Raw genomic sequence first — 55,618 nt, 5'->3', positions numbered from 1 at the left:
CGGTCTCCGCGGGCAGCTGCCCCGCGAGCGAGGCGGAGTGCCCGTGCGGCAGGGCGAGGAAGACGACGTCGTGACCGGCAAGCGTCTCGGGGGTGGTGTCCTCGACGGTGCGCCCGGCAAGCGGGGTCAGGTGCGGGTGGATCGGGCCGAGTAGGCGACCGGCACTCGACCCAGCCGTCAACGCACCGATCTCCACCTCGGGGTGCGCCAGCAGCAGCCGGAGGAGCTCACCCCCGGCATACCCGCTCGCACCGGCCACGGCCACAGTCACCATATGCATGACTATACATGCAACCGTGAACCTATGCAGCGCCTATCCCAGCGGGTCGGTGTCGCCCCAGGGCACCAGCGTGATGGTGCGGTCGACGTCGCGCAGCCCGGCGGCGGCGCGGGTCACGAGGGTGTCGACCGTGTCGGCCCCCACGCGCACCATCCGGCCCGACCAGGCATCGAGCCTGCCGTCCGCCATCGCCAGCACGAGGGCGGACACCTCCCCGGGCTCGGTCCACTCCGTGCGGTCGTGGTGGGCCTGCATCGCGCGGGCCATGTCGGTCCGGACGACCCCTGGCGCGAGGTCGAACGCGAACACCCCACGGTCCCGGCCGGACAGGTGGGTCGACCCCGTGAGCCGCGCCAGGGCGGTCTTGCTCACGTTGTAGGCCGTCGCGACGTCAGAGGGCCGGACGCCGGCGCCGCTGTTGAGGTTGACGACGCGACCCGACCCCGCCGCGAGCATGTGCGGGAGCACTGCCCGGGTGACGAGGTAGGGGCCGAGGACGTTGGTCGCCACCGTCGACCACCAGTCGTCGGGGTCGGACTCCTCGAGCGGGACCTCGGCGTCGATGACCCCGGCGTTGTTGACGAGCAGGTCGACGCGGCCGTGACGGTCCACGACCTCCCCGACCCACGCCTCGACCGCCACCCGGTCCGTCACGTCGGCGACGGCGCGCGAGCCGCGTTCCACGGCATAGCCGTGCTGCTGGAGCGCGTCCGCGAGGTGGCGACCGATGCCCCGCGAGGCACCGGTCACCACGGCGACGGACTGCGTCACCGCTGCACGGCGCCGGTCGCCGCGGCAGCGGCGGCCACCGCCTTGTCACGCAGCGCGCTCACCTCGTCGGTCGTGAGGGTGCGGTCAGTGGCGCGGAAGGTGAGGCGGTAGGCCAGCGACTTCTTGCCCTCGCCCGTCTGCTCGCCGCGGTAGACGTCGAACAGCACGAGCGACTCCAGCCCCTCGCCCGCGCCCTCGCGCAGTGCTGCCTCGACCCGGGCGGCCGGCACGGACTCGTCGACGACGAGCGCGACGTCGGTGTGGGCCACCGGGAAGGTCGACAGCGGTCGCGCCTGGACCGGGGTGCCGCTGGCGGCCACGAGCGCGTCGACGTCGAGCTCACCGGCCACCGTGCGGGCGGGCAGCCCGAGGGCTGCCACGACCTTGGGGTGGAGCTCACCGGCGTGGCCGACGACCGTGCCGTCCGCGAGCGAGAGCGCGGCACAGCGCCCGGGGTGCCACGGTGCCCGGTCAGCCGCGGAGACGACGAGCTCGAGCCCGATGGCGGCGGCTACCGACGTGGCCCAGGCGACGGCATCGGCCGCGTCGACCGGGCGTGCCGGACCCCACGGCCCGCCCTGCTCCACCTCGCCGGAGGCCGCGAAGGCCACCTGTCGCGGCTGGGCGGGCACGGCGCCGAGGATCGCGGCGAGGGTCTGCTCGTCAGGGCGCGTGTCGATCCCGGGGACCGGTGCGCTCGTGGGGGTCGCGGATGCCCGGGTGACCAGTCCGATCTCGTAGACCGCGACGTCGCGCGACCCGCGAGCGACGTTGCGACGCAGGGTGTCGAGCACCGTGTCGAGCACGGAGGTGCGCATGAGCGGCGCCTCGTCGGACAGCGGGTTGGACAGGCGCACGGCGGCGCGACGCTCGTCCTGCGCCGGGTAGCCGAGCTGGTCGAACAGCCCCGGCGCCACGAACGGGTAGCTCAGCACCTCGGTCAGCCCCTGCTGGGCCAGGGTCGTCGCGATGACGCGGCGGGTGCGCTGGGCGTGGGTCAGGCCGCGGCCGGCCGACTTGGGCTGTGGCAGCACCGAGGGGATCTGGTCGTAGCCACGGACGCGGGCGACCTCCTCGACGAGCTCCGGGCCGTTGGTCAGGTCCGGGCGCCAGCTCGGCGGCAGCACGGTGACGTCGGTGGGCGAGGAGCCCTCGGTCACCTCGCAGCCGATGGCGCGCAGGGTGGCCAGGACCTCGTCGCGCGGGTAGTCGACCCCGACGTAGCGGGTCGGCAGGCTCGTGTCGAAGGCGAAGCCCACAGCGGGCACGCGGTAGTCGACGTCGGTCACTCCCTCGTCGGCGGTGCCACCCCCGTGTTCGACGAGCAGGTCGACCGCGAGCTGGGCTGCCGCTGCCGCGACCGCCGGGTCGACGCCACGCTCGAAGCGCTTGGACGCCTCGGTCGTGAGGCGGTGTCGGCGTGACGACCGGGCCACGGTGGTCGGGTCGAAGTGAGCAGCCTCGATGAGCACGTTGGTCGTGCTGTCGGTGACCTCGCTCGCCGCGCCGCCCATGACCCCGGCGATCGCGAGGGGCGTGTCCGACCCGTCGACGATGAGCAGGTCCTCGGGGTCGAGGGGGCGCGCCACGTCGTCGAGCGTCGTGAGCCGCTCCCCGGCGCTGGCCCGCCGCGTGCCGACGGAACCGGACAGCGTGTCGAGGTCGAAGGCGTGCAGCGGCTGGCCGAGCAGCATCATCACGTAGTTGGTCACGTCGACGGCGAGCGAGATCGGGCGCATGCCGACCTGGGTGAGCCGCTTCTGCATCCACTGGGGGCTGGTGGCCGTCGTGTCCACCCCACGGACGACGCGGGCGACGTAGCGGTCGCACCCGTCGCGCCCGTCGATCGGCGCACCGTCGGTGAGGTGCACGGCATACCCGCGGTCGTTGGGCGACGCGACCTCGAGGTCGGCGGGGTCGCGGAAGGCACGGCCCGTGGACAGGGCGTACTCGCGCGCGATCCCGCGCATCGAGAAGCAGTACCCGCGGTCGGGGGTCACGTTGACCTCGACCACCTCGTCGGCCAGCCCGAGCAGGGCGATGGCGTCCTGGCCGGGCTCGAGCGCGGCAGCAGCCTCCTCACCGAGCAGGCGGGACAGGACGATGATGCCGGTGTGGTCGTCGCCGAGGCCGAGCTCGGCCAGGCTGCAGATCATGCCGTTCGAGACGTGGCCGTAGGTCTTGCGCGCGGAGATCTCGAACCCGCCCGGCAGGACTCCCCCGGGCAGCACGCAGACGACGAGGTCGCCCGGCTCGAAGTTGTGCGCGCCGCAGACGATCTCCTGGGCCTTGCCTTCGGTGAGCTGCTGGCCGTGCTGGCCGACGTCGACCGTGCACCAGTTGATCGTCTTGCCGTTCTTCTGCGGCTCGGGCTGCACGGTGAGCACGCGTCCGACCACGAGCGGCCCGGACAGGTCACCGCCGTGCAGGCCCTCCTCCTCGAGGCCGACCCTCACCAGCGCGGCGGCGACGTCCGCACCGGTGGCGTCCGCAGGGACGTCCGCCAGCTCGCGCAACCAGGACAGGGGGGCGTGCATCAGATCTCCATTCCGAACTGCTGGGAGAACCGCACGTCTCCCTCGACGATGTCGTGCATGTCGCCCACCCCGTGGCGCAGCATGAGCGAGCGCTCGATGCCGAGGCCGAAGGCGAAGCCCGTGTAGCGGTCGGTGTCGACGCCGGCCGCGCGCAGCACCCGCTGGTTGACCATGCCGGACCCGCCCAGCTCGATCCAGCCGGTGCCGCCGCAGGTGCGGCAGCGCTCGCCGTCGAGGGACCCGGAGCCACCGCAGATCCAGCAGCGGCAGTCGATCTCGGCGCTCGGCTCGGTGAACGGGAAGTAGTTGGGGCGCAGCCGCGTCACGATGCCCTCACCGAACAGTCGCTGGACGAACGCGTCGAGGGTGCCCTTGAGGTGCGCCATGGTGATGCCCTCATCGACCACGAGTCCCTCGAACTGGTGGAAGACCGGGGTGTGCGTCGCGTCGAGGTCGTCGGTGCGGAAGACCTTGCCCGGGCACAGGACGTAGATGGGCGGCTCGTGGGCGAGCATCGTGCGCACCTGCACCGGCGAGGTGTGGGTGCGCAGGACGAGCCCGGAGCCGGCCGGCTCGACGAAGAAGGTGTCCTGCTCCTGGCGGGCCGGGTGGTCGGCGTGCATGTTGAGCGCGTCGAAGTTCAGCCACTCGGACTCGAGCTCGGGGCCCTCGGCGATCTCCCAGCCCATCGACACGAAGATGTCCTCGACCCGCTCGGTCACGAGGCTGATCGGGTGCCGGGCGCCGAGCCGGCGGCGYGGCACCCGCACGGTGAGGTCGACGGTCTCCTCGACGAGGATGCGGCGGTCGCGGTCGGCCTCGAGCTCGGCCTGTCGGGCTGCGAGCGCCTGGGCGACCTGCCCCTTGGCCTGGCCGACCCGCTTGCCGGCCTCCGCCTTGGCGCTCGGTGGGAGGGCGCCGATCTCGCGGTTGGCGAGGGCCAGCGGGCTCTTCTCGCCCTGGTGCGCCAACCGCGCCGCCTTGAGCTCGTCGAGCGTCCCGGCGGCGGCGATGGCCTCGCGGGCGTCGGCCACGGCCTGCTCCACCACGGCCGGGTCGAGGGCGGCGACCTCGACGGGGTCGTACTGCTTGTTGGGTCCTGACATCACGTTTCCACTCTGGTCTGGGCGGCGCGGCGCACCGAAGTCTAGGGGGCCTGTGCGAAGCCTCCGGAGGCGAGTGGCGTGCGTGAGGGGTATGCCGGGTGGCCGGCACGGCGGCCCGGTCGCCCGGGCGGCGGGTGAGCCCTCAGCGCAGCGCAGCAGCCGCGACCGAAGGCGCGGTAAATCGCTGCGGTGCGGCTGCCATGGCACCCACCATCCCCGACGACGGCGCCGGCAGGCAACCGCATTCCACGCAGCGGGCGGTTCCCGGGCCCGGCCGGTCCGGTCAGGCGAGCTGGTCGCCGGTCAGGCGAGGTAGTCGGGCGGGTTGGACGGCAGGCTGAGCCGGAACTGGGCGCCGCCAGTCGTGGACGACTCCACGCGCACCCTGCCGCCGTGGGCCTCGACGAGGCCCTTGACGACGTAGAGCCCCAGGCCGGTGCTGCCCCGTCCGGACCCGTGCCAGAACCGGCTGAACACCAGGTCGCGGTGCGCGGGGTCGATACCCCTGCCCTCGTCGCTGATGACGAGGTCGACACCGGGTCCCGCGTGACCGCGGGCCTCCAGCCCCTCCTGGCCGTCGGACTCCGCGGTGGCAGCCCCCAGCGTGACGGTGCCCTCGCCGTGGCGCAGGGCGTTCTCGATGAGGTTGGACAGGATCTGGTCGAGGCGGTCGGGGTCGGCCCACACCTCGGGGAGCGGCTCGTCCACCGTCACGGTGAACCGGTCGGCCTGGTGCCCACTGGCGACCGCGCGCTCGACGTGCCGGCCGAAGACGGCCTGGACGTCGATCGGCTGGGGACGGATCTGCAGCCGACCCGCGTCGATGCGCGAGACGTCGAGCAGCTCGGTGATGAGCCGGGTGACCCGGTCGGCGTCGGCCTCGATGGTCTCGAGCATCAGCCGCTTCTGGTCGTCGCTGAACCGGTCCCAGCGCCGCAGCAGGGTCGACGAGAACCCCTTGACGGAGGTGAGCGGCGAACGGAGCTCGTGGGCCACGGTCGAGATGACGGCGGCGTTCTCGGCCTCGGCGCGACGACGGTAGGCCGCGTCACGCATGAGGATGTTGACCCGGTTGACCGGCTGATTGCGGCCGGGCCGCAGGTACTTCGCGGTGACCAGCACCTCACGGCCGTTGTGCCGCAGCCGCAGCAGCCGCTCGCGGTGGCCGGTGCGGATGCGCAGGCCGCCCCACGGGTTGGTCACTTCCCACCACGAGGTGCCGTCGCTGTCCTGGAGGTCGACCACCTCGCGGATGTCGGCGCCGACGCACTCCTCGCGGGAGCGCCCCAGGAGGCGAGTGGCACGGGTGTTGAGGAACAGGATCTTCCCGTCGCCGTCGGCCGCGACCAGACCGTCCGGGATCAGCTCGGCGGCGATGCTGGCGGACTCGGTGTCCATCACCATCCCGGGCGTGAAGTCCATGGCGCCGACCTTAACGGTTCTGTGCGCCCGCAGAGGCGAAGAGGCAGATGGTTGCGGCCATGGCGAGGTTGAGGGACTCGGCCTTGCCGTGGATCGGGACCCGCACCACGTCGTCACACAGGTCGCGGACCGACTCGTGCAGGCCCCACGCCTCGTTGCCCATCACCCACGCGTGCGGGCCGGAGAGGTCTGCGTCGGGGAGCAGCGTGGTGCCGGCACCGTCCGCGGCCAGCAACCTGATGCCCGCCTCGCGCAGCCGGCCCAGGGTGTCGTCGATGTCCAGGCCGGTGACCACGGGGAGGTGGAACAGCGAGCCGGCCGTCGAGCGGACGACCTTGGGGCTGTGGAGGTCGACCGAGGAGCCGCTGACGAGGACGGCGGCCGCCCCGGCGGCATCGGCACCGCGCAGGACGGTCCCGGCGTTGCCCGGGTCGCGGACGTTGGTGAGCAGGACCAGCAACCGGGGCGAGCCGGCCAGGACCTCGTCGAGGGTCGCCGTGACGACACGGCACACGGCGGCGACGCCCTGGGGCGTCGGGGTGTCGCACATCGCGGCCAGGACCTCGTCGGTGACCTCGTGGACGAAGAGGTCGGCGGCCTCGGCGGCGGCGAGGATGTCGGCGTGGCGGGTCCGCGCCTCCGACGTGACGTACACGTCGAGGACGCGCTCGGGGTGGTGCACGACGACCTCGCGCACCGACTGGGGTCCCTCGGCGAGGAACCGGCCGGTCCGGTCACGCACCGAGCGCCGGGACAACGCCCGCACCGCCTTGACCCGGTCCGACCGTGCGTTGGTCAAGGGGGTCGTCAGCGGGGGCATGTCCCGGCGCTCTGGTGTGCCCGGAGGGATCGCTTCGATCAGGCGTTGGCGCCGGCCGTGGCCGGCACGTTGGCGCGGGCGATCTCCACCAGGGCGGTGAAGGCAGCCTCGTCGTTGACGGCCAGCTCGGCCAGCATGCGACGGTCGACCTCGATCTCAGCGGCCTTGAGGCCCTGGATGAAGCGGTTGTACGTCATGCCGTTGGCGCGGGCGCCGGCGTTGATGCGCTGGATCCAGAGGCGACGGAAGTCACCCTTGCGGGCGCGACGGTCGCGGTAGGCGTACCCGAGGGAGTGGGTGACCTGCTCCTTGGCCTTGCGGTAGAGACGACCGCGCTGACCGCGGTAGCCGCTGGCGCGCTCGAGGACGACCCGGCGCTTCTTCTGGGCGTTGACTGCCCGCTTCACGCGTGCCACGTGAGTTCTCCTTGCTGTCTAAAGTTCCGAGGCTGCTGTGTGCTGAGCCCGGTGGTGCTGGTGGGGGTGGGCTCGGCTCAGCGGCCGAGGAGCTTCTTGACCTTCTTGGCGTCCGGCTTGGACACCTCGACGTCGTTCGCGATCGACCGGGTGTAGCGCGAGGACTTGTGCTCGAGCAGGTGGCGACCGCCGGCCTGCTCGCGCATGACCTTGCCCTTGCCGGTGATGCGGAAGCGCTTCTTCGCGCCCGAGTGCGTCTTCATCTTCGGCATGGCTGCCGATCTCCTTCTGTCTGGTGCTGCTGGTTCGTTCTGCTGGTCTGGGTGGTGCGGGGCGTGGTCGCCCGGGCTGCTACTCGGCCGGTGCGGCCTTGGTCTCCTGCGGCGCCTCGACCTCGGTCGCGGCATCGGCGGTGACCTCGGGCGTCTCGACGACCTGGCTGGCCTCAACGACCTGGCTGGCCTCGGTGGCCTCGGCCTCGGCGGTCTCGCTGGGCGAGTCCGGCGTGGTCGTGCGGGCCCGGCGCTGCTCGGCCTTGGCCTCGGACTTCTTCTTGGTCGGGGCCAGGACCATGATCATGTTGCGACCGTCCTGCTTGGGGGCCGACTCCACGGTGCCGAGCTCGAGGACGTCCTCGGCGAGGCGCTGGAGCAGGCGGTAGCCCAGCTCGGGGCGGGACTGCTCGCGGCCGCGGAACATGATCGTCACCTTGACCTTGTCACCGCCCTTGAGGAACCGCTCGACGTGGCCCTTCTTGGTGCCGTAGTCGTGCGGGTCGATCTTGGGGCGGAGCTTGATCTCCTTGATGACCGTGTTCACCTGGTTCTTGCGGGCTTCCCGCGCCTTCATGGCTGCTTCGTACTTGAACTTGCCGAAGTCCATGAGCTTGGCGACCGGAGGCTTGGCCATCGGGGCGACTTCGACGAGGTCGAGGTCAGCCTCGGCGGCAAGGCGCAGCGCGTCTTCGACGCGAACGATGCCGACCTGCTCTCCGTTGGGTCCAACCAACCGCACCTCCGGAACCCGGATGCGGTCGTTGATACGAGGCTCGCTGATGTTGGTGCTCCTTCATCGGGAATCTGTGGTCCGGCCGCAACAACGAGAAAAGGCTCCCCGCTGCCGTGCGCGGAAAGCCTCACCTGATCGGTCTCGGAACCACCGGAGGCGCTGTATGCCGCGTGGCTCGCGCCCCGCGGCCGTGGCCTCGGTGACCTCGGGAACCCGGCGACCACATGGTCGACGCGGGTGGAAGCAGGTGCTGCTTCACTTGCACACCGGGCCTGGTGCTGGGTCACCCCAGCTCCGGGCACGGCCGGTCGATCTGGAAGGCTACCAGCGTGAGCAGTGAATCTCCCAATCCCGACCCCACCGCGCAGGCCACCCGTGACATCGCGGAGGTGCCGGCGGTCGAGGTGATCACCACCGCGGCGATCCACCTGATGAGCGCCGCCGCGGTCAAGTGTGGCCTCGCCGAGGGCCCGGACGCCCAGGAGCACCTCGACCTCGACGAGGCTCGCCGCCTCATCAACGCCCTCGCCGGCCTCATCACGGCTGCGGCCCCGGACCTCGGCAGCCAGCACGCGGCACCCCTGCGCGACGGGCTCAAGTCGCTCCAGCTCGCGTTCCGTGAGGCCTCCGTGATCCCCGATGCCCCCGGTCAGGGCCCCGGCGAGAAGCTCACCGGATCGGTCGTCTGACCTCAGCGGTCCTGGGGCGCCTTGACCACGGGGTGGCCCAGCGCACCGGCCATGTCGAGCGCGGTGTGCTGGGTGCCGTCGGCGTCGAAGTTGGCTGGGGCCAGCCACCGCTCGAACTCGGCCCGCAGCACCGGCCACTCGTCGTCGACGACGGAGTACCAGTCGGTGTCGCGGTTGCGTCCGCGGTAGACCGTCGCGTTGCGGAAGGTCCCCTCGTAGCTGAAGCCGTAGCGGCCAGCCGCCCTGCGTGACGGAGCATTCGTCGAGTCGCACTTCCACTCGTAGCGCCGGTAGCCGAGGTCGTCGAACGCGTGCCGCATCATGAGGTACATCGCCTCGGTCGACGCGGTGGTGCGCTGGAGGGCGTCGGACATGACGATTCCGCCCACCTCGATCGAGCCGTTCGCCGGGTCGATCCGCAGGTAGCTCGCGATCCCGAGGCCCGCGCCGTCGGGTGCAAGCACGGCATACGGCGCGCAGGTGGGGTCGGAGTCGAGGGCGGACACCCACTCCCCCAGGTCTGCGGCCCGGGCATAGGGCCCCTCCGGGTAGTAGGCCCAGATGCTCGGGGCGCTCTCGACGTCGAGGGCCTGGTGGAGTCGGTCGACGTGCTGCGGCCCGGCGGCCTCGACCCGGCAGGTGCGGCCGACCAGCGTCACCGGGGCGACCCCGGGCCGGGGCGACCAGCCGGGGACGGGTCGGCCGACCGGCTGCCCGAACTCGTTGCTGTGCACGTCGGCTGCTAGCGACCGACGGCCGGCTCGGGCGACGCGGCAGCAGCGGCGACCCGGGTCCTGCGGCCGCGGCCGCGCGTCGAGGTCGCGACGGCCCCCAGCACGGCGACGAGCAGACCGGCCACCGCGACGACGAGGAATCCCGCCTGCCAGCCGCGCTGGTCGATGGCGAACCCGGCCATCGGTGCCCCCAGCGCCATGCCGCCGGTCATGAACGAGCCGTGCCAGCCCATCGCCTCGCCGCGAGCAGAGGCCGGGACGACCCGGCTGACCTGGTCGACGGTCGCCGTGATCGTCGGGGCGCAGAGCAGGCCGGCGACGAAGGACAGCGCCGCCAGCGACAGCGCACCCCCGGCCAGGGCCATGGGCGCGGTCACGAGGGCGAGGGCACCGAGCAGCCAGAAGGCCGAGATGGGATGGCGCAGTCCGCCGTAGACCAGCCCGCCGACGAGCGAGCCGAAGCCCCAGACCGCGAGGACCCACCCGATCGAGGACTGGGCGTCGAAGCCGCGCAGGGCCGCCACGATCCCGATGTCGGAACCGCCGAGCACCACGGTCGTCGCCGCCGCCGAGAGGCAGATCGCGATGAACCGCGCACGGAACCACCCGCTGCGAGCGGGCCGGACCACCTCGGCGGGAGTCCCCTGCTCGTCGGTCGTCGTCGGGGCGGACTCGTCGTGCAGCCGGGGGTTGGCGACCCACAGGAGCACGCCGGCCGCGACACCGAGCATCTCGATGACGAACAGCACCCACTGGGTCGGCCACATCGTCGCGGCCCAGACCCCCACGGCGGGGCCGACCATGAACGACAGCTCGACCGCGACCCCGTCGAGCGAGATGGCGGTGCGGCGGTCGTCCTCGGACACCGCGGCGATGACGGCCTGGCGGATGATCGAGAAGGACGGGATCACGAACAGGCCGGCGAGCGCGGCCAGCGCCAGCAACCACCAGTAGGACGCGAAGGGCGCGATCGACCAGCACACGGCAGCCACGACGATCGAGGGCACGACGACCCGGCGCAGCCCGCGCTGGTCGAGCAACCGGCCGCGCCAAGGACCGCTGACCGCGATGGCGATCGTCGCCGCGGCGGAGACCAGCCCGGCCGCACCGTAGCTGCGGTGCAGGTGGCTCACGACGTGGAGGGTGATGACCACGCCACCGGCGAAGATCGGCATCCGGACCAGGAACCCCAGGACGAGGGCGCGGCGCAGGGCAGCGCTCGCCAGCACACGGCGGTAACGGTCTCGGGCCAGCAGCATGCCTCCACTCTGACACCGGGGTGCGACAGAGGCCAAACCGTTTTCGCTCCTGACGCAGTGCGCGTGCTGGCATGCGGGCCGGTGGGCGGGCCGGCGCGCCCTGGCGGGCGGGGCTGGGGGCTCGCCACCCGGCGGTCGGGAGTAGGTTCGCCGTCGTGACGATCTGGCACCTGGCCGAGCCGGAGCACTGGAAGGCCGCGACGGAGTCCGGCAGCTACACGCAGTCGACCCGGGGACGCAGCCTCGCGCAGGAGGGTTTCATCCACTGCTCCTCCGCGCAGCAGTGGCCGGTGGTGCGGCGCGCCTTCTTCGGGGACGTCCCCGGTCCCCTGCTCCTGCTGGAGATCGACGAGGCACGGCTGCCCGAGCCGCCCGTCTTCGAGGTCGGCAACCCCGAGACCGGCGAGACCTTTCCCCACCTCTATGCCGCGCTGCCGGTGTCGGCCGTCGTGGGGGTCACGGAGCTCGCGCCGCCCCACGCCTGACCGGCTGGCTGCGCCGGGTCAGCGGATGGCGAACGCCAGGCCGTCGATCCGGGCCCGGACCTCGCCGTCGGTGGCGAGCTGCTCCCCCACGGCGGTGGCGACCTGCTGCACCTCGTCGTTGGTCAGGCCCGGCTGCAGCTCGAGCTCGATCCGCACGACGCCCTCACCCGGCGCACCGGGCGAGAGCGTGTGCGCGACGACGGCGGGGTGCTCGCGCACGGCCCTGACCACGGCGCGGGCGACGACCTCGTCCTCGTGCGCCGGCAGCCAGTCGCGCTGCTGTGCCAGGGCCCACACCATGCTGGGGCGCAGGGCCACCGCACGGTCTCCCGCGACGTCGACGACCATCACGTCGCACCGCTCGGACACGGCGGCCTGCGCCGCCCGGGCAGCCGTCACCGGGACCGGCCGCGCCGAGGGGTCCCACGCCGTCAGGGCCTCCATCGACGTGAACACGGGCAGCGCCCGGGTGCCGTCCGGCGCGATCAGCGTCACGGCGGCCATGTCGGTCTGCTTCTCGACGGCCAGCTCGCCGGAGGTGTCGACCTCGGCGGGCTCGGCGACGATCGGCACGAGCAGCCGTGCGCTCGACACCGCCGCCATCAGCTGACGCTCGTCGGCGGGGTCCTCCAGCGCGGCGACCAGGGCGGCGTCGGCCGCACCCGTGTCGCCGTCGAAGCCGGTGCTGGTCAGCTCGCGACCGCCGAACGGGATGCCGGCCGAGTCGTGCCCGGCGGCAGCGTGGTGGTCGGCTCCGTGCCCACTCGTCACGGTCGCCCCGCGACGTCGAGGGCGTCCGGGAGCGTGAACGCCCCGCGATAGAGCGCCGAGCCGACGATGGCACCCTCGACGCCCAGAGGCACCAGGGCACGGATGGCCTCGACGTCGGCCAGGGTCGACACGCCGCCCGACGCCACGACCGGGCGGTCGGTGCGCGCGCACACGTCGCGCAGCAGCTCGAGGTTGGGCCCCTTGAGCATGCCGTCCTTGTTGACGTCGGTGACGACGTAGCGGGCACAGCCCTCACGGTCGAGCCGGTCCAGCGTCTCCCAGAGGTCGCCACCCTCCTGGGTCCAGCCGCGCGCGGCGAGGGTGGTGCCCCGCACGTCGAGCCCGACCGCGACCCGGTCTCCGTGCTCGGCGATGGCGGCGGCCGTCCACTCGGGGTCCTCGAGCGCCGCGGTGCCGAGGTTGACCCGTCGGCAGCCGGTCGCGAGCGCGGCCTCGAGGGACTCGGCGTCGCGGATGCCGCCGCTCATCTCGACACGGATGTCGAGGCGTCCCACGATGTCGGCGAGCAGCTCGCGGTTGGACCCGCGGCCGAACGCCGCGTCGAGGTCGACGAGGTGCAGCCACTCGGCACCCTGCTCCTGCCAGGCGAGGGCGGCCTCCCACGGGTCGCCGAACTCGCCTCCGCTGCCGGCGACCCCCTGGACGAGCTGGACGGCGCGACCGCCCTGGACGTCGACGGCGGGGAGCAGCTCGAGGCGGGGCAGGTCCTGGGGGTTGAGGTCGGTCATGCGGGCGGGTCCTCGCTGGTGTCCGGAGTGATGGGGGTGGTGCTGGTGTCGGGGGTGATGGCGGGGGTGGTCGGGGCGGGCTCTGCCGGCTCGACGTCGGCGCGCCGGCCCTGCAGGACGAGGTAGCCGCCGACGAGCAGCAGCGCGAGGACGACCAGGCCGATGCGCACCGGCCACGACGCGTCGAGCAGGAACGCGACGACCAGCGTGCCGAGGGCAGCACCGACCGTCGTCGCCACCTTGGGCCTGGTCCGCCGCCGGTAGGCCGTGCTGCTGGTCCGTCTCGACGTGGTGCGCCGGGTGGTCGACCGCCTCGCGGTCGAGCGCCTGGTGGACTTCGAGGTGGTGCGCTTGGCGGTCGTGCGCTTCTTCGCGGTGGTCACAGTGTCCTCACCCAGTTCTCCAGCAGGGCCAGTCCGGCGTCGCCGGACTTCTCGGGGTGGAACTGGGTCGCGGACAGCGGGCCGTTCTCGACCGCCGCCACGAACCGCCCACCGTGGTCGGCCCAGGTCACCCGGGGCGCGACCGAGGCGAACGCGCCCTGGGGGGCTTCGAGCTCCCAGGACTGCACGGCATACGAGTGGACGAAGTAGAACCGCTCGTCGGCGAGGCCGTCGAACAGCCGGGTGTCCTCGGGTGACACGACCTCGGACCACCCCATGTGCGGCACCACGGGCGCCTGCAGCCGGGCCACCGTGCCGGGCCACTCGCCCAAGCCCTCCTCGCGGTCGGCGCTCGGCTCGTCGGAGCCGTCGAACAGCACCTGCATGCCGACGCACACCCCGAGCACCGGTCGGCCACCGGCAAGCCGGGTCTCGATCACGCGGGGCCCGTCGGCAGCCCGCAGGCCCGCCATGCAGGCGTGGAAGTTGCCCACGCCGGGCACGAAGAGGCCCTCGGCCGCCAGCGCGGCAGCGGGGTCGGCCGTCAGCTCGACCTGAGCCCCCACGTGCTCGAGCGCGCGCACCGCCGAGCGGACGTTGCCGCTGCCGTAGTCGAACACCACCACGCTCGGGGTGCCGGTCATGTCTGTCCCTCCATCTCGGCCCGGTGCCGGGCCTCCTCGGCGAGCCGGGCGTCGAAGCGCTGGACGGCACGGTCGGTGGGTTCGACGACCTCGCCCTGACGGTCGTGGTCGACGGTGCCCCGCCACAGGTCGAGCGCCGGCAGGTCCAACGCGGTCATGAGGTTGTCGAGCACCTGGGCGACGGTGCCCGCCGGGTCCCCCAGCACCCTCGAGACCTCGGCGGGGCGTGCCGTGCGACCGGCTGCGCCCACGAGGTCGGCCATGCGTGCCGGCTCGAGGTCCTGCAGTCGGCCGACCCCTGTGCCCGGCTGCCACACCAGCCACCGCTGGCCCGAGCGCCAGCCACGTGGCGAGACCGTGACGACCGCGCGGTCCTCGACCTCGTAGAAGCCGAGCGCGGGCCGCAGCCTCGCGGGCACCGGCCGGGCCGCGAGGACCGCGACGGCGTCGTCGTACGGAGGCTTCGCGCGGCTGCCCGGCTCGGCGGGCACCAGCGCCGACCAGCGGCCGAGGGGCACCACCTGGCACGCCACGAGTCCGCGTCGCACCCATCCCGCGACGCGAGCGGGGTCGCCGCTCACGAGGAGCAGTCCGCGCGCCCCCTGCGCGGACTGCCACGGGACGCTCACGTGGAGAGGCTGCCCTTCGCGCTGGGGACGCCGCTGACCCGCTCGTCGCGGGCCACGGCGGCGCGCAGGGCGCGGGCGACGGCCTTGAACTGCGCCTCGACGATGTGGTGCGGGTCGCGACCCGAGAGGACCCGCACGTGCAGCGCGATCCCGGCCCGGCCAGCGAAGGACTCCCAGACGTGACGGGTCAGCGACCCGACGTAGCTGCCGCCGATCACGACGTACTGCTGGCCCTCGGGCTCGCCGGTGTGGACGACGTAGGGACGACCCGCCACGTCGACGACGGCGTGCACCAGGGCCTCGTCGAGGGGCACGGTGGCGTCGCCGAAGCGGCTGATGCCCGACTTGTCGCCGAGGGCCTCGCGCAGGGCGTCGCCGAGCACGATGGCGACGTCCTCGACCGTGTGGTGGGCGTCGACGTCGACGTCGCCGGTCGCCTTGACGCGCAGGTCGATGAGCGAGTGCTTGGCCAGCGACGCCAGCATGTGGTCGTAGAAGCGGACCCCGGTGTCGATGTCGGAGACGCCCGTGCCGTCGAGGTTGAGCTCGAGCTCGACACTGGACTCGGACGTCGCGCGGCTCAACGAGGCCGTGCGGTCACCTGCACTCACGACGCACTCCTGTCCGGCGCTGACTGACGGGTCGATCCTGCCACCTGCGCCACCGCGGCGAGGAAGGCGTCGGTCTCGGCCGGGGTCCCGGCCGTGACACGAAGATAGTGGGGGATGCCGACATCGCGGACGAGGACTCCCCGGTCGAGCAGGTCGCGCCAGGTCTGCGCGGCGTCCGGCAGCCCGCCGAACAGCACGAAGTTGGCGTCACTCGGCACCGGGTCGAGGCCGAGGGCAGCCAGCTCGGTGACGATGCGGTCGCGCTGGTCCTTGATCGCCTCGACGGTGGACAGCATCGCCGGGGCGTGGCGCAGGGCGGCCAGCGCGATCGCCTGCGTCGGGGACGACAGGTGGTAGGGCAGCCGGACGAGCCGCAGGGCGTCGACGAGTGCCGGGTCGGCGGCGAGGTAGCCGAGCCGCCCACCGGCGAAGGCGAACGCCTTGCTCATGGTCCGCGTGACGACCAGCCGCTGGCGACCGGGCAACAGCGTGAGGGCACTCGGCGTCCCCGGCCGGGCGAACTCGGCATACGCCTCGTCGACGACCACGACGGCCCGCTCGGCGGCGTCGTGGACGGCCTCGACGACGTCCAGGCCCAGGGCCGTGCCGGTCGGGTTGTTCGGGGAGCAGAGGAACACCAGGTGGGGCTGTTGCTCGCGCACCTGCGCCACGGCGTCCTCGGGCGTGAGGTCGAACGGCTCGCCACCCTGGCCGCGCAGCCCGTCGACCCACGTCGTGCCCACGCTGGTGCTGATGATCGGGTGCATGGAGTACGCGGGGGTGAAGCCGAGTGCCACGCGCTCGGGACCACCGAAGGCCAGCACGAGGTGCTGCAGCACCTCGTTGGACCCGTTGCCCGCCCAGACCTGCTCGGGGGTCACCAGCACGTCGTGGTCGGCCGAGGTGTCGGTGAGGTATGCCGCGAGGGCAGTCCGCAGGTCGGTGAACTCCCGGTCGGGGTAGCGGTTCAGACCCGGCGCGACACCAGCGACCGCTGCGGTGATCTCGTCGACCACCTCGGGCGGCACGGGGTAGGAGCTCTCGTTGGTGTTGAGCCGCACCGGGACGTCGAGCTGCGGTGCGCCGTAAGGGGTTCCGCCGCGCAGGTCGGCGCGGAGCAGGCCCTGGATGCCTGCCGTGGTGGCGTCGGTCATGGCGCGGTCGTCCCGCCGGGGAACCTGGCCTGGACGGCCTCACCGTGGGCGGGGAGGTCCTCCGCCTGGGCGAGGGTCACCACCTGGTCGGCCACGTCGCGCAGCGCGTCGGAGCCGTAGTGGATCACCTGCACCGACTTGAGGAACGAGCCGACCGACAGGCCGCTGCTGTGGCAGGCGCAGCCACCGGTGGGCAGGACGTGGTTGGAGCCGGCGAGGTAGTCGCCGAGGCTGACGGGTGAGTGCGGTCCGACGAAGACGGCTCCGGCGTTGTGCACCCGGTTGCTCACCGAGGCGGCGTCGGCCACCTGCAGCTCGAGGTGCTCCGCGCCGTAGGCGTTGACGACCGCTAGCCCGGCGTCGAGGTCGTCGACGAGCACGACTCCCGACTGCCGTCCGGAGAGGGCCTGCTGGACCCGTTCGGAGTGCTTGGTCGCCGCGGCCCGGCGCGCCACGGCGGCCTGGACGGCGTCGGCGAGCGCCGAGCTGGCGGTCACCAGCACCGAGGCGGCCTGGGGGTCGTGCTCGGCCTGCGACACGAGGTCCGAGGCGACGTGCTCGGGGTCGGCGGTGTCGTCGGCCAGGACCATGATCTCCGTCGGCCCGGCCTCGGAGTCGATGCCGATGACGCCCTTGAGGTGGCGCTTGGCTGCGGCGACGTAGATGTTGCCCGGTCCGGTCACGAGGCTGACCGGCTCACAGACCACCTCGGCCCCGGCCTCTCCTCCCCCAGAACCGGACGGGGCGTCCTCGAAGCCGTACGCGAAGGCGGCCACCGCCTGGGCGCCGCCCACGGCATACACCTCGTCGACGCCGAGCAACGCGCAGGCGGCGAGGACCGTCGGGTGGGGGTAGCCGGTGAAGACCCCGCTGTTGTCGCGCTGGGGCGGGCTGGCCACGGCCAGCGAGCCGACCCCGGCCACCTGCGCGGGGACGACGTTCATGACCACGCTCGACGGGTAGACGGCACGGCCGCCGGGCACGTAGAGCCCCACGCGGTCGACGGGCACCCAGCGGTTCTCGACCTCGCCACCGGTCACGACGCTCACGGTCCGGCTCGACGGCAGCTGCTGCTGGTGCACGAGGCGAGCCCTGGTGATCGACTCCTCGAGCGCCGCGCGGACCTGCGGGGCGAGCTGTTCGATGGCGGCGTCCAGCACGCTCTGCGGCACCCGCAGGCTGGCCGGTCGCACGCCGTCGAACCGCTCGCCGAGCTCGTAGAGGGCCACGGCCCCGCGATGACGCACGTCCTCGCAGATCGGGCGCACCGTCTCCACGGCCGCCGCGACGTCGAAGTCTGCCCGCGGCAGGAGCGCACGCAGCTCGCGCACACCCAGCGCGCGGCCGCGCAGGTCGGTCGTGGCCATCATGCGCCCAAGTCTAGGCGGGCGCGGCGAGGCGCCCCGCCGCGGTCTCAGCCCCCGGAAACGACTGTCACCGTGGTCAGCTCGCGCCGTAGAACGTGGACTCGGTCGCGAAGCGCGCCCGGCGGGCGACCTTGCGGTAGGTCTCGGCGAGGTCGGCTCCCGAGCCGGGCTCACCGCCGAGGATGCGGCTGATGCCGTCGGCGACGCGCAGGTCCGACGGGACACTCTCGACCGGGCGGCCGCGGAAGAGCACCGCGGCGTTGCGCAGTCGCGAGGCCAGGACCCACGACTCCCGCAGCGCCCCGGCCCGCTCGGCGTCGAGGTGCCCGGCCGCCAGGGCGGCGTCGAGGGCGGCGAGGGTCGCCGTCGTCCGCAGCTCGGGGGTCTCGTGCGCATGGCACATCTGGAGCAGCTGCACCGACCACTCGACGTCGGACAGCCCGCCCCGGCCCAGCTTGAAGTGGCTCTTGGGGTCGGCGCCCCGTGGCAGCCGCTCGGCCTCCATGCGCGCCTTCAGGGTGCGGATCTCACGAACCTGGGCGTCGGTGAGACCGTCCTCCGGCCAGCGCAGCGGGTCGATCAGCTCGACGAACCGGGCCCCGAGGTCGGCGTCCCCCGCGATGGGCGCCGCCCGCAGCAGCGCCTGCGACTCCCACGTGAGCGACCACCGCTCGTAGTAGGTGCGGTAGCTGCCCAGGCTGCGCACGAGCGGGCCGCTCTTGCCCTCTGGTCGCAGGTCGGCGTCCAGCCCCAGCTGCGGGTCCGGACCGGCCGAGCCCAGCAGGCGGCGCAGCTCCTGGACGACCTCGAGGGCCTGCTCCTGGGCGAGCGCCTCGTCGACCGCCCCGGAGGCGTCGGGGCGAGGGTCGTGGACGAAGATCACGTCGGCGTCGCTGCCGTAGCCCGTCTCGCCGCCACCGAGCCGGCCCATGCCGACGACGAGCAGGTCCGTCACCAGGGGCGCGCCCGCCTTCTCCTCGACGGTGCGGACGGCCACCCCGAGGGCTGTCTCGACGAGCGCCGCCGTCAGGTCGGTCAGGGCACGTCCGACCCCCTCGAGGTCGAGCTGGCCGGTGAGGTCCGCGACGGCCACCCGGAAGAGCTCCTGGCGGCGGATGCCCCGGGCTGCCCGGACGGCCCGGTCGGGGTCGTCCTGCCGCCCGGCCGCCGCCGTCATCCGCTTCACGAGGTCCTCGCGCGACCGTGGCGCGAGGCCGCCGGCGTCGCCCAGGACGGCCACCGAGTCGGGGGCTCCGATCAGCAGGTCGGCGGCGTACCGGCTGCGGGCCAGCGTGTGCGCCAGCCGCTCCGCGGTGGAGCCCTCGTCGCGCAGGAGCCGGAGATACCAGTGGGTCGACCCGAGCTCGTCACTGACCTTGCGGAAGGCGAGCAGACCACCGTCGGGGTCGGCCTCGTCCGCGAACCAGCCCAGCATGACCGGCAGCAGCGTGCGCTGGATCGCCGACCGCCGGCTGACGCCGGACGTGAGTGCCTCGAGATGGCGGATCGCCCCAGCGGGGTCACGAAAACCCAGTGCTGCCAAGCGTTCTCGCGCGGCCTCGGGACCGAGCCGAGCCTCGCTGCTGCTGAGCCTGGCGACCGCGGCAAGCAGCGGTCGGTAGAAGAGCCGTTCGTGGATCCGCCGCACCTCGCGCGCCTGCTGCTGCCACTGGGTGACGACGGCCTTGGCTGCGTCGGAGCGGTGCCCGAGGGCGCGGCCGAGGCGGCGCAGGTCGGTGTCGGCCGTGGGCATCAGGTGGGTGCGGCGCAGCCGGAACAGCTGGATCCGGTGTTCGAGCGTCCGCAGCAGCCGGTAGGACGCGTCGAGGGTCGCCGCGTCCTCGCGGCCGACGTACCCGCCGCGCGCCAGGGCGTCCAGAGCCTCGAGCGTCGTGCCCGAGCGCAGCGAGTCGTCCGAGCGCCCGTGCACGAGCTGGAGCAGCTGGACGCTGAACTCGACGTCGCGCAGGCCACCGGGGCCCAGCTTGAGCTGGCGCTCGGCCTCGGCCGCCGGCACGTGCTGCTCGACGCGTCGCCGCATCGCCTGCACGTCCTCGACGAAGTTCTCGCGCGACGCGGCCTGCCACACCATCGGCTGCACCGCGGCGAGGTAGGCCTCGCCGAGTGCCCGGTCCCCCGCGACCGCCCTGGCCTTGAGCAGGGCCTGGAACTCCCACGTCTTGGCCCAGCGCTCGTAGTAGGTGCGGTGGCTGTCGATGGTGCGCACCAGCGGGCCGTTCTTGCCCTCGGGTCGCAGGGCCGCGTCGACCGGCCAGAGGGTGCCCTGCCCGGTGGACGTGGAGCAGGCCCGCATGAGGTGGGTCGCCAGCGCGGTCGCCGCGGCGATCGCGGCCGGTTCGTCGGCGCCGTCGCGCGGCTCGGCCACGAAGATGACGTCGACGTCGCTGACGTAGTTGAGCTCGCGCCCGCCGGTCTTGCCCATGCCGATCACGGCGAAGTCGCACAGCTCGGCCTGCTCGCCCACCTGGGCCAGGGCGATCTCGAGCGCCGCCTCGAGGGCGGCCTCGGCCAGGTCGGCCAGTGCCGCCGCCGCCTCCGGCAGCGAGGCGACCGGGTCGTCCGACGTCAGGTCCAGGGCTGCGATGCCGAGCAGCTGCCGGCGATACCCGATCCGCAGCGCGTCGTATGCCGTGTGCGCGCCGGGCGCGCGCACGGCACCCACCAGGTCGGCCACCCGCTCCTGCGGCGTGAGCGCCTGGGCACCGGCCACGCTCCCCCAGTGCTCGGGGTGCGCCACGAGGTGGTCGGCCAGGGCGGTGGAGCCGCCGAGCACCGCCAGCAGCCGGTCGCGCGCGGACCCGGGGTGACGCAGCGCGGCGACGAGGCCCGCGACGCCCCTGGCCTCGGCCTCCTCGTCGCGGCGCCGGGGCGCGGAGGCACGCAGCGACTCCATGAGCCGCACGAGGGACAGCAGCGCGAGGTCGGGGTCGGCGACGACGGACAGCGCGTCCGGCAGCCCGTCGCTGAACACGTCGTCGAGCGGGTCGATGAGCCCGGCCAGGGCCGGGTCGACGAGCAGCTGTCCCGCGCGCGCGGGATCGGCGAAACCCAGCCGGGCCAGGGTGGCTGTCTGGGAGGTCGGCCTGCCGGAGATCACTGGCCGCAGGTCACAGGCCCGGCAGGTAGCGCTCGAGCTCGAACCGGGTGATCTCGCCGCGGTAGTCGTCCCACTCGGCCCGCTTGTTGCGCAGGAAGAAGTCGAACACGTGCTCGCCGAGGGTGTCGGCGACCAGCTCGCTCTTCTCCATGACGCGGATCGCCTCGTAGAGCGAGGTCGGCAGCGGCTCGATGCCCATGGCCTGGCGCTCGGAGGAGGTCAGCCCCCACACGTCGTCCTCGGTCTCGGCGGGCAGCGCGTAGTCCTCCTCGATGCCCTTGAGGCCGGCGGACAGCATCAGCGCGAACGCCAGGTAGGGGTTGCAGGCCGCGTCGAGCGTGCGCACCTCGACCCGGCTGCTCTGCCCCTTGGTGGGCTTGTACATCGGCACGCGCACCATCGCGGAGCGGTTGTTGTGCCCCCAGGTCAGGTGGGCGGGCGCCTCGCCACCGCCCCAGAGCCGCTTGTAGGAGTTGACCCACTGGTTGGTCACGGCCGTGATCTCGGCGCCGTGGCGCAGCAGCCCGGCGATGAACTGCCGACCGACCTTGCTCAGCTGGTAGGGCGCACCGGGCTCGTGGAACGCGTTGCTGTCACCGTCGAACAGGCTCATGTGGGTGTGCATGCCCGAGCCGGGGTGCTGCGCGAAGGGCTTGGGCATGAAGGAGGCGAAGATGTTCTGCTCGAGCGCCACCTCCTTGATGACGGTGCGGAACGTCATGATGTTGTCGGCGGTCGACAGGGCGTCGGCATAGCGCAGGTCGATCTCGTTCTGGCCGGGCCCGCCCTCGTGGTGGCTGAACTCGACCGAGATGCCCATCGCCTCGAGCATGGTGATCGCGGCGCGGCGGAAGTCGTGACCGGTGCCGTGCGGCACATGGTCGAAGTAGCCGGCGTGGTCGACGGGCTCCGGACTGTCGCCGGGCTTGAAGCCCGCCTTGAGCAGGTAGAACTCGATCTCGGGGTGCGTGTAGAACGTGAAGCCGAGGTCGGACGCACGGCCGAGGGCCCGCTGCAGGACGTGGCGCGGGTCGGCGTGGCTCGGGGACCCGTCCGGCAGCGTGATGTCGCAGAACATGCGTGCCGTGCCCGGGTTGTCGCCGCGCCACGGCAGCACCTGGAACGTCGCCGGGTCCGGCTTGGCCAGCATGTCGGCCTCGTAGACCCGCGCGAAGCCCTCGATCGCCGAGCCGTCGAACCCGATGCCCTCGGAGAAGGCCCCCTCGAGCTCGGCCGGCGCGACGGCCACTGACTTGAGCGTGCCCAGCACGTCGGTGAACCACAGCCGCACGAAGCGGATGTCCCGCTCCTCGATGGTGCGGAGGACGAACTCCTGCTGACGATCCATGGGTCGAATCCTGCCCTAGTTGGGGGTGCGGGGTGCGCGTGGCACCGTGAATTGGACGCTCAGGCCTGCAAGGCCGACATCGCCGAGTTGTGCCCCGGTATGCCGGAGACTCCCCCGCCGCGCCGCGCGCCGGCTCCGGCGATGCGCACCACCGGGTGGTTGGTCTCCACGCCCCACGTGCCCACCTCGGCCTCGGACTCGGCCCACGGCCACTGCAGGGAGCGGTGGAAGATGTTGCCGCCGGGCAGCCCGAGGTCGTCCTCGAGCTCGACCGGGGTGCGCGCCTCCAGGCAGTACCGGCCCTCGCCGTCGCGCATGAGGACGTCCTGGATCGGTTCTGCCAGGACGGAGTTCAGCGAGTCCAGCGTGTGGGCGAGCGCCAGGTCCTTGACCTGGTCGTGCTCCTCGACAGAGCCGCGGAACAGGCGGGCCGGCAGGTGCAGGCCGAACAGCGTCAGCGTCTGCGCCTCGCTGGCCGCCAGCTCCGGGCTGAGGATCGAGCGGTCCGAGAGGCTGTGGCAGTAGATCTCGCACGGCGGCAGCTGCGGCACCCGCCCGGCTGCGGCCGCGGCATACGCGTCCTGGAGCTGGTCGTAGCCCTCGTTGATGTGGAACGTTCCCGCGAAGGCAGCCCGGGGGTCGACCGACTCGTCCCGCAGCCGGGGCAGGCGGGTGAGCAGCATGTTGACCTTGAGCTGGGCGCCCTCGGGCTCGCGCTCGGTGGGCACCGGCTCGGCCCCGGTCGCGGCCAGCAACCCGTTGAGGACCGTGGGGGCGCACGCGGCGTGGATCGCCCCGGCGCGAGCCCAGCCTCCGGCCCACGAGACGACTCCCGCAGGGTCGACCGCGGTGACGCGCACGCCGGTGCGGATCTCGGCACCCGCAGCCGTCGCGGCACGGGCCAGGCCACGCGTCACCGCACCCATGCCGCCCACGGGGACGTCCCAGTCGCCCGTGCCGCCCCCGATGAGGTGGTAGAGGAAGCAGACGTTCTGGCGCAGGTCGTGGGACCCCATCTCGGCGAACGTGCCGATGAGCGCGTCCGTCGCGACGATGCCGCGCACCGTGTCGTCGGAGAAGTGCTTCTCCAGCACCTCGCCGAGCGGGCGGTGCACCAGCGCCTGCCACAGCTCGTCGTCGCCGACGAGGGCGGACGCCTCGGCCTCGCTGCGCAACGGCTCCAGGACCGTCGGGAAGAGCTCCTGGGCGAGGTGGTGGACCCGGCCGTAGAAGTCCTGCCACGCGGCATACTCGCTCGAGCCACCGGTGAGCCGCGCGAAGGCGGCCGCCGTCGCGGCCTCGTCACCGGTGTCGACGAGCAGGCCCGTCGCCGGGTCGGCGGGAACCGGCGTGAACGAGGAGAACCGGCGCCGGACCAGCTCGACGTCGAGGTCGAGGTCGGCGACGACCTGTCGCGGGAGCAGCGACACGAGGTAGGAGTAGCGCGAGAGGCGGGCGTCGACGCCGGGGAACGCCTGGGCCGAGACAGCCGCTCCGCCCACGTGGTCGCTCGCCTCCAGCACGAGGACGCGGCGACCCGCGCGGGCGAGGTAGGCCGCACACGTCAGCCCGTTGTGTCCGGCACCGATGACCACGTCGTCGAAATCCACGCGCCCACCCTAGGGGGCACGCGGACGGGCCCCCGGGATTGCTCCCGGGGGCCCGCCGTCTTGCTCACGCCCGGCTGACCCCTGTCAGCCGGGCGCAGGTCACTTGAAGCTGACCTGGACCTGCAGCAGGTTGCCGCCGTCCTCGGACTTGTTGACCTTCATGACGGTGCCGGAGCCCGCGACCTGGACCGAGGACCAGGGGTTCTTCGCACTCCAGTACCGCATCGGGTCGCTGTCGTCGAAGACCGGGATGGCCGGCTGCGAGGCGACGTTGAGCGCCGTGCCGTTGCGGTGGAAGGTCACCGCGTCGGTGCGCTCGAGCCCGAAGGTGGCGTCCCACGGCTGACGCCGGTTGCCCAGCTTGACGCCGTCGGCGAAGGTCACCGGCGCCGGACGGGCGTCGACCGGAAGCGACTGGCCGCCACCGGGGTGGCCCGAGGTGTTGTTGTCGGTGAACTCACCGTCGACGTACCAGACCAGCAGGCCGTTCTGGTACGGGAACCGCTCCACCCAGTCGGGCTTGGTGTTGCCCCAGCCGAAGTTGTACGGACCCGTCTTGAGGGTCGCGTCGTAACCGGTGTAGGTGCGGTTCTCGGCCAGGTAGTAGTGGCTGACGACCTCGGAGGTCGAGCCCGTCATCCGGGTGAACCCGGCGGCGGTCCAGCCACCGTTGCCCGACTCGACGTCGTCGGAGACCGTCTGGTCACCGACCGTCACGGCGAGGTCGTCGAGGAACGGGCCCTCGAAGTGCAGGCCACCGTCGGTGGCGTAGCGGAAGCGGAACTGGACGCTCTTGCCGGCGTACGGGGTGAGGTCCCAGGTCTTCTGGGCCCACGGGGTCAGACCGGCGTTGTCGGACGGACCGGTGATCGGCGCCGCCGCGTCCTTCCAGGTCGCGCCGCCGTCGGTGCTCACCTCGGCGTAGAGGTAGTCGTAGTCCTGCTCGATGTTGTACTGCAGCCACGCCGACACCGAGCCGCTGGTCGCACCGGTGAGGTCGACCGTGCGGGTCAGGGTGTTGTTGAGGCTGTCGTTGGCGCCGCCCCACCACTCGTAGGAGCCCGAGCGGGGAGTGTTGTAGTCGTTCTTGACCGTCTTGTCCGGCAGGGTCACTGCGAGCGCCTGGTAGGACGACGTGGACTTCGGCTTGTCGGCCGAGCCGAGCTTGACCGTCATGTCGGTGCCGTAGGGCACCGCCTTGTAGTCGAGCCAGCCGAGCTGGAGCTTCTCGAGCGGGCCCATGTAGCCCGGGGTGGTGCCGATCGAGTCGCTGCCGTGGTTGAGCCACGAGCCACCGGACATCAGCGTCCAGAAGCCGGTGCCGTTGTCGCCACCCGCGGTGTCGTAGTAGTCCGGCAGACCGAGGTCGTGGCCGAACTCGTGGGTGAAGACGCCGAGGCCACCGTTCTCGGGCTCGGTGGTGTAGTCACCGATCCAGATGCCCGAGCTGCCGAGCGGCACGCCGCCGAGCTTGGCACCCTCCGGGCCGGTCTTGCCGGCGTCGGTCGAGTAGGCGTACCAGCGGTGCGACCAGATGGCGTTGGTGCCCTGCGCGCCGCCACCGGCCTCCTCGCCCTCACCGGCGTGGATGGCCTGGAAGTGGTCGATGTAGCCGTCGGGCTCGTTGAAGTTGCCGTCACCGTCGGCGTCGTAGCGGTCGACCTTGTCGAACTGCTTGAGGTACGTCGTGATCTCGGCGTCGGTCTTGCCCTTGGCCAACTGGTCGGCGTACCACGCGGCGGCCGTGTCCTTGACGTAGTTCCAGTAGCCGTCGGCGTTGTTGCTCTTGCCGTAGCGGGCCTCGTTGAAGGGCACCGTGACCCAGTCGGAGACGTCACCCTTGGCGAGGAAGCGGCCGTTGGACTGCTTGAGGTAGAAGTCCTTGAAGGACTCGCCCTGGCCGAACATCATGTCCTGGTAGTGCGCCCGGTTGAAGTCGGCCGTCCAGTAGGTCGAGTTGTCGTCCGTGGCGTTGCCGTCCCAGTTGCGGTCCGGTGCGGGGATCTTGTTGTGCACCGGGCCGGGGGTGGCGTCGAAGCCGTCCTTGGTCTGGGTGCCGAAGTCGGTGAGGATCGTGAAGATGTCCTCCTCGCGCTCGACCGGGTAGGACACGTAGCGAGGCTGGGCGGCCTTGCTGCCCTTGGGCGCCTTGGCGTTGCCGGCGAGCTTGATGACGCGCTGACCGCCACGCATCTCGGTGGTCGCCTCGCCCTTGACGAGCTTGTCGACCGCCTCCTTGCGCAGGGCACGGGCGGCATCGCCCAGGGGGTTCGGCAGGTCGTGCTCTCGGTTGGCGGCCTTGGGGTCAGAGTCCTTGGCGGCAGGGGTCGCCTGCGCGGGAACTGAGACCAAGCTCATGGCGACGGCCGCGACGGCCACCCCCGAGAGAGCGCTCAGATGACGTCTCTTCACAGATCCTCCAGTTGAAAATTCACCGTGCCCTGTTCGGACACACAAGGGCGACCCAAACATGTCGGGCAAAGAGGACCCATGGGTTTACGGGTATGGAGTTCGTAAAGATTTGGCCGGGAACGGGCAGGAGGGCCGCCAAATGGGGTCCATCGGCGCCATCCGGCAGCAAATTCCTTGCCGCGGGTCAACGGTCTGGCGGCCGTGGGTCGTCGTGCGGGCCGGCCCTAGGATGCCGTGCATGAGCGAACAGCCGGCATCGTCCGAGGTCAGCGCCCCCTACGGCACGGGCGCCCAGGCGGCCCCCCAGCGGCGCGTCCGGATCCCCCACCTGCAGGCCATGAAGGCCAAGGGAGAGAAGTGGGCGATGCTCACCGCCTACGACATGTACTCCGCGGAGATCTTCGACGAGGCGGGCATCCCCGTGCTCCTCGTGGGCGACTCGGCCGGCAACAACGTCTACGGCTTCGAGACCACGGTCCCCGTGACCGTCGACCACCTCGTGCCACTGGTGCGCGCCGTGACGTCGGCGGCGAAGCGGGCCATGGTCGTCGCCGACCTGCCGTTCGGGTCCTACCAGGCCAGCCCGCAGCAGGCGCTCGCGACGGCTACCCGGTTCATGAAGGAGGGGCTGGCCCACGCGGTCAAGCTCGAGGGCGGCAAGCCGATGGTCCCCGAGGTCGAGCTGCTCGTCCGCGCCGGCATCCCGGTCATGGGCCACATCGGCTTCACCCCTCAGAGCGAGCACGTCCTCGGCGGCTACCGCGTGCAGGGTCGCGGCGACGCCGGTGACCGGCTCGTCGAGGACGCCGTCGCGCTCGAGAAGGCCGGCTGCTTCGCGATCGTCATGGAGATGGTCCCCGCTCCCCTCGCCGCGCGGGTGACCGAAGTCCTGTCGATCCCGACGATCGGCATCGGCGCCGGCGCCGAGTGCGACGCGCAGGTCCTCGTCTGGCAGGACATGGCCGGGCTCCGGGGCGGCAAGGCCCCGCGGTTCGTGAAGAAGTACGCCGACCTTCGTGGCGAGCTCGGCAGGGCCGCCGCCGCGTATGCCGCCGACGTCGCCTCAGGCGTGTTCCCCGCCGACGAGAACTCGTTCCTCGAGTAACCGGAAGCTCATGCACCGGTAGGACCCCGGTGGTGCGGATCACGACTACCGTCCACCCGGGGCCACACGTCGTGGTCGCCCGTCGTGATCGGAGGACCCCTCGTGCCGCAGCGCCACCACCGTCCCGTGTTCCTGCCCGTCGTCGCCACCTTGGCGGTCGGCGGTCTGTTGTTCGCCGCCGCCCCGGCCCAGGCCACGAAGCCGACCCCGGGCACCGCGACCGGCAGTGGCGCGGTGTTCAAGGTCAACCCGGTGCAGTCGTCCGGCAACCAGGACCTGACCGACCAGAAGGACTCGGACGCCGCGGTCCCGGCCACCGAGTACGCGACCGTGCCGCTGCGCAACCTCGACGGCTCCGGCTACCTGCGCGGGAAGTGGGCGACGGTCGAGTCGGCGACGGGCACACCGGCACACAGCGCGACCAACACGTTCGTCTACACCCGTCACCAGGACCAGTTCGAGCAGGTGATGGGCTACTTCTGGGTCAACCAGGCTCAGGAGTACCTCCAGTCGCTCGGCTTCGGGTCGACCCTCCCGGGCATCGTCAAGCAGTCGTTCCCGGTCAAGATCGACCAGTACGGCGGCGACAACAGCTACATGACCGACAAGCCGTACCGCATCCGGCTGGGCAAGGGCGGGGTCGACGACGCCGAGGACGCCGAGGTGATCGTCCACGAGTACGGCCACGTGGTGCACGAGTCGCAGGTGCCCGGATACGGGACCACCCTCGACGCGGGCTCGATCGGCGAGGCCTTCGGCGACTACCTCGCGGTCAGCGTCGGGCTCGACGCCGCTGCCCAGTACAAGTGGCCCGTCAACGCCGACCCGGCCTGCCCGATGGACTGGGACGCCACCTCCTACACCAGGGCCCCGCACTGCATCCGCCGCTTCGACACCGGGATGACGGTGGCAACGCGCGAGGGCGAGGTGCACGCGGACGGCCAGATCTGGAGCCAGGCGCTCTGGGAGATCCGGCTGGGCTACGCCGCGATGGGCAGGACGACCCGGGCCTGGGACACGACGCTGATCGACGCGCAGTTCCGGTTCGCGCCCGACACGTCCTTCTCGGCCGCAGCCAAGGCGACCTACGACACCGCGCGGACCCGCGACGGCGCTGCGGCTGCCGCCCTGGTGAAGGCGAAGTTCGAGGCGCGCGGCATCAGGTTCTGAGGTCCGCGCACCGGCGCAGCGCCAGCACCGCATACGCACGGGCGCACTGGACCACCTCGTCCACCGGCACCCACTCGTTGGCGGCATGAGCCGCCGCGAGGGTGCCGGGGCCGAACTGGAGCGTCGGGACGCCCTGGGCGGCGTAGTGGCGCAGGTCGGAGCCGTATGGCGCGCCCTTGACCGTGGGCCTGCCCAGCCCGACGTCGGCGGCGGCCGCCGCGGTCTGCTCCAGGAGCGGGTGGCCTTGCGGGAGCTCGCCCGGTGCGAAGACTCCCCCGGGCCAGCTCACGCGGACGGGGTGCTCCCGCAGCCAGGGGTCACGGTCGCCCAACCGGGCGAGTGCCCCCTCGAGGGCGCCGCGCGCCGTGTCGAGCGACTCGCCGGGGAGCACGCCGTGGCGGCCCTCCAGGACCAGCAGGTCGGGCACCGTGCTCGCCCAGCCCCCTGCCCTGGCGGTGCCCACCGAGATCGGGGCGACGAGGTCGAGGTGCGCGAACAGCTCGGGCGGGCTGGCGTTGCGGGCGGTCTCGAGCGACCGCAGCGCCTGCTGGACGACGGGCAGGTGGTCGAGCGCGCTCTCCCCGCTGGTCCGGTCCGAGCCGTGGGCCGCGCGACCCTCGACCTCCAGCCGGAACGTGAGCGACCCGGCGTTCGCGGGGATGACCGCCCCACCGGTGGGTTCGGCGATGAGGCAGGCCTGCCCGCCGTGACCACGGCGCAGCGTGGCGAACGCCCCCACCCCGCCGTCCTCCTCACCGCTCACCAGGTGCACGGCGAGGGGGCGCTCCAGCCGGGGCCCGACCGCTGCGAGCGCGGCCACCGCCCCGAGGATCGCGGCGACCCCGCCGAGCATGTCGCACACCCCGCGACCGCGGGCCACGCCGTCGTCGACGACCAGCTCGAACGGGTCGCGCTCCCACCGGGCGAGGTCACCCGGGGGTACGACGTCGGTGTGGCCGCAGAGCACCAGCCCCGGGAAGTCGGCCCCGGAGTCGGCCCGGGAGCCGGTCCGGGAGTCGGCACCACCCCAGGTTCCGACGACGCCCAGCATCAGCTCGCGCGCGACCTCCATCCCGGGGAAGCCGGGGTCGGCGGCCTCGCCCGCGAGGTCGACCTCCCAGGTGTCGACGTCGAGCCCGAGGGCGCCGAGCCTGGCGGCTGCCCACTGCTGCACCGCGACCTCACCGGGGGCTCCGCCGACAGGTCGCAGTCCGACCATCGCTGCGAGGTCGTCGAGGATCGCGTCGGCGTCGATGCGTGCGACGACCTCCGCCTCGAGCATCGTCAGGGCGTCGTGCGGCGCAGCTGGGGTCATGCGGCGAGCCTGCCACGACGCGGCATACGGTGGGCGGCATGACCCTGCGCATCGGTTACAAGGCCTCGGCGGAGCAGTTCGCGCCGCGCGAGCTGCTCGACTTCGGCGTCGAGGCGGAGCAGGCGGGCCTGGACAGCGTCTTCATCTCCGACCACTTCCAGCCCTGGCGACACCACGGCGGCCACGCGCCGTTCTCGCTCGCATGGCTGGCCGCACTCGGCGAGCGCACCGACCGCGTGCAGATCGGCACCTCGGTCATGACCCCGACGTTCCGCTACAACCCGGCGGTCGTGGCCCAGGCGTTCGGCACCCTCGGCTCCCTCAACCCGGGTCGCGTGGTCCTGGGCATCGGCACCGGTGAGGCGCTCAACGAGGTCGTCGTCGGGTCGGTCGAGGAGTGGCCGGAGTTCAAGGAGCGGTTCGGCCGCCTGCGCGAGGCGGTCACGCTGATGCGTGAGCTCTGGAGCGGCGAGCGGGTCACCTTCGAGGGCGACTACTACTCCCTCAAGGACGCGACGGTCTACGACCGTCCCGAACAGCCGATCCCGGTCTACGTCGCCGCCGGTGGCCCCTTGGTGGCCCGGTATGCCGGGCGTGCCGGTGACGGGTTCATCGCCACGTCGGGCAAGGGCGAGGAGCTCTACCGCGAGAAGCTGCTCCCTGCGGTCGACGAAGGGCTGGCCAAGTCCGGGCGGACCCGCGACGACCTCGACCGCATGCTCGAGGTGAAGCTGTCGTGGGACCCCGACCTGGAGCGGGCCGTCGCCAACTGCCGCTTCTGGGCAGCCCTGTCACTCACCGCGGAGCAGAAGCACGGCACCTCGGACCCCCTCGAGATGGAGCGCCTCGGCGACGAGCTGTCGGACGAGCAGGTGGCTTCGCGGTGGATCGTCACCGACGACCCGGAGGAGGTCGTCCAGGCGGTCCGCCCCTACGTCGAGTGGGGCTTCAACCACCTGGTGTTCCACGGACCCGGCCAGGACCAGTCCCGGTTCCTGTCGACGTTCGCCGACCGGGTGCTGCCGGGGCTGCGCGACCTCGGCTGAGGACTGTCACGGCACCGCGGGATCCTTCCGCAGCCGCGGCCCGAAACCTACGCTGGGGGCATGACCACCGAGCTGCCCCCCGAGCCCCGGACCTGGTGGTCCGAGGTGTCCGGCGGACCGGGCGCCGCCACGGCATACCAACAGCGGTTCGACGACCTCGCGGCCCGCGGGATGGACATCCACGGGGAGGCAGCCTTCATCGAGCACCTCGTGCCCGCCCCCGCCCGGGTGCTCGACGCGGGATGCGGCACCGGCCGCGTGGCCACGCAGCTGACCACCCTGGGCTACCGCTGCGTGGGCGTCGACTCCGACGCCGCCATGATCGAGGTGGCCGAGCAGCGCGACCCGTCGACGACCTGGGTGCGCCAGGACCTCAGCCGCCTGCAGCTGCGCTCGCAGGCCTTCGACCTCGCCGTGCTCGCGGGCAACGTCGTTGCCCTGCTCGCCCCGGGCACGCTCACCGCAGCGGTCGCGCGGGTCAGCGCCCACCTGAAGCCGGGCGGGTTGCTGGTCGCCGGCTTCGGCCTGGACGCCGCGCACCTGCCCGCGGGGTGCCCCGTGACGAGCCTGGCCGACTACGACCGGGCCGCCGAGGTCGCCGGGTTGTCACCCATTGCGCGGTACTCGACGTGGGACCGGACGTCCTGGCAGCCCGACAGCGGCTACGTGGTCAGGGTGCACCGCCTCGTCGACTGAGCCCCTGCTCAGTCCTCCCTCGCTCAGTCCTCGGTGGTGCCTTCCTCCCACTTGCGGTCCTCGGCGTCCCACTTCTCGGTGCGCTCGCGCGCGGTCTGCAGGGCGTTCGAGGCCTCGGCCTCCGACGCGTAGGGACCCATGAGGTCGTCACTCGCGCTCTTGTTGTCATCGGTCTCGACCTGACCGCTGCTGACGTTGAACCAGTAGGCCATCGTGTGCCCTCCAAGTCGACGGATCTGTGGACGTCCCTAGACTCCACCGTATGCCGATGACGTACGCAAGTGTGGCCCCCGGGGTGGTGTCACCACGCCGACCCGTACCCGCGTCCATCGAGCGACCCGAGTACGTCGACAAGCCCGGTCCCACCCGCGAGCACGGTTCGGACGTCCAGGACGCCGAGACCATCGAGAAGATGCGGGTGGCCGGCCGCCTCGCCGCCCAGGCCATGTCCGCTGCCGCCGCCGTCATCGCCCCCGGGGTCACCACCGACGAGGTCGACCGGGTCGGCCACGAGTTCCTCCTGGACCACGGTGCCTACCCGTCCACGTTGGGCTACAAGGGATTCCCGAAGTCCCTGTGCACGTCGGTCAACGAGGTCGTGTGCCACGGCATCCCCGACGACCGCCCGCTCGAGGACGGCGACATCGTCAACATAGACATCACGGCCTACATCGGCGGCGTGCACGGCGACACCGACGCGACCTACCTATGCGGCGACGTCGACGAGGAGTCGCGGCTGCTGGTCGAGCGCACCCGCGAGGCCATGATGCGCGCCATCAAGGCCGCGGTGCCGGGGCGGGAGATCAACGTGATCGGCCGGGTCATCGAGAGCTATGCCCGTCGGTTCGGCTACGGGGTCGTGCGCGACTTCACCGGACACGGCATCCACCGCGAGTTCCACAGCGGCCTGATCATCCCCCACTACGACGCCGCGCCGTCGTACGACAGGGTCATCGAGCCCGGCATGACCTTCACCATCGAGCCCATGCTCAACCTCGGTGGCAACCCCGACTGGGAGATGTGGGACGACGGCTGGACGGTGGTCACCAAGGACCGCCAGAGGTCGGCACAGTTCGAGCACACCATCCTCATCACCGAGAGCGGGAACGAGATCCTCACGCTGCCCTGAGCAGCGCAACCCGCACCGCCTCGTCGGTGCACCGCAAGGAGGCGGAGACATGGCCAAGCACGGACTACCCCTGGGGATCGACGTCGGCGGCAGTGGGATCAAGGGGGCGCCGGTCGACCTGGCCAAGGGTGCCTTCGCAGCCAAGCGCAAGCGGATCGACACCCCTGTGCCGTCGACGCCCGCGGCGGTGAGCCTGGTCATCGACCAGATCGTCGACCACTTCGAGGACGTGCGCGGCGACTCCCCCATCGGGGTCACGATCCCCGGCGTGGTCACTCACGGAGTGGTGCGCTCCGCGGCCAACATCGACAAGTCGTGGCTCGACTTCGACGCCGAGCCGATGCTCGAGAAGGTCCTCGAGCACGACATCGTGCTGGTCAACGACGCCGACGCCGCAGGGGTGGCCGAGCTGCACTACGGCGCCGCGAAGGGCCAGAAGGGACTGGTCGTGCTGACCACGCTCGGCACCGGCATCGGCACCGCCCTGATCCACGACGGCATCCTCATCCCCAACTCCGAGCTGGGCCACCTCGAGATCGACGGCCACGACGCCGAGACCCGGGCGGCCTCCTCGATCAAGGACAGGGAGGCTCTGAGCTACGAGGAGTGGGCGGTTCGCCTGCAGCGCTACTACAGCCACCTCGAGGCGCTGCTGTGGCCCGACCTCATCGTGGTCGGCGGCGGGGTGTCCAAGGACGCGGCCAAGTTCCTGCCACTGCTCAAGCTCAAGACCCCGATCGTCCCGGCGACCCTCGAGAACAAGGCCGGGATCATCGGAGCGGCGCACCTCGCCCAGGTGGAGCACGAGCGCCGCAAGAAGTAGGCGGCTCGGCGCTCAGCGCATCGCGACGAGGTCCTGCAGCAGGTCGGCCTGGCGACGGTCGAACAACGCACCGCCGCGGGTCGCCCCGACACCCAGGGTCACGACGCCCAGCACCGTTCCGACGCCGAGGGCGACCCAGGCGGCCCAGCCCGTGCCGTACCAGGCGGCGACACCGAAGACGATCGCCGGCAGCGACAGGACGATGACGGCCGTGCCGCAGATCGCCTGCACCCCGAGGGTCACCCCGACCGAGCCCGGGCGGGAGCTGAACGGACTCTCCCCGGGCGACGGCACGGCATACTGCTTGATCGCGCTCATCACGCAGGCGACGGCAAAACCGTTGAGGACCAAGGCGATCGACACACCGAGGATGGCCGGGAGCAGACCCCACCGTCCCGAGAGCCACGCCCCGAGGACCGAGTAGACCGGGATGCAGACGGCGGCGAGCACCCCTGACGGGAACAGCCGGCCGAGCCGGTCGCTGACGCCGTCGACACCCGAGGCGACGTGCATCCAGAAGGCTGTCGAGTCGTAGCCGACGTCGTTGTGCTGGCCCCAGCCGATGAGGTAGGCGGACGCGAGCGGCATCGCGACGAGGGCGACGTCGGAGTGTGAGCCCAGCCCCGGGACCAGCAGGCCCGCGGGCAGCGCCGCCGTCATCAGACCGGAGAAGTTGAAGCGGGGGTCGCGGATCCAGTACGTCCCCGCGCGACCGGCGATGGCCCCCATCGGGGTGGCGGGCAACCGGCCCAGCAGGCCGAGCCCGCTGCGGGTCGTTCCGCCGTCGCCGGAGGACGTGCGCGGGTTGCGCAGCACCGAGACGAGGATGCGCTCCCAGACGAGGAACAGGACCCCTGCCAGGGCGAGGGCCAGCAGCAGGCGCACGAGCGCGGTCGCCTCGTGGCCGAGGTTGGCGTCCGGGCCGGGCGCCCAGGCCCAGGCGAGCGGCGTCCACGCGACCACCGCCGCGAGGTCGTCGAGCGTCGAGCGCCCGAACCCGCGGTCGCTGAGGTAGCTGCTCAGCGGGGCGAGGCACAGGATGGTGACCAGCCCGACGACGCCGATGACGTCGCGGCCCCGGCGGGTGGACAGGATGGCGGACGCGACGCCGGTGACGATGCGGCTCAGCAGCAGGCAGGTGGCCAGGCCGACCACCCCACCGACGAGGGCGAGCGCCGTGCCGGCCAGGGTTCTCGATGCGCTGACGACCGACGCGAGGACCAGGACGACCGTGGCCACCCCCGGGACGCCGACGAGGCCGCAGACCACCAGCCCGGCGGCGAGGGTGCGTTCGGGCACGGCGAAGGTCGCGAACCGGCTCGGGTCGAGGGTCGGGTCGATGCCGAACATGACGATCGGCAGCAGCGCCCAGCCGAGCACGAGGGCGGCGCCGCCGAGCACGACGGCGGTGTGGGCCAGCCCAAGGTCGCCCTGGAACCGCAGGGAGACCAGCCCGGCCACGGCGAGGGCGACGAACACGCCGCCGTAGAGGATGCCGACGACCATGCCGATGATGGCGGCGACGCTGCGCCTGAACCCGTTGACCAGCAGCGCGAGCTTCAGTCGGACGAGGTGCGCAACCACGCGAGCCCCTCCACGTCGGAGCCGCCGCCCACCAGCTCGAGGAACCGGTCCTCGAGGCTGGAGCCGGCCCGGACCTGCTCCACCGTGCCGGCCACCCGGACCTGCCCGGCGGTGATGAGCGCGACGTCGGTGCAGATCCGCTCGACGAGGTCCATGACGTGGCTCGACAGGACCACGGTGCCCCCGCCCGCGGCGAAGTCCTCCAGGATGCCGCGGATCGTGCGCGCCGACACCGGGTCGACGGCCTCGAAGGGCTCGTCGAGGACGAGCAGCCGGGGTCCGTGGACCAGGGCGCAGGCGAGGGTGACCTTCTTGGTCATGCCGGCGGAGTAGTCGATGACGAGCTTGTCGCGGGCGTCGGTGAGGCCGAGGGCGGCGATCAGCTCCCCCACCCGCTCGGCGACGAGGGCAGCGTCGAGACCGCGCAGCAGCCCGGCATACGTGACGAGCTGGGCGCCGGTGAGGCGGTCGAAGAGTCGCAGCCCGTCCGGGAGGACGCCGATCTGGCGCTTGGCGGCGACCGGGTCGGCCCACACGTCGGAGCCGAGGACGTGGGCCGTGCCTGCGTCCGGCCGCAACAGCCCGGTGGCCATGGACAGGGTCGTCGTCTTGCCCGCGCCGTTGGGCCCGACCAGCCCGTAGAACGATCCGCGCGGCACGTCGAGGTCGATGCGGTCGACGGCTGTCGTGGCGCCGAAGCGCTTGGTGATGCCGCGCAGGCTCAAGGCTGCTGCGGTGTCGGGCGCTTGGGTGTCCGGCTGGGTGGCAGTCGTCGCCGGCATGGGAGTCCCCGTCATGGGGTCACGCTATGTCAGGCGTGGGGTCTCTCGTGGCTCATCGCTGCCTCGCCACGAGCATCGCCTTGGCGGGGACCTTCGTGTCCACCACGTAGCGACGCTTGCTGTCGTCGTCGCGCTCGGCGTAGCCCATGGTGGCGAGGCGCATGAGCACCACGGGACAGGTCGCGCACCGCGGCTTGTCCTTGCAGCACTTCTTCTTTGCCTTGGCGACCTTGGTCCCCTTCGGCGGCTTGGCGTTCTTGCCCACGCGGCGAGGGTAGGTGAGCCTTACCTAAGTCGCCAAATCGGTCCGTATGGCGGGCCGCTCCCCTTCTCACCCCGTCACGGCGAACTTGTGGGGGCTGCCGTCCGCAAGGTCGTGGATGCGGGTGTCCGGCGAGCCCAGGTTGGCGGCCTGGGTGAGGTAGAGCCGCCGTCCGGCCTGGTTCAGCAGCCCGTCGTGCACGGGGACGGCGTGCGCGGCGGCGAGCCGGCGCAGGAAGCCGGTCATGTCGCGGCTGCGCGCCCACGGGGCGTTCAGCGGGAAGGCGAGGACGTCGACGCCCTCGGGCTCGGCGTCGAGCGCGTCGCCGGGGTGGAAGAACACCGGCTCGCCGTCGGCGCTGAGACGCATCCCGGTGTTGTGGATGCGCGGGATCTCGTCGTGGATGAGGGCGTGCATCTCCCCGACCCCGGTGACCGTGACGGCGCCGACGGTGACCTCGTCACCGGGCCTGAGCTGGCGGGCCTCGATTCCCTTGTCGCGCAACAGGTTCTCGGTGTCCGGATCGGTGATGAGGACCGCGTCGGGATTGGCTCTCAGCAGGTCCGGCAGCCGGTCCTGGTCGAGGTGGTCGGCGTGCTGGTGGGTCACTAGGACGGCGTCGAGGTCGCGCAGCTCGTGGGCCTTCGGGGACCAGGTGCCGGGGTCGAGGAGGATGCGGGCGTCGCCGGTCTCGACGAGCAGGCTGGCGTGGCCAAGGTGGGTGATCCGCATGCGCCCACCGTATGCCGGGTGCCCGGCGTGCGCTCGTGGGCGGCGGCGCCCCCGGGGTGCCGTCGTCACGGGCCGCGCATAATCGAGTCGAAGAGCACGAAGCCATCCACGACAGGGAGAGTCCCATGACCTACGCAGTCTTCGGCACCGGCATGGTCGGCCAGACGATCGCCGCCCGGCTCCTCGAGCTCGGCCACGACGTCGTCATCGGCACTCGCGACCCGGAGGCGACTCTCGCGCGCACGGAACCCGATGGGATGGGCAACCCTCCGTTCAGCACCTGGCAGGAGCAGCACGAGGGCGCTCGGCTCACGACCTTCGCCGAGGCAGCGGCTGCGGCGGAGGTCGTGGTCAACGCGACGAACGGGTTCGGTGCCCTGCCTGCGCTCGAAGCAGCCGGGGCCGACAACCTCGCGGGCAAGCTCGTCATCGACGTCTCGAACCCGCTCGACTTCTCGCGCGGCTTTCCTCCCACGCTGTTCGTCAAGGACGACGACTCCCTCGGTGAGCAGATCCAGCGGACCTACCCCGAGGCGCGGGTCGTCAAGACGCTCAACACGATGAACGCCAACCTGATGGTCAGGCCTGCGGACCTCGGCGAGAGCTCGTCCGTCTTCGTGTCCGGCAACGACGCCTCGGCCAAGGCGACGGTCACAGAGCTGCTCGAGAGCTTCGGGCACACCGACGTCATCGACCTCGGTGACATCACGACAGCTCGCGGCGCCGAGATGATCCTGCCCATCTGGGTCCGGTTGATGGGTTCCCTGGGCACCTCGATGTTCAACTTCAAGGTCGTCCGCCAAGCCTGATCAGGCTGCCCGCATCGCGAGGCCGCAAGACCCGCACCCATTGCGCCTGTTGCGTACACACGACACCGGCGAACGCCGATCAGTTCGGTGGACGTCTCGCGTTCGACCCGCCGGTCTCGGCCAGACGAAGGGCCACGGCGGTGAGCTTCTCGTTCAGGCGGTTGGACGAGCGACGCAGGACGTCGAAGGCCTCCTCCGGGGTGAGGTTGAGCCGCTCCATCAGAATCCCCTTGGCCTGGCCGATGACATCTCGGGACAACAGGGCCTTGTTGAGGTTCTGCGCCAGATCCTGCAGGGCGTCGCGTTCACGCACTGCCCCGGCAGCCACCGACGCGTGCGCGGCCAGGATGAGGCCGATCTGCTGCGCCTCGTCGCTGAACGCATCCGGCTTGGTGCCGTAGGTGTTCAGCGATCCTCCGGTGCCGGCGGTCCCGGCGGTCGCGAGGTTCGCCGCCGCGAGGCGGTAGGAGGCTGCCGAGTGCGCACCCAGATCAGCCGGACGTGACGCGAGCTTGGGCCAGCGGGTGTCGGGGAACGACTGCGCGTACACGACCGGAGCGTCGACCGCGTCCAGGCTTGGGCCCTCGTGCGCGTCGTACTGCGCCTGGTCGACCACCGACGCGGCCAACTCCGTGGTCGCGGCTGTCTGGTAGGTCCCTTGCTCCCCCAGCGTGACGCTCGCCATGTCACACCCCGCGACTGTGCTCACTGCGGTCTGAGCGATGCGCAGGAGGACATCGTCGAAGGACCCGGCGGCGTACAGGTTCTCGGCAATGGCGGCGAACGCAGACGCCAGCCTCGTGGTCGGGGTGGCCTCCATCCGCAGCCTGGTGGCCCTGTCTCGAGCTTCAGCGGCAGCATCGCGCTCGCTCCTCAACACCTCACGCTCCAGGCGAGCCTGATCGCGAGCGGTGCCAGCGCGGACGTTCGTGGCAGCTCTCTGAGCCTTGTCAGATAGGAGGCCGACCTCGGCTGCGCGGGCGTCCATCGTCCGTTCCTGCTCGTCCGACGCCGACTCCCGCGCAGTTGCCGCTGTGTCCCTCGCGTCGCCAGCCCGCTCTCGCTCGGCAGCCAGCTCATCGCGCCGGTCAGCAACGAAGTCTCGCTTCTCAGCGGCCCACTCGCGCTCCTCTTCAGGCGATTGAATGGCCATGAGATCCGCTTCCCTCGACGCGTTACGTGGGTTGATCCTATGCCCTGCCCCACGGACCGTCGCCTGAGCGCTCGTCCGTCTCAACCGGGGAGGTCCGCGAAGAACACGGCGCCGGCAAACGCGAGGTAGAGCCCGAGCAACATGACGCCCTCGAACCAGTTGGCCTTCCCGTCGTCGAGCAGGTGACGGGTCAGCAGAGTGCCGATGATCAGGGCGCTGAGCTCCAGCGGGCTGAAGGCCAGGTCAAACGCGTGACCTGTCAGGAACCCGAGGAGAACGAGAACCGGCACGACGAACATCGCGAGCTGCATGCTGGCACCGACAGCGATCTCACTCGCGACGCCGAGCTTGTCCTTCGCCGCCAGCCCCAGTGCGCTGAACTGCTCGGCGGCGTTGCCGACCAGCGGCAGGATGACGAAGCCGATGAAGCCGCTGTGCAGGCCCAGCGAGGCTCCTGCTTCCTGGACACTGCTCGCCACCATCTCTGCCGCGATCGCCACGAGGGCTGTGGCCACCGCGAGAACGATGATGGCGCCCTTGACGGACCAGGTCTGCCGGCCGCCCGACTCACCCCCGTGCGCGGACCGGTCCCCGTCCGGCTTGGCGGCTTGGTGTGAGTGCGGATTCGTGTGCTCGGCGCCCCCTGCCTGAGTGCTCTCCCCGTCCTCGAGCTCCTCCTCCTCGAAGTGGCTGCGATGGGTGCGGAGGATGAACAGCATCGACAACGCGTAGAGGACGAAGAGGATGACGGCCACCAGTGCGCTCACCTCGTCCAGGCGGGTGGTGGAGCTCTCGGGCCGGAACGAGAAGACGGTCGGCAGGAGCAGGATGCCCATCGCGAGGAACAGCATGGTGGCCTGCACCCGTGAGGTCACCGTGACCGGCACTTCGCTCTTGTCGTGTGCCGCCACGATCATCGCCACGCCGAGGAGCAGCAGCAGGTTGCCGATGATCGAGCCGGTGATCGATGCCTTGAGGACGGCGATCTCGCCGTTGACCACCAGGAGCGCGGCGATGAGGAGCTCGGCCATGTTGCCGAACGTCGCGTTGAGCAGCGCGCCCTTGCTGCCGCCCACGCGCTCCGCCAGCACCTCGGTCGAGCGACCCACCAGACCGGCGAGCGGGATCACGGCCAGCGCTGCCAGCACGAACAGCACCGCAGCGCCCGCATGGCGCACTTCGGCGAAGATCGCGACCGGAAGGGCGACGACCATGAGGTCGAGGATCCGCCACGGACCCAGGGCCGTCTTCACCACGACCTCCGTGAGGCGCCGTGTGTGCACCGTTCCATCGCCAACCGCCCGTCCTCCGTCTGGTGCTCCACCGGCGGCATGATCGGAGATCCGCTGCCCCATTCCACTCGCCCGCCCCAGACATGGTTGCAGCCACCTCGCAGGGCCGCGACTTCGAAGCTGCGTCAGGGTGCGGCAACACGGCGACTCCTGGACCAGGCGTGGCGATGGCGTCCGGTGACTCGTTGGAGGAGGCTGAGGGAATGGCCCGACCGTCTGACCTTTCCGCACCGGGACAGTCCCCCGATGGCACCGGGACGGCGCTCGACCTCGAGGCCGCTGCCGAGCGACTGCGCCGGGAGCGGGATGAAGTGGGAACCCGACTTGCGAGCATGACAACGGATCTCGAGGCGCTCTTCGCCGCATCGGCGGATTCGAATGCCGATGACGAGCACGACCCTGAGGGACAGACCATCGCCTACGAACGGTCGCAGCTGACTGCGCTCATCCAGGGGGCGCAGGACCATCTCGCTGGAATCGAGGCCGGCCTGCTTCGACTGGAGCAGGGCATCTACGGGATCTGCGAGGTGTGCCACCAACCCATTCCTGCAGCACGGCTGGATGCCAGACCCACGGCAGGGACCTGCATTCAGCACGCAACGCCGTCCAGGGGTTGACCCACCGACACCAGACGGGACGGTGCACCGTGGCTGAGGCAGGCGCACACTGATGGCGAAACTCTGTGGTGCACACACACTGGAGGGGACTTGACCGCCGACCAGACCCGCCGCGTCATGAGCGCCTACTTCGATGCCCTCGAAACGCGCCACTTCAGTCAGTTCTTCACCGACGATGTCACCTGGACGACGGTCCAGAGCAACATCCACATCATCGGCCCCCGGGACGTCCAAGAGGCGGTCAACGTCCTCCATGCGCGACTCCTCGACCTGCAGACGCGCCAGCTGGTCTTCGCTGACCACACCGCCTACATCGAGGGCAGTGGCGCGGACCCTGCAAGTCCGAGCCGGGTCCCGTACTGCGTCGCCTACGACCTTGTCGGCCAACGAATTGCCGCCATGCGGGCGTACGGCGACCTTGCGGCGTTCATGCCCCCGCAGGACGAGTCATCTCCGGCCACCGGTGAGGGGCCCATCGCCTCGGATGAGCGAGCCTGACAGACGGGCCGCACGCCATACCGCCATGGTGGGCAGGAAGATCCGTCGCCGACGCGTCGATGCGCCTGCGGATCCTGGGCCGGGACAGCCTCAGGTCACTGCGATGTCGACTGCCTCGCCGAGGGCACCTGGCACGGTCAGTGCCCTGCCGTCGCGCTCCGGCTCGCCCGCTGYGTCCCCCAGGGCGCGCCGTGACACGGCGAGCTGTCGTTCGAGGAACGCCCGGTCGAGGTCGGTCAGGGGCAGGTCGCCGCCGGTGCGTTGGTGGTCTGCGCAGGCAGCGAGCCGAACGGCTCGCACGTGGTCACCAACGGTCGACGCGGCATACGCCAACATCTCGATGACCCCCAAGGTGAGGTCGGGATCCCCGTGTTCGGTGACCGAGTCGGCCAGCTCGCGCAGCAGCTCCAAGGCCCTGGCGGGCTGATCGGACGCGAGGAACGCCGCCGCGAGGTTGACCCGGTCGGCCGCGACACCCCAAGCGTTCTCGAGCGAGAGGTCGAGGCGTTCGGCCTCGGCGAGCATCGACAGGGCCGTCTCGGGGTGACCCGCGTCGATCTCGAGCAGCGCAAGGTTGGTCAGGGCCGTGGCCTGACGCTGCGCGTTGTCCAGGGACCGCGCGACGTCGACACTCTGCTGGAGCAGGGTTCGCGCGCGGTCGGTGTCGCCGAGGCTGCGGTACGCGACACCCAGGCTGTTGAGGGCCTTGGTCTCCCCGATGCGGTCGCCCGCGCGCTGCCACAGCACCAGTGACTTGGCCAGGACGTCCCGGGCGCGGCCGTTGTCTCCCTGTTGCAGGAGCAACAACGCGAACGAGTGCAGCAGCTGTGCCAGCTGCGGATCGTGTCGCCCTGCCGCGGCACGGCTGGCACGCTCCAGCCATCGGCGGCTCTCGGCGTCGTATCCCGTGACGTACCAGTACCATCCGAGCGCGGTGCACAGGCGGACGCCGACCGCGACGCGCGCCTCGTCGTCGGAGTCGTCCCCGCGTCTGTCGCCCAAGGACCAGTCGAGGGCGGCCCGCAGGTTGTCCATCTCGAGCTCGATCGAGACCCGTGCTGCAATGGCGCCGGGCCCTCTCATCCGCTCTCCGTCGCGTTCCGCCAGCTCCAGGTAGTAGTGGGCGTGCCTGCGCTGGAGGTCGCCCAGCTCCCCGTCGTCCGTGGCCAGCTCCCGCGCCACAGACCGCACCGGCTGCAGCAGCCTGACGCGCGGGCCGGCCGGGTCGTCCTCCACCCTTACGAGAGCGGCGTCCAGGAGACCGGACACCGCGGAGAGCGCCGACGGGACCTCCAGGACGGCCGAGAGCGCGTCGAGCGTCCCTCCCGCGGTGCCGAACGCGGCGAGGGCACGAAACGCTCGCTGCTCGCCCTCCCCCACCATCTGGTAGCTCCAGCTGACCGTGGCCGGCAAGGTCTGCTGCCGCCGCGGATGGCCCGGAAGCGGCAACCCGAGCGCCTCGTCCAGGTGCTCCAGGAGTGCCTTCGGCGGCAGCAGCCGGACGCGAGCAGCGGCCAGCTCGACAGCCAGGGGAAGGCCATCGAGCCGGCGGCACACGGCCACGACGTCGGCGACGTTGGCGCCCGACAGCACGAAGCCCGGATCCGCCAGCCGGGCCTGCTGGACGAACAACTGGACCGACTCCGCGCGACTCGCCGCCTCCACTGTCGGCGTGGCGCGATCATCGGCGGGCAGACCCAGCGGTGGCACGGGGTACTCCTGCTCCCCCATGACGTGCAGGGGGCGACGGCTGGTGGCCAACAGCCGCAGGCGCGTCGTCGCCCCGAGGAGCCTCGTGACGACGGCTGCTCCCGATGCGGGGAGCTGCTCGAGGTTGTCCAGGACGAGCAGCACGTTCCTCTGGCGGAGGTGCTCGAGGAGCTCGACCTCCGTGTCGCCGGAGCGCCCGAGCGTCTCTGCGACGGTCCTCCACGCGACTGCCTCGTCCGTCGCGGCCGACAGGTCGACGAAGTGGACACCTTCGGCGAACGAGGCAGCCACCTCCTGCGCGAGCGAGATCGAGAGCCTGGTCTTCCCCGCTCCCCCAGGACCGGTCAGGGTGACCAGCCGCAGGGTGCCTGTCGTCAGCAGCCCTCCGATCGCCGCCAGCTCCGCGTCCCGACCGACCAGCTGGCCCGATGGCACAGGGAGGTTGCCCGGGGCGCCGAGACTGCGCAGCGGTGGGAACGTCGAGGGCAGCCCGGGTACGACCAGCTGGCTGAGCCACTGCGGGTCGACGATGTCCTTGAGGCGGTGCACGCCGAGGTCCCGCAGGGATGTGCCGGGCGGCAGCCGGTCCACGACCTCATCCACCGTCGCCCGGCTCATCACGACCTGGCCCCCGTGCGCGGTTGCGGCGACGCGTGCCGCCACGTGGACGTCGAGCCCGACGAGGTTGTCCTCGAACGGCTCGGGGTGGCCCGTGTGCAGCCCCATCCGCACGCGCATCGTCACACCGTCCGGCCACGGATGTGCCTCGAGGGCCTGTTGGCCCTCGGCTGCAGCCGTCACGGCATCCGCCGCCGACTCGAACACGACGAAGAAGCTGTCACCCTCCGTCCCCACCTCCCGGCCCCCTGCCCGCGCGAAGGCTCGTCGCAGGAGCTGGCGGTGGGTGGCGAGGACGTCGGGGTAGGCGGGCCCCAGCCGGTTCAGCAGCCGCGTGGAGCCCTCGATGTCGCTGAAGAGCATCGTGAGCCCGGTGGACTGCGCGGCGTCCATGCGCTCATCATCGAGCCAATCCACCCCCGCGACAACGCGCCGCCCACGCGGCGCCAACACGGCGCCAACACGGCGCCAACGCGTCGGAGCGTCGGGGCGACCGAACGCAGAGGGTCGCTTTCAACCGCGTGGAAGGCGCACGATGAGACGGTGGAGACCTGGGATGCGTTGAGGGCGAGGCGAAACGTCCGGCAGTTCACCGAGGAGCCTGTGCCCGACGATGCGCTGGACCGGATTCTGGAGGCGGGTCGACGTGCCCCATCGGCAGGCAACTGGCAGCCGTGGGACTTCGTGGTCGTCACGGACCGCTCGCAGCTGGTCGAGCTGGCGAAGGTCTGGCAGGGCGCCAGGCACGTCGCCGGAGCGGCTGCCGCGATCGCGATCGTCGCGCCAGAGCCGCAGGACGATCGACAGTCGCAGCTGCTCCAGTACGACCTCGGCCAGGCCACGTACGCCATGACCGTCGCCGCGGCGGACGTGGGCATCGGGACGGGCCATGCCGCGGCGGTCGACCAACAGCAGGCCAAGGAGGTCCTGGGCTTCCCCGAAGGTCGGTTCCTGGCCTACCTGCTCTCCGTCGGCTACCCGTCGGACAAGCCGCTGACCGTCATCGAGCGGCTGAACCGGCGCCCCTTCGACGAGGTCGTGCACCGCGGCCAGTGGTGAGTCGCACGACGTCTACGAGTCCGGCGCGAGCGAGTCCGTTGCGAGCTGTTGGTCGTTCTCGAGCTTGATCACGTGCAGGACGGCGTTGATCAGGGCGAGGTGGGTGAAGGCTTGGGGGAAGTTGCCGAGGTGGTGGCCACTGTGGGCGTCCAGCTCCTCGGCGTAGAGCTCGAGCGGTCCCGCCAGCGAGAGGAGCTTCGCGCAGAGCTTGCGGGCCTTGTGGAACTCGCCGATCTCGCACAGTGCGGAGACGAGCCAGAACGAGCAGATCGTGAACGTGCCCTCCTCGCCATGGAACCCGTCGTCGGTCTCCTCGACCCGGTAGCGCAGGACCAGCCCGTCGACCGTCAGCTCGTCGCGGATGGCCATCACCGTCGCGCGGATCCTCGGGTCGTCCGCCGGGAGGAAGCGCACCAGGGGAGCCAGCAGCAGCGAGGCATCCAGGGCGCTGCTGCCGTAGTACTGCGTGAACACCCCTCGGTCGTCGACGCCTTGGCTGAGGATGTCGTCCTTGATCTGGGAGGCCGCGAGCTCCCACTCGGCTGCCTTGTCGGTCTCGCCGTACATGCGAGCCAGGCGAGCCCCTCGGTCGACCGCCACCCAGCACATGATCTTCGAGGACGTGAAGTGCTGCAGCTCGCCGCGGACCTCCCAGATGCCGGCGTCCGGCTCCTGCCAGTGCTTGAGGGCCTGGCCGACCTGCGTCTCCAGGATCGGCCAGATGCGGTTGTCGAGGTGGTCCACCGCTTGGGAGTGCAACCAGACAGAGTCCAGCAGCGCACCCCAAACGTCATGTTGCCTCTGGCCGTGGGCGGCGTTGCCGATCCGCACGGGCCGGGAGTCGGCATACCCGGGGAGGTGGTCCAGGATGGACTCCTCCAGGTCCCTCTCGCCGCCGATGCCGTACATGATCTGGAGGGCGTCCTCGCCCTCGGCGACGTCGGCGATGAAGCTGAAGAAGTCCAGCGCCTCCCAGTCGAACCCCAAGGAGTACATCCCCCACAGGGCGAAGGTGGCGTCGCGGATCCAGGTGAAGCGGTAGTCGTAGTTGCGGTCGCCCCCCGGCGTCTCGGGCAGTGAGGTCGTGCTGGCCGCCATGACGGCCCCGGTCGGGGCGTACGTGAGACCACGCAGGGTCAGGGCGCTGCGCTGCAGGTAGCTGCGCCAGGGATGATCGGGGAACCTGCCGCGAGCCAGCCAGTGCTGCCAGTGGTGCGCCGTCCACACCAGTCGCTTGTACGCGTCCTCGAAGGTCTCCGGCGGCACGCCGCCACCCCAGGACAGGGCGACGAACCGGGTGTCACCCTGCTTCAGCAGAGTCCGCGCGCTCGCCTGGCCTCCCTCGAAACCGAGGAGCATGTCCGTCGTGAGGGTGAGGGCCAGGTCGGAGCCGTCGGCCTGGGCTCGACCCTGCCGGTAGCTGTCGCCGGTGAACGTCCACTTCACCGGGGTCCGCCCGTAGTCGAGCACCGGCTCGCAGTTCACGATGACCTGCACCTCGCCTGAGACGCAGCGCATCGTCCGCAGCAGCACGTGCTCGGCCTCGTAGTCCGTCGGCGTCCGCCGGTACGTCCTGGACCGGTCCTCCTGGTGGTGCCACGGCCCGATGAGCAGGACGTCGCGGACGATCAGCCAGCCGGTGGGCGTGCCCCAGCTCGTCTCCACGATCATCGTCCCGGGCAGGTACCGGCGACCGGCGGGTACCCGCATCCCCAACGGCGCCACCGTGAACGACCCTGCATGCCGACCGAGGATCGACCCGAACGAGCTCGGTGAGTCGAAGCGTGGCAGGCACATCCAGTCGATCGACCCCGAGGGCGCCACCAGCGCGGACACCTCACCGTCGCTCAGGAACGCGTAGTCACCGATGGGCACCGCGCGCGGCTGCTCGGGCAGCTCGTGCGCCTTGGGGCCACCATCGTGTGCCTTCGCCATCCTCGAAGCATGTCCACTCCTCCGCGCCATCGCAATACATGCGGGAGCGGTGCTGGTCGCGCGCCGGCCCCTGTACACACGCGACGCATCGTTCCGTCGCACGGCGGCGGCAGAGCCTTGCGTGGGCCTCTGGCGAAGTCGATGCTGAACAGATGGAGGCATCGGGTGTGCTGGTTGCGCTCGTAAGCGTGCTCCCGGTGCTCATCTCCGCAGTCTGGAGCTTCGTCCGAGGTCGACGGGTGCAGCACGGGAACACCATCCGCCTGGAGATCGACGGAAGGACGCTCGAGCTCACCGGCACCACCGGGGAAGAGCAGCGCACCATCATCGACGCCTGGCTGAACCGCCTTGAGGAGGCGGACGATGGCGATCGCTGAGGGGCGGCTGGGAGCGGCCACCGGCGCCGCCACGGCCCGGGCGGGATTCGCAGGCGCCGGAAGCGGCACGGGGCTGGTCGTCTTCGCCCATTCCCTTCCGGATGGTACGGCCCGCACGATCGCCCTCTACGTGGCTCCGGCGGTGTCTGCCGCGTTGGGCGCGCTCGCGTTGTACGTCGAAATCCAGGCCAGGCGGTACATGCAGCAGCGCTTGGTCCGCCGGCTTCGACGGACCCTCGAGGAGTACCTGCGCAACCCCCACACGTCTGACGAGCACAAGCTCCTTCTGCGACAACGCCTCGAACAGATCGAAGAGGTCGTCACCTCACAGGAGGTGGAGCGAATCCGCCTCATCGGCGTCGTGGCGTCCGACTCCGGCAGCCATCGAGGCTCGTGACGTGGCCCGATGGGGCCCCGATGAGCCATGGGTGGGCGGGGTGGTTGGGGCGCATGCTGGGTGGACAAGCAGGGGTTCGCGCCCGCAGGAACACTCGCGGAACGGCGGGGTGCGTGCGTGGAGTGCGCCATCAGCCGAAGGGTCCGCCGTGCGAGTCGAGACCACCGTCACCGTGCCCATCGCCACCGTCCACGACCGTGACGCCCACGTCCGCTTGATCACAGAGGCCCGTTCGCGGCTCCTCGCGTCGGGATTGGCCACCGAGGACACGCTGGCCGAGGACCCCACCATGGTGGTGAGCTCCGGGGACCTTTCATCGCACGTCGTCAACGTCACGTTCGGCTGGGGTCTCGACTGATCCGGGCCAGCACGAAGCGGTGTCGCCACCCCGGCTGTGCTTGGGACACCCTCCGTCAGCGCCGAGCTGTGACGAACTGGTGAAGCCGTTGGGCCGCCGGGTTGAGCGCACGGTCGGTGCGCCAGGTCAGTCCGATGGTGCGGCGGGCGTGGCGACCTGAAAGGGCGATCCCGATGGTGCCGGAGAGCCCGGCGAACTGCTCGGGCACGATCGCGACCCCGAGCCCGGCGGCGACCAAGCCTTCGATCGTGGCCAGGTCAGCGCTCTCGAAGGAGACTGGCACCACGACACCGGCATCGGCGAGCAACCGGTTGACGAGCTCGCGAAACCCGTACCCGAGTGGCGTCGTGACGAGCTCGTCCTCGACGAGCTCCCTGAGATCGACCCGATGACGGTTTCGCAGTCGGTGGCCCGGATGAACGATGAGCACGAGTCGCTCCTCCTGCAACGGCCGCCAGCCGTAGTCACCCTCCGGCCGCACCGACGTGATCGCCAGCTCCACCAGCCCCTGGTCCAGATCGCGCTGGATGTGGTGGGCTGGCTCCTGGGTCAGCACCACCCGGACTCCGGGCGCCTCACTGTGAAAGTCGCGCAGGATCCGCGGGACCAGCGAGGTGGCCATCGAGTCGAGGAAGGCCAGTCGCACCACCCCGGTGTCGGGGTTGAGCCGCGCCCCGAGCTCGAGCAGGAGCTGCTGGTAGCGGCCCAGGACGTCACGTGCCCCGGCGATGACGAGCTCGCCGTCGGGCGATGTGACGAGCCCCTCCGGGACCCGCTCGAAAAGGCGGGCGCCGAGCTCGGTCTCAACTCGTGCCAACGCTCGCGACAACGTCGGCTGGCTGACCCCTAGGACTGCGGCAGTGTCGGTCACGTGCTGGTGGTCGTGCAGGGCCACGAGCCACTCGAGGTCGCGAAGGAGCACGGTGGCAGCATACGCTTTGCGCATCGCAAACGGTCCAATGTGACATTGGACGTATCGTCGGGACGGCTCCACAGTGGCGAGGGTGAGTGACACCGAGACCACGGTCCGCGTCCCGGCGTTGCACGGGCACCTGCCGGGCAGCGCCGGGTACCGACGCGTCATGACCGCCATGTTCGCCGCAGGGATGGCGACCTTCGTCCTGCTCTACGAGACCCAGGCGTTGCTGCCGCAGCTCCGCACCCAGTTCGGTGTCTCCCCCGCCCAGGCAACCCTCACCATGTCGCTCACCACCGCCGGCCTCGCGGTCGCGCTCCTCGTGGCCGGGCCAGCCTCTGAGCGGTTCGGGCGAACGCGACTGATCCTCGGCGCCGTCTGGTCCGCGAGCCTACTCGGGCTCCTGTGCCCACTGGCTCCGTCGTGGCACGTCCTCCTCGGGCTGCGGCTGGTCGAGGGCATGGCGCTCGCCGGGCTGCCCGCGGTGGCCACGGCATACCTGCGCGAGGAGCTGCACCGGACAGCGCAGGCACGGGCGGCGGGTCTGTACATCGGCGGCACAGCCCTCGGCGGAATGGCCAGTCGCCTCCTCACCGCTCCCATCGCCGACGCGCACGGATGGCGCTGGGCCGTGGCGGCCGCGGGACTCTTCGCCCTGGGCTGCGCCGTGGTGATGACCATCTCACTGCCGCCCTCCCAGCACTTCCAACCCCGAGCTCGAGGCCAGCTCGGTCTCGCGTCCATGTCCCGGGCAGCGCTCGCCGACCCGGCCCTGCGCGCGCTCTACCTGCTGGGTGCCTGCGCGGTGGGAGCCCTCGTCGCCGTCTACAACGCGCTCGGCTTCCGCCTCACCAGCGCACCACACCATCTCGGTCTCGGGGCGGTCAGCCTGGTCTACCTGGTGTACGTCCTCGGCACGGTGAGCTCCGTCGTCTCCGGGCTGCTCGCCGACCGGTTCGGACGTCGGGCGATCCTGCCCTCCGGATGCGCCCTGGCGATCGGGGGAGTCCTACTCACCCTCGTCCCGTGGCTGCTCACCATCGTGGTCGGACTGGCCTGCCTGACTGCGGGATTCTTCATCGTCCACGGATTGGCCAGCGGGTGGGTGGCCGCTCGCGCACACCTCGTCGGTGCCAGCGCGAGCCAGGCTGCCGCCTTCTATCTGTGCGCGTACTACGCCGGGTCCTCGGTGTTCGGCAACCTGGGCAGCACCGCGTGGGAGGCCGCTGGCTGGCCGGCCGTCAGCTCACTGGCACTGGTGTTGATGTTCGCCGCGACCGGGATGACCCGCACCCTCCGGCGGACTCCCGCCCTCGCGCCTCACAGCCTCCCGACGTGACCTCGCGCGGACTCGGCGACCGCATCGACGTCAATGCCGTACGCCCCGCGCCCGGTCGCCGCAAACGACGTCAACCGCTCTGCGGCCCGTTCGAAGAGCCGGTCCGCTCCGACCTGGTTGCCCCGGGCCGCGTGGGTCATGGCGACACAGACCTGCGCAAGCCCCTGCCAGAGGTCACGCTCCTCGACCGGTCCCGCCTTCCACCGCGCCTCGAGGACCTCGTGGGCCGAGAAGGGGCGGCCTGATCGCACAAGCTCTCGTGCCGTCTCGAGGGTCTCCTCGGGAGGCAGGGGGTCCTCCGACACCGGCTCCACGCCTTCAGCGCCATATGGCAGTGGTCGACCCAGTGCGTCGCGGGGCCGAGCCTGGCGAGCCCGTCCTTCGGGGTCCCGGTCACGGTCAGAAGGCGTCATACGACCAGTGTCCCAAGGGCAGCACCTGACCGCGCGTTCACGCACGACGGTCGCGCCCGAACCCCGGCGGCTATCGACGGCAGGCCGCAGGCGGAGTCCAATGGACTCGTGTCGAATGCCTCACCCGTCACGACGGCACGCGGGGTGCAGCGCACCTACCTGATGCTGCTGCTCGGCAACACCCTTGCCCAGGCCCTGATCTGGGGCATCAACACGATCTTCCTGCTCGACGCGGGCCTGACGAACTTCGAGGCCTTCGCGGCGAACGCCTTCTTCACCGCCGGCATGGTGATCTTCGAGGTACCCACGGGGGTGGTGGCCGACACGATCGGTCGCCGCGCGTCCTACTTGCTCGGCACGATCACCCTCAGCGTGGCCACCTTGGCCTACGTGGGGCTCTGGCACTGGCACTCGCCGTTCTGGCTGTGGGCCCTGGCGTCCATCGGGCTCGGGCTCGGCTTCACCTTCTTTTCCGGCGCGGTCGAGGCGTGGCTCATCGACGCCCTCGCGGCGGTCAACTTCACGGGCACCGTCGAGTCGGTGTTCGGTCGCGGTCAGGTGGTGGGTGGGGCAGCGATGCTCGTCGGCTCGCTGGGCGGAGGTGTCATCGCCCAGTACACGTCGGTCGGCGTCCCCTTCGTGCTGCGTGCCGCGATCCTCGCCGTGATGTTCCTCTTCGCGTGGATCGTGATGCACGACATCGGTTTCACCCCCGACCCACGCGGCCGTCCGCTCGCCGAGATGCGACACATCGTCTCGACGTCGGTGGACCTCGGGTGGCGGGTGCCGGCCGTCAAGTGGCTGATGGTCGAGTCGCTGTTCACCGGCGGCGTCGCCATCTACGCGTTCTACGCGCTGCAGCCATACCTGCTCGAGCTGTACGGCGACCCGCACGCGTACCAGATCGCCGGTCTCGCAGCGGCGATCGTCGCCGGGGCGCAGATCCTCGGCGGTCTGCTCGCTCCCCGGGTGCGCCACTTCGTCCACCGCCGGACGAGCGCGCTGGCCGCGATCTCGGCCCTGGGGACGCTCGCGCTCGCGTTGATGGGACTGGTCCAGAGCTTCTGGGTCGTCATCACGCTGGTCAGCGTCTGGGGTCTGCTATGGGCGGCTGCCATGCCGATCCGCCAGACCTACCTCAACGGCCTCATCCCGTCCAAGCAGCGCGCCACGATCCTGTCGTTCGACTCGCTCATGGGCTCCAGCGGTGGGGTGTGGGGCCAGCCGGTCCTCGGCAAGTCCGCGGACGTGTGGGGCTACGGCCCGTCGTATGTCGTGGGCGCCGCGATCTCGGCCCTCGCCCTGCCGGCGCTCCTGCTCTCGCGGCGCCAGAACGCACCCGCCGACCGGGTGACCTCCAGCCCCACCGCGCCCGGAGTGGCCCCGACTGCCCCCGCCTGAGCACGTATCAGCGACACGCCACCTCCCTCCTTCTGGGCAAGGAGTTGGGCAACCCGCCCAGCCCAGGTTGGAGGTCGTCATGCGAGACGAGTTCACAGCCCGGGTCTCGAGCCTGGCCGCTGTCGCGGCAGCCCTGTCGACCTTGGGCGCAGTGATCTACCTGTCGGTGCGCGGTGAGCCCGTGAGCGAGTACCTCGCCGGTCTCGCGGGACTCACCGTCGGCGCGCTCCTCCCGTCACCGCTCACGTCGGCACGGACCTCGCCCACGCCCACGACCACGCCGAGATCAGAGCAGGGACGGCACCGGGTGTCCCGACGCAGCGACGACCTCGCGCGTTCAGGCGCCGGAGCGCTCGACACCTGACCTTCGGGTGACGGGCTAGGAAGCGGCAGGCCGGTACTCGGCCACGCGGTCGACGTAGAAGCGGGCGTTCGCTCGGATGCCTTCACGCTCCGCGTCCGTCGTCTCCCGGCGGACCTTGCCGGGCAGGCCCAGCACCATGGAGTTCGGCGGGATCTGCGACCCCTCGGGGATCATCGCCCCGGCGCCGATGATCGATCCCGAGCCGATGCTCGCACCGTTGAGGACGATCGCGCCCATGCCGATCAGCACGTCGTCGTCGACCGTGCAGCCGTGCAACACGGCGTTGTGGCCGACCGTGACTCCAGCGCCGAGCCGCAGCGGAACCCCTCGGTCGGCGTGCAGGACACAGCCGTCCTGCACGTTGCTGCCACGGCCGATGGTGATCGTGTCACCGTCGGCGCGGATCACGGCCGAGAACCACAGGCTGCTGTCCTGCTCCATGACGGCCGAGCCGATCACGGTGGCGTTGGGGGCGATCCATGCGGTCTCGTGGATCGCTGGCGTTCGGTCCGGGAGGGAGATCAACATGCGGCGCTCCGTCGTCAGGGCTGGTGGTCGGGTTCGACGAGCACGACGCACAACGTGCGCGGCCCGTGCACGCCCTCGACCCGGTCGAGCTCGATGTCGCTCGTGGCCGAGGGCCCGCTGATGAACGTGATCGGCCGCTCCGCTGCCAGTCGCGACAGCATCTCGGGCACCGAGGCGACGACTTGGTCCGCCCGCACGATGCAGACGTGCAGGTCCGGGATCAGCGTGATCGAACGCCGTCCTTGGTCGGGTGAGGCGTCGAGGGCGATGGTGCCCGTCTCGGCACACGCCACCGTGGACGCTGTCAGCACCGCGGCATACGCGTCGAGGTCCTGAGCCCCGAGGCCCTCGTGGTCGGGCTCGGCAGCCGGACACCACTCCTGCGGCACTCCGGGCGCGCGCAGCACGGGCGAGGCCGTGGCCAGAAGCCCTTGCACCGCAGCGGCCACGCCATCCGGTCGGCACCGCACGACAGTGGCGCGGTAGTCGACCAGTCGTTCCTCCAGGAGCGCGAAAAGCGCCGACGGCTCACCGGCAGCAGCCGACACAGGCCCCCGTCGGTAGTCCCGCTGCACGGGACGCGCCTCGATGCCGGCGTTGGCCTCCGTGATGCGCTGGAGGATGTCTTCGCGAGCGCCCATCACTGCTCCCTGGTCCTTTCCCACCACTCGCGGAAGGTCTCCGGCGGGGGCGCGGGCGCGTCCCTGCTGGTGGTCCAGGCCAAGAGCGGGAACGGCAGAGACCTGAAGCGTCCACCGCGAGCGAACGGACGCGCCATACGCGATGCGGTCTCGGCCATGCGGAAGCGACGCGGGCTCTGCATCACCCAAGCCACGAACGACAGTGCTGCGGCCTCGGGCGTCGGCAGGCGATGCTCCTTAGCCTGCTCCTCCGTGTGGCGCTCGCGCAGGTGGACGAGCAGGGACGGGATGTCGATCCGGACCGGGCAGGCGTCGAAGCAGGCACCACACAGGGACGACGCGAACGGCAGCGAGGAGTTGTCCTCGATGCCCGTGAGCTGAGGGGTGAGGACGGCACCGATCGGGCCGGGATAGACCGACCCGTAGGCGTGCCCGCCCGTGCGCTCGTAGACGGGGCAGACGTTCATGCACGCGCTGCACTTGATGCAGTGCAACACTTCTCGGCCCACGTGGTCCCCGAGCGTCGCGGTCCGTCCGTTGTCGAGCAGCACGAGGTGGAACGCTTGCGGCCCGTCGCCGGGAGTGACGCCGGTCCACGCCGAGGTGTACGGGTTCATCCGTTCTCCCGTGGACGACCGTGGGAGCAGCTGGAGGAAGACCTCGAGGTCCTGCCACGTCGGGACGACCTTCTCGATCCCCATGACCGTGATCAGCGTCTCGGGCAGGGTCAGGCACATCCGGCCGTTCCCCTCGGACTCGACGACCAGCAGGGTGCCGGAGTCGGCGACCGCGAAGTTGGCGCCACTGACGGCGACCTTGGCCGTGAGGAACTTCTGCCTCAGGTGGGTCCGCGCAGCCATGGCCAGCTGCCGCGGGTCGTCGGTCAGGTCGGCCGGTGCGCCGGGCATCTCCCGCAGGAAGATCTCGCGCACCTCGGCACGGTTGCGGTGGATGGCGGGTACGAGGATGTGCGACGGCTTGTCGTGGCCGAGCTGGACGATCAGCTCGGCGAGGTCGGTCTCGGTGGCGGTGATGCCCTGTGCCTCGAGGGCCTCGTTGAGGCCGATCTCCTGGGTGACCATGGACTTGACCTTGACCACCTCGCGCTCCCCCGTCGCCAGGATGAGCTCGGAGATGATCGCGTTGGCCTCGTTGGCATCCCGGGCCCAGTGGACAACTCCGCCACGGGCGGTCACCGCCTCCTCGAGGGTGCGCAGGTGCTCGTCGAGGTTGGCCATGGTGGCTGCCTTGATCTGCTCGCCCGCGAGTCGCAGCTCCTCCCAGTCGGGCACCTCGTCGACCACGGCGGCGCGCTTCTCACGGATGGTGCGCGTCGCCCGTCCGATGTTGGCTCGCAGCTGGGTGTCGCCGAGGGCGGCCTTGGCCGCCTTGGGAAAGGACTCGTCACCACGCAGACCGCCCACCCCGCGAGGGGCGTGTATGGCGGGCATGCCGAGGAAGGTGCTCACCGCGCCACCGCCGGGGGCTGGCTCGACGCCGAGGTCTCCGTCGATGCCAGGATCTCGGCGAGGTGGATCGTGCGGGTGCCGACCCGCAGTCGCGACAGGCCACCACCGATGTGCATCAGGCAGGACGAGTCACCGGCCGTCACGCTCTCGGCCCTGGTCGCCATGACGTTCTTCATCTTGTCGGCGAGCATCGCGGTGGACGTGTCGGCGTTCTTGACGGCGAAGGTGCCGCCGAAGCCGCAGCACTGGTCGGCGTCCGGGAGCTCGACCAGGTCGAGACCCTTGACCGCACGCAAGAGCCGCAACGGCTTGTCGTCCACCCGCAGCATCCGCAGCGAGTGGCACGTCGGGTGGTAGGTGACGCGGTGCGGGTAGTGCGCCCCGACGTCCTCCACCCCGAGGACGTCGACGAGGAACTCGGTGAGCTCGTAGGTGTGGCTCGCAACGCGTTCCGCGCGGACGGCCAGGGCCTCGTCACCAGCCTTGCGCGCCAGCATGGCGTGCTGGTGGCGCACCGCGCCCACGCACGACCCCGACGGCGCGACGATCGCGTCATACGGCTCGAACGTCTCGACGTGGTGACGGACCAGTGGCACTGCCTTGCGGCCATAGCCCGTGTTGGTGTGCATCTGGCCGCAGCAGGTCTGCGCCTTCGGGAAGACGACCTCGTGACCGAGGCGCTCGAGGACCGTGACGGTCGCGCGGCCCACCTCGGGGAACAGCCCGTCGGCCAGACAGGTCACGAAGAGTGCGACCT

57 protein-coding genes (2 of these 57 cut by a window edge) are annotated in these 55,618 nt (G+C 71.3%); 18 read left to right on the top strand and 39 right to left on the bottom strand.

Features of this window, described 5'->3' with window-relative positions; genetic code table 11:
- From argC to infC, 9 genes are all read right to left on the bottom strand, one after another.
- Positions 1-274, bottom strand: the start of a protein-coding gene (gene argC, locus AC1DV7_RS04580) for an N-acetyl-gamma-glutamyl-phosphate reductase (protein WP_477595037.1). The gene continues 779 nt to the left of window position 1, outside the view; only the first 274 of its 1,053 coding nucleotides appear in the window; the start codon lies at positions 272-274; the stop codon falls past the left edge of the window.
- A 39-nt stretch (positions 275-313) separates the two neighbouring features.
- The gene (locus AC1DV7_RS04575) at positions 314-1,051 is read right to left on the bottom strand and encodes an SDR family oxidoreductase (RefSeq protein ID WP_477595036.1); all 738 of its coding nucleotides are present in this window, start codon (positions 1,049-1,051) and stop codon (positions 314-316) included.
- On the bottom strand, positions 1,048-3,588 hold the full coding sequence (gene pheT / locus AC1DV7_RS04570) for a phenylalanine--tRNA ligase subunit beta (RefSeq protein WP_477595034.1): 2,541 nt from the start codon (positions 3,586-3,588) through the stop codon (positions 1,048-1,050). The genes AC1DV7_RS04575 and pheT overlap by 4 nt, the downstream gene beginning before the upstream one ends.
- Positions 3,588-4,694 (bottom strand): phenylalanine--tRNA ligase subunit alpha, encoded by a 1,107-nt coding sequence (gene pheS / locus AC1DV7_RS04565; protein ID WP_477595072.1) that lies wholly within the window; start codon positions 4,692-4,694, stop codon positions 3,588-3,590. The genes pheT and pheS overlap by 1 nt, the downstream gene beginning before the upstream one ends.
- A gap of 303 nt (positions 4,695-4,997) precedes the next feature.
- Positions 4,998-6,116, bottom strand: a complete 1,119-nt coding sequence (locus tag AC1DV7_RS04560) for a sensor histidine kinase (protein WP_477595032.1) — start codon at positions 6,114-6,116, stop codon at positions 4,998-5,000.
- Positions 6,117-6,126: 10 nt separating this feature from the next.
- Entirely contained in the window at positions 6,127-6,936 is an 810-nt protein-coding gene (locus AC1DV7_RS04555) for a TrmH family RNA methyltransferase (RefSeq protein ID WP_477595030.1), read from the bottom strand.
- A 38-nt stretch (positions 6,937-6,974) separates the two neighbouring features.
- Positions 6,975-7,352, bottom strand: a complete 378-nt coding sequence (gene rplT, locus AC1DV7_RS04550; protein WP_477595028.1) for a 50S ribosomal protein L20 — start codon at positions 7,350-7,352, stop codon at positions 6,975-6,977.
- A 77-nt stretch (positions 7,353-7,429) separates the two neighbouring features.
- Positions 7,430-7,624, bottom strand: coding sequence for a 50S ribosomal protein L35 (rpmI, locus tag AC1DV7_RS04545; protein WP_477595026.1), 195 nt, complete (start codon positions 7,622-7,624; stop codon positions 7,430-7,432).
- A 79-nt stretch (positions 7,625-7,703) separates the two neighbouring features.
- Entirely contained in the window at positions 7,704-8,366 is a 663-nt protein-coding gene (gene infC / locus AC1DV7_RS04540; protein ID WP_477595024.1) for a translation initiation factor IF-3, read from the bottom strand.
- Positions 8,367-8,689: 323 nt separating this feature from the next.
- Here infC and AC1DV7_RS04535 point away from each other — a divergent pair, with 323 nt between their 5' ends.
- Entirely contained in the window at positions 8,690-9,049 is a 360-nt protein-coding gene (locus AC1DV7_RS04535; protein ID WP_477595022.1) for a DUF1844 domain-containing protein, read from the top strand.
- A 2-nt stretch (positions 9,050-9,051) separates the two neighbouring features.
- Here the strand turns inward: AC1DV7_RS04535 and AC1DV7_RS04530 are convergent, their stop codons facing one another.
- Both AC1DV7_RS04530 and AC1DV7_RS04525 read right to left on the bottom strand, forming a co-directional pair.
- Positions 9,052-9,783 (bottom strand): GNAT family N-acetyltransferase, encoded by a 732-nt coding sequence (locus AC1DV7_RS04530; protein ID WP_477595020.1) that lies wholly within the window; start codon positions 9,781-9,783, stop codon positions 9,052-9,054.
- 8 nt (positions 9,784-9,791) lie between these two features.
- Positions 9,792-11,042 (bottom strand): MFS transporter, encoded by a 1,251-nt coding sequence (locus tag AC1DV7_RS04525; RefSeq protein ID WP_477595018.1) that lies wholly within the window; start codon positions 11,040-11,042, stop codon positions 9,792-9,794.
- A gap of 155 nt (positions 11,043-11,197) precedes the next feature.
- Here AC1DV7_RS04525 and AC1DV7_RS04520 point away from each other — a divergent pair, with 155 nt between their 5' ends.
- The gene (locus AC1DV7_RS04520; RefSeq protein WP_477595016.1) at positions 11,198-11,527 is read left to right on the top strand and encodes a DUF952 domain-containing protein; all 330 of its coding nucleotides are present in this window, start codon (positions 11,198-11,200) and stop codon (positions 11,525-11,527) included.
- A gap of 18 nt (positions 11,528-11,545) precedes the next feature.
- Here AC1DV7_RS04520 and AC1DV7_RS04515 read toward each other — a convergent pair whose 3' ends face one another.
- From AC1DV7_RS04515 to AC1DV7_RS04460, 12 genes are all read right to left on the bottom strand, one after another.
- Positions 11,546-12,298 carry an SseB family protein gene (locus AC1DV7_RS04515; protein WP_477595014.1) on the bottom strand — a complete coding sequence of 251 codons (753 nt, stop codon included), beginning with the start codon at positions 12,296-12,298 and terminating at the stop codon, positions 11,546-11,548.
- Complete coding sequence (gene priA / locus AC1DV7_RS04510) at positions 12,295-13,047, bottom strand: bifunctional 1-(5-phosphoribosyl)-5-((5-phosphoribosylamino)methylideneamino)imidazole-4-carboxamide isomerase/phosphoribosylanthranilate isomerase PriA (protein ID WP_477595013.1); 753 nt, start codon at positions 13,045-13,047, stop codon at positions 12,295-12,297. The genes AC1DV7_RS04515 and priA overlap by 4 nt, the downstream gene beginning before the upstream one ends.
- Positions 13,044-13,430, bottom strand: a complete 387-nt coding sequence (locus AC1DV7_RS04505; protein WP_477595011.1) for a hypothetical protein — start codon at positions 13,428-13,430, stop codon at positions 13,044-13,046. Before AC1DV7_RS04505 ends, priA begins: the two co-directional genes overlap by 4 nt.
- The gene (gene hisH, locus AC1DV7_RS04500) at positions 13,427-14,074 is read right to left on the bottom strand and encodes an imidazole glycerol phosphate synthase subunit HisH (protein ID WP_477595009.1); all 648 of its coding nucleotides are present in this window, start codon (positions 14,072-14,074) and stop codon (positions 13,427-13,429) included. The genes AC1DV7_RS04505 and hisH overlap by 4 nt, the downstream gene beginning before the upstream one ends.
- Positions 14,071-14,703: a hypothetical protein gene (locus AC1DV7_RS04495; RefSeq protein WP_477595007.1), complete on the bottom strand. Its 633-nt coding sequence runs from the start codon at positions 14,701-14,703 to the stop codon at positions 14,071-14,073. The genes hisH and AC1DV7_RS04495 overlap by 4 nt, the downstream gene beginning before the upstream one ends.
- The gene (gene hisB, locus AC1DV7_RS04490; protein ID WP_477595005.1) at positions 14,700-15,314 is read right to left on the bottom strand and encodes an imidazoleglycerol-phosphate dehydratase HisB; all 615 of its coding nucleotides are present in this window, start codon (positions 15,312-15,314) and stop codon (positions 14,700-14,702) included. The genes AC1DV7_RS04495 and hisB overlap by 4 nt, the downstream gene beginning before the upstream one ends.
- Positions 15,311-16,468 carry a histidinol-phosphate transaminase gene (locus tag AC1DV7_RS04485; protein ID WP_477595003.1) on the bottom strand — a complete coding sequence of 386 codons (1,158 nt, stop codon included), beginning with the start codon at positions 16,466-16,468 and terminating at the stop codon, positions 15,311-15,313. Before AC1DV7_RS04485 ends, hisB begins: the two co-directional genes overlap by 4 nt.
- Positions 16,465-17,838 carry a histidinol dehydrogenase gene (gene hisD / locus AC1DV7_RS04480; protein ID WP_477595001.1) on the bottom strand — a complete coding sequence of 458 codons (1,374 nt, stop codon included), beginning with the start codon at positions 17,836-17,838 and terminating at the stop codon, positions 16,465-16,467. Before hisD ends, AC1DV7_RS04485 begins: the two co-directional genes overlap by 4 nt.
- A gap of 73 nt (positions 17,839-17,911) precedes the next feature.
- Complete coding sequence (locus AC1DV7_RS04475) at positions 17,912-20,953, bottom strand: bifunctional [glutamine synthetase] adenylyltransferase/[glutamine synthetase]-adenylyl-L-tyrosine phosphorylase (RefSeq protein WP_477594999.1); 3,042 nt, start codon at positions 20,951-20,953, stop codon at positions 17,912-17,914.
- 10 nt (positions 20,954-20,963) lie between these two features.
- A complete protein-coding gene (locus AC1DV7_RS04470; RefSeq protein WP_477594997.1) occupies positions 20,964-22,301 on the bottom strand; it encodes a glutamine synthetase family protein in 1,338 nt (445 codons plus the stop codon).
- Positions 22,302-22,360: 59 nt separating this feature from the next.
- Positions 22,361-23,911: a phytoene desaturase family protein gene (locus tag AC1DV7_RS04465; protein WP_477594995.1), complete on the bottom strand. Its 1,551-nt coding sequence runs from the start codon at positions 23,909-23,911 to the stop codon at positions 22,361-22,363.
- A gap of 99 nt (positions 23,912-24,010) precedes the next feature.
- On the bottom strand, positions 24,011-26,269 hold the full coding sequence (locus tag AC1DV7_RS04460; protein WP_477594993.1) for an immune inhibitor A domain-containing protein: 2,259 nt from the start codon (positions 26,267-26,269) through the stop codon (positions 24,011-24,013).
- Between the two features lie 292 nt (positions 26,270-26,561).
- Between AC1DV7_RS04460 and panB the strand changes: the two genes are divergently transcribed.
- Complete coding sequence (gene panB, locus AC1DV7_RS04455; RefSeq protein WP_477594991.1) at positions 26,562-27,428, top strand: 3-methyl-2-oxobutanoate hydroxymethyltransferase; 867 nt, start codon at positions 26,562-26,564, stop codon at positions 27,426-27,428.
- A gap of 102 nt (positions 27,429-27,530) precedes the next feature.
- Positions 27,531-28,598, top strand: a complete 1,068-nt coding sequence (locus tag AC1DV7_RS04450; protein WP_477594989.1) for a M36 family metallopeptidase — start codon at positions 27,531-27,533, stop codon at positions 28,596-28,598.
- Here the strand turns inward: AC1DV7_RS04450 and AC1DV7_RS04445 are convergent.
- Complete coding sequence (locus AC1DV7_RS04445; RefSeq protein ID WP_477594987.1) at positions 28,588-29,913, bottom strand: ArgE/DapE family deacylase; 1,326 nt, start codon at positions 29,911-29,913, stop codon at positions 28,588-28,590. The genes AC1DV7_RS04450 and AC1DV7_RS04445 overlap by 11 nt on opposite strands.
- Before the next feature lie 38 nt (positions 29,914-29,951).
- On the opposite strand from AC1DV7_RS04445, the gene fgd reads away from it, so the two are divergent.
- Together fgd and AC1DV7_RS04435 are read left to right on the top strand one after the other, a co-directional pair.
- Positions 29,952-30,959, top strand: a complete 1,008-nt coding sequence (gene fgd, locus AC1DV7_RS04440) for a glucose-6-phosphate dehydrogenase (coenzyme-F420) (protein WP_477594985.1) — start codon at positions 29,952-29,954, stop codon at positions 30,957-30,959.
- Positions 30,960-31,019: 60 nt separating this feature from the next.
- Complete coding sequence (locus tag AC1DV7_RS04435) at positions 31,020-31,655, top strand: class I SAM-dependent DNA methyltransferase (protein WP_477594983.1); 636 nt, start codon at positions 31,020-31,022, stop codon at positions 31,653-31,655.
- 23 nt (positions 31,656-31,678) lie between these two features.
- Here AC1DV7_RS04435 and AC1DV7_RS04430 read toward each other — a convergent pair whose 3' ends face one another.
- Complete coding sequence (locus AC1DV7_RS04430; protein ID WP_477594981.1) at positions 31,679-31,867, bottom strand: methionine aminopeptidase; 189 nt, start codon at positions 31,865-31,867, stop codon at positions 31,679-31,681.
- Positions 31,868-31,917: 50 nt separating this feature from the next.
- Here AC1DV7_RS04430 and map point away from each other — a divergent pair, with 50 nt between their 5' ends.
- Positions 31,918-32,784 (top strand): type I methionyl aminopeptidase, encoded by an 867-nt coding sequence (gene map, locus AC1DV7_RS04425; RefSeq protein ID WP_477594979.1) that lies wholly within the window; start codon positions 31,918-31,920, stop codon positions 32,782-32,784.
- A gap of 49 nt (positions 32,785-32,833) precedes the next feature.
- Positions 32,834-33,607: a polyphosphate--glucose phosphotransferase gene (gene ppgK / locus AC1DV7_RS04420; protein WP_477594977.1), complete on the top strand. Its 774-nt coding sequence runs from the start codon at positions 32,834-32,836 to the stop codon at positions 33,605-33,607.
- Positions 33,608-33,619: 12 nt separating this feature from the next.
- Here the strand turns inward: ppgK and AC1DV7_RS04415 are convergent, their stop codons facing one another.
- The 4 genes from AC1DV7_RS04415 to AC1DV7_RS04400 form a co-directional block, all read right to left on the bottom strand.
- Positions 33,620-35,191: a hypothetical protein gene (locus AC1DV7_RS04415; protein ID WP_477594975.1), complete on the bottom strand. Its 1,572-nt coding sequence runs from the start codon at positions 35,189-35,191 to the stop codon at positions 33,620-33,622.
- A complete protein-coding gene (locus AC1DV7_RS04410) occupies positions 35,167-35,988 on the bottom strand; it encodes an ABC transporter ATP-binding protein (RefSeq protein WP_477594973.1) in 822 nt (273 codons plus the stop codon). Before AC1DV7_RS04410 ends, AC1DV7_RS04415 begins: the two co-directional genes overlap by 25 nt.
- A gap of 37 nt (positions 35,989-36,025) precedes the next feature.
- A complete protein-coding gene (locus tag AC1DV7_RS04405; RefSeq protein WP_477594971.1) occupies positions 36,026-36,238 on the bottom strand; it encodes a hypothetical protein in 213 nt (70 codons plus the stop codon).
- Between the two features lie 66 nt (positions 36,239-36,304).
- On the bottom strand, positions 36,305-36,967 hold the full coding sequence (locus AC1DV7_RS04400) for an MBL fold metallo-hydrolase (protein WP_477594969.1): 663 nt from the start codon (positions 36,965-36,967) through the stop codon (positions 36,305-36,307).
- A 125-nt stretch (positions 36,968-37,092) separates the two neighbouring features.
- Here AC1DV7_RS04400 and AC1DV7_RS04395 point away from each other — a divergent pair, with 125 nt between their 5' ends.
- Positions 37,093-37,776 (top strand): NADPH-dependent F420 reductase, encoded by a 684-nt coding sequence (locus AC1DV7_RS04395; RefSeq protein WP_477594967.1) that lies wholly within the window; start codon positions 37,093-37,095, stop codon positions 37,774-37,776.
- 79 nt (positions 37,777-37,855) lie between these two features.
- Here AC1DV7_RS04395 and AC1DV7_RS04390 read toward each other — a convergent pair whose 3' ends face one another.
- Together AC1DV7_RS04390 and cax are read right to left on the bottom strand one after the other, a co-directional pair.
- On the bottom strand, positions 37,856-38,596 hold the full coding sequence (locus AC1DV7_RS04390; RefSeq protein ID WP_477594965.1) for an ANTAR domain-containing protein: 741 nt from the start codon (positions 38,594-38,596) through the stop codon (positions 37,856-37,858).
- Positions 38,597-39,009: 413 nt separating this feature from the next.
- Positions 39,010-40,182: a calcium/proton exchanger gene (gene cax / locus AC1DV7_RS04385; RefSeq protein ID WP_477594963.1), complete on the bottom strand. Its 1,173-nt coding sequence runs from the start codon at positions 40,180-40,182 to the stop codon at positions 39,010-39,012.
- A 242-nt stretch (positions 40,183-40,424) separates the two neighbouring features.
- Between cax and AC1DV7_RS04380 the strand changes: the two genes are divergently transcribed.
- Both AC1DV7_RS04380 and AC1DV7_RS04375 read left to right on the top strand, forming a co-directional pair.
- Entirely contained in the window at positions 40,425-40,838 is a 414-nt protein-coding gene (locus tag AC1DV7_RS04380; protein WP_477594961.1) for a TraR/DksA family transcriptional regulator, read from the top strand.
- A gap of 90 nt (positions 40,839-40,928) precedes the next feature.
- On the top strand, positions 40,929-41,336 hold the full coding sequence (locus tag AC1DV7_RS04375; protein WP_477594959.1) for a nuclear transport factor 2 family protein: 408 nt from the start codon (positions 40,929-40,931) through the stop codon (positions 41,334-41,336).
- Between the two features lie 90 nt (positions 41,337-41,426).
- Here AC1DV7_RS04375 and AC1DV7_RS04370 read toward each other — a convergent pair whose 3' ends face one another.
- Positions 41,427-44,057 carry an ATP-binding protein gene (locus AC1DV7_RS04370; RefSeq protein WP_477594957.1) on the bottom strand — a complete coding sequence of 877 codons (2,631 nt, stop codon included), beginning with the start codon at positions 44,055-44,057 and terminating at the stop codon, positions 41,427-41,429.
- 150 nt (positions 44,058-44,207) lie between these two features.
- Between AC1DV7_RS04370 and AC1DV7_RS04365 the strand changes: the two genes are divergently transcribed.
- Positions 44,208-44,723, top strand: a complete 516-nt coding sequence (locus tag AC1DV7_RS04365) for a nitroreductase family protein (protein WP_477594955.1) — start codon at positions 44,208-44,210, stop codon at positions 44,721-44,723.
- Between the two features lie 12 nt (positions 44,724-44,735).
- On the opposite strand, the gene AC1DV7_RS04360 is transcribed toward AC1DV7_RS04365, so the two are convergent.
- Positions 44,736-46,658 carry a glycoside hydrolase family 15 protein gene (locus tag AC1DV7_RS04360; RefSeq protein ID WP_477594954.1) on the bottom strand — a complete coding sequence of 641 codons (1,923 nt, stop codon included), beginning with the start codon at positions 46,656-46,658 and terminating at the stop codon, positions 44,736-44,738.
- A 197-nt stretch (positions 46,659-46,855) separates the two neighbouring features.
- Between AC1DV7_RS04360 and AC1DV7_RS04355 the strand changes: the two genes are divergently transcribed.
- The 3 genes from AC1DV7_RS04355 to AC1DV7_RS04345 all read left to right on the top strand — a co-directional run bounded on the left by AC1DV7_RS04355 (position 46,856) and on the right by AC1DV7_RS04345 (position 47,790).
- Entirely contained in the window at positions 46,856-47,035 is a 180-nt protein-coding gene (locus tag AC1DV7_RS04355; protein ID WP_477594952.1) for a hypothetical protein, read from the top strand.
- Positions 47,022-47,432 carry a hypothetical protein gene (locus AC1DV7_RS04350; RefSeq protein ID WP_477594950.1) on the top strand — a complete coding sequence of 137 codons (411 nt, stop codon included), beginning with the start codon at positions 47,022-47,024 and terminating at the stop codon, positions 47,430-47,432. Before AC1DV7_RS04355 ends, AC1DV7_RS04350 begins: the two co-directional genes overlap by 14 nt.
- A 148-nt stretch (positions 47,433-47,580) precedes the next feature.
- Complete coding sequence (locus tag AC1DV7_RS04345) at positions 47,581-47,790, top strand: hypothetical protein (protein WP_477594948.1); 210 nt, start codon at positions 47,581-47,583, stop codon at positions 47,788-47,790.
- Positions 47,791-47,845: 55 nt separating this feature from the next.
- Here the strand turns inward: AC1DV7_RS04345 and AC1DV7_RS04340 are convergent, their stop codons facing one another.
- On the bottom strand, positions 47,846-48,712 hold the full coding sequence (locus AC1DV7_RS04340; protein WP_477594946.1) for a LysR family transcriptional regulator: 867 nt from the start codon (positions 48,710-48,712) through the stop codon (positions 47,846-47,848).
- Between the two features lie 82 nt (positions 48,713-48,794).
- On the opposite strand from AC1DV7_RS04340, the gene AC1DV7_RS04335 reads away from it, so the two are divergent.
- The gene (locus AC1DV7_RS04335) at positions 48,795-50,045 is read left to right on the top strand and encodes an MFS transporter (RefSeq protein ID WP_477594944.1); all 1,251 of its coding nucleotides are present in this window, start codon (positions 48,795-48,797) and stop codon (positions 50,043-50,045) included.
- Here AC1DV7_RS04335 and AC1DV7_RS04330 read toward each other — a convergent pair.
- A complete protein-coding gene (locus AC1DV7_RS04330) occupies positions 50,027-50,350 on the bottom strand; it encodes a DUF309 domain-containing protein (protein ID WP_477594942.1) in 324 nt (107 codons plus the stop codon). The genes AC1DV7_RS04335 and AC1DV7_RS04330 overlap by 19 nt on opposite strands.
- Before the next feature lie 270 nt (positions 50,351-50,620).
- On the opposite strand from AC1DV7_RS04330, the gene AC1DV7_RS04325 reads away from it, so the two are divergent.
- Together AC1DV7_RS04325 and AC1DV7_RS04320 are read left to right on the top strand one after the other, a co-directional pair.
- Positions 50,621-51,859 carry an MFS transporter gene (locus AC1DV7_RS04325; RefSeq protein WP_477595070.1) on the top strand — a complete coding sequence of 413 codons (1,239 nt, stop codon included), beginning with the start codon at positions 50,621-50,623 and terminating at the stop codon, positions 51,857-51,859.
- Positions 51,860-51,938: 79 nt separating this feature from the next.
- Positions 51,939-52,223, top strand: a complete 285-nt coding sequence (locus AC1DV7_RS04320; RefSeq protein WP_477594940.1) for a hypothetical protein — start codon at positions 51,939-51,941, stop codon at positions 52,221-52,223.
- A gap of 15 nt (positions 52,224-52,238) precedes the next feature.
- On the opposite strand, the gene AC1DV7_RS04315 is transcribed toward AC1DV7_RS04320, so the two are convergent.
- The 4 genes in view from AC1DV7_RS04315 to AC1DV7_RS04300 are tightly spaced (at most 14 nt apart) and all read right to left on the bottom strand, a layout consistent with a single transcriptional unit that may run on beyond the window.
- Positions 52,239-52,751 carry a gamma carbonic anhydrase family protein gene (locus AC1DV7_RS04315; RefSeq protein ID WP_477594938.1) on the bottom strand — a complete coding sequence of 171 codons (513 nt, stop codon included), beginning with the start codon at positions 52,749-52,751 and terminating at the stop codon, positions 52,239-52,241.
- Positions 52,752-52,765: 14 nt separating this feature from the next.
- The gene (locus AC1DV7_RS04310; protein WP_477594936.1) at positions 52,766-53,392 is read right to left on the bottom strand and encodes a LutC/YkgG family protein; all 627 of its coding nucleotides are present in this window, start codon (positions 53,390-53,392) and stop codon (positions 52,766-52,768) included.
- Positions 53,392-54,843: a LutB/LldF family L-lactate oxidation iron-sulfur protein gene (locus AC1DV7_RS04305; RefSeq protein WP_477594934.1), complete on the bottom strand. Its 1,452-nt coding sequence runs from the start codon at positions 54,841-54,843 to the stop codon at positions 53,392-53,394. Before AC1DV7_RS04305 ends, AC1DV7_RS04310 begins: the two co-directional genes overlap by 1 nt.
- 14 nt (positions 54,844-54,857) lie before the next feature.
- On the bottom strand, positions 54,858-55,618 hold the 3' portion of the coding sequence (locus AC1DV7_RS04300; protein ID WP_477594932.1) for a (Fe-S)-binding protein. It continues 4 nt past the right edge of the window; the window shows 761 of its 765 coding nt (coding positions 5-765); its start codon lies beyond the right edge, outside the window; its stop codon occupies positions 54,858-54,860.

It is taken from the genome of Pedococcus sp. P2_E4 (assembly GCF_056403935.1).
This window is presented reverse-complemented; position numbering and strand designations above follow the sequence as displayed.

Excerpts from the sequence above, each read along its gene's own strand:
- AC1DV7_RS04555 (WP_477595030.1), bottom strand. The coding sequence starts at position 6,936 with ATGCCCCCGCTGACGACCCCCTTGACCAACGCACGGTCGGACCGGGTC.
- hisH (WP_477595009.1), bottom strand. The coding sequence starts at position 14,074 with ATGACCGGCACCCCGAGCGTGGTGGTGTTCGACTACGGCAGCGGCAAC.
- AC1DV7_RS04380 (WP_477594961.1), top strand. The coding sequence starts at position 40,425 with ATGGCCCGACCGTCTGACCTTTCCGCACCGGGACAGTCCCCCGATGGC.
- pheT (WP_477595034.1), bottom strand. The coding sequence starts at position 3,588 with ATGCACGCCCCCCTGTCCTGGTTGCGCGAGCTGGCGGACGTCCCTGCG.
- AC1DV7_RS04320 (WP_477594940.1), top strand. The coding sequence starts at position 51,939 with ATGCGAGACGAGTTCACAGCCCGGGTCTCGAGCCTGGCCGCTGTCGCG.
- AC1DV7_RS04360 (WP_477594954.1), bottom strand. The coding sequence starts at position 46,658 with ATGGCGAAGGCACACGATGGTGGCCCCAAGGCGCACGAGCTGCCCGAG.
- AC1DV7_RS04460 (WP_477594993.1), bottom strand. The coding sequence starts at position 26,269 with ATGAGCTTGGTCTCAGTTCCCGCGCAGGCGACCCCTGCCGCCAAGGAC.
- rpmI (WP_477595026.1), bottom strand. The coding sequence starts at position 7,624 with ATGCCGAAGATGAAGACGCACTCGGGCGCGAAGAAGCGCTTCCGCATC.
- AC1DV7_RS04435 (WP_477594983.1), top strand. The coding sequence starts at position 31,020 with ATGACCACCGAGCTGCCCCCCGAGCCCCGGACCTGGTGGTCCGAGGTG.
- AC1DV7_RS04410 (WP_477594973.1), bottom strand. The coding sequence starts at position 35,988 with ATGACGGGGACTCCCATGCCGGCGACGACTGCCACCCAGCCGGACACC.
- AC1DV7_RS04305 (WP_477594934.1), bottom strand. The coding sequence starts at position 54,843 with ATGCCCGCCATACACGCCCCTCGCGGGGTGGGCGGTCTGCGTGGTGAC.
- fgd (WP_477594985.1), top strand. The coding sequence starts at position 29,952 with ATGACCCTGCGCATCGGTTACAAGGCCTCGGCGGAGCAGTTCGCGCCG.
- AC1DV7_RS04310 (WP_477594936.1), bottom strand. The coding sequence starts at position 53,392 with ATGGGCGCTCGCGAAGACATCCTCCAGCGCATCACGGAGGCCAACGCC.
- ppgK (WP_477594977.1), top strand. The coding sequence starts at position 32,834 with ATGGCCAAGCACGGACTACCCCTGGGGATCGACGTCGGCGGCAGTGGG.
- AC1DV7_RS04560 (WP_477595032.1), bottom strand. The coding sequence starts at position 6,116 with ATGGACTTCACGCCCGGGATGGTGATGGACACCGAGTCCGCCAGCATC.
- AC1DV7_RS04400 (WP_477594969.1), bottom strand. The coding sequence starts at position 36,967 with ATGCGGATCACCCACCTTGGCCACGCCAGCCTGCTCGTCGAGACCGGC.
- AC1DV7_RS04485 (WP_477595003.1), bottom strand. The coding sequence starts at position 16,468 with ATGACCGACGCCACCACGGCAGGCATCCAGGGCCTGCTCCGCGCCGAC.
- AC1DV7_RS04395 (WP_477594967.1), top strand. The coding sequence starts at position 37,093 with ATGACCTACGCAGTCTTCGGCACCGGCATGGTCGGCCAGACGATCGCC.
- AC1DV7_RS04390 (WP_477594965.1), bottom strand. The coding sequence starts at position 38,596 with ATGGAGGCCACCCCGACCACGAGGCTGGCGTCTGCGTTCGCCGCCATT.
- AC1DV7_RS04525 (WP_477595018.1), bottom strand. The coding sequence starts at position 11,042 with ATGCTGCTGGCCCGAGACCGTTACCGCCGTGTGCTGGCGAGCGCTGCC.
- priA (WP_477595013.1), bottom strand. The coding sequence starts at position 13,047 with ATGACCGACCTCAACCCCCAGGACCTGCCCCGCCTCGAGCTGCTCCCC.
- AC1DV7_RS04315 (WP_477594938.1), bottom strand. The coding sequence starts at position 52,751 with ATGTTGATCTCCCTCCCGGACCGAACGCCAGCGATCCACGAGACCGCA.
- AC1DV7_RS04325 (WP_477595070.1), top strand. The coding sequence starts at position 50,621 with ATGCTGCTGCTCGGCAACACCCTTGCCCAGGCCCTGATCTGGGGCATC.
- AC1DV7_RS04350 (WP_477594950.1), top strand. The coding sequence starts at position 47,022 with ATGGCGATCGCTGAGGGGCGGCTGGGAGCGGCCACCGGCGCCGCCACG.
- panB (WP_477594991.1), top strand. The coding sequence starts at position 26,562 with ATGAGCGAACAGCCGGCATCGTCCGAGGTCAGCGCCCCCTACGGCACG.
- AC1DV7_RS04445 (WP_477594987.1), bottom strand. The coding sequence starts at position 29,913 with ATGACCCCAGCTGCGCCGCACGACGCCCTGACGATGCTCGAGGCGGAG.
- AC1DV7_RS04430 (WP_477594981.1), bottom strand. The coding sequence starts at position 31,867 with ATGGCCTACTGGTTCAACGTCAGCAGCGGTCAGGTCGAGACCGATGAC.
- hisD (WP_477595001.1), bottom strand. The coding sequence starts at position 17,838 with ATGATGGCCACGACCGACCTGCGCGGCCGCGCGCTGGGTGTGCGCGAG.
- map (WP_477594979.1), top strand. The coding sequence starts at position 31,918 with ATGCCGATGACGTACGCAAGTGTGGCCCCCGGGGTGGTGTCACCACGC.
- AC1DV7_RS04470 (WP_477594997.1), bottom strand. The coding sequence starts at position 22,301 with ATGGATCGTCAGCAGGAGTTCGTCCTCCGCACCATCGAGGAGCGGGAC.